At 63.3% G+C, this 57,671-nt stretch carries 49 protein-coding genes (1 of these 49 running past the window's edge); 37 read left to right on the forward strand and 12 right to left on the reverse strand.

Annotated elements, in window-relative coordinates; all coding sequences use genetic code 11:
- Positions 1-275: 275 nt before the first annotated feature.
- Together DWV00_RS07850 and map are read right to left on the reverse strand one after the other, a co-directional pair.
- Complete coding sequence (locus DWV00_RS07850) at positions 276-2,846, reverse strand: [protein-PII] uridylyltransferase (RefSeq protein WP_115533000.1); 2,571 nt, start codon at positions 2,844-2,846, stop codon at positions 276-278.
- 115 nt (positions 2,847-2,961) lie between these two features.
- Entirely contained in the window at positions 2,962-3,768 is an 807-nt protein-coding gene (map, locus tag DWV00_RS07855; RefSeq protein ID WP_115533001.1) for a type I methionyl aminopeptidase, read from the reverse strand.
- Between the two features lie 412 nt (positions 3,769-4,180).
- On the opposite strand from map, the gene rpsB reads away from it, so the two are divergent.
- The 16 genes from rpsB (at position 4,181) to DWV00_RS07935 (ending at position 20,085) form a co-directional block, all read left to right on the forward strand.
- A complete protein-coding gene (gene rpsB, locus DWV00_RS07860) occupies positions 4,181-4,933 on the forward strand; it encodes a 30S ribosomal protein S2 (protein ID WP_115533002.1) in 753 nt (250 codons plus the stop codon).
- 156 nt (positions 4,934-5,089) lie between these two features.
- Complete coding sequence (tsf, locus tag DWV00_RS07865; protein WP_115533072.1) at positions 5,090-5,971, forward strand: translation elongation factor Ts; 882 nt, start codon at positions 5,090-5,092, stop codon at positions 5,969-5,971.
- A 204-nt stretch (positions 5,972-6,175) separates the two neighbouring features.
- The gene (pyrH, locus tag DWV00_RS07870; protein WP_115533003.1) at positions 6,176-6,889 is read left to right on the forward strand and encodes a UMP kinase; all 714 of its coding nucleotides are present in this window, start codon (positions 6,176-6,178) and stop codon (positions 6,887-6,889) included.
- Between the two features lie 95 nt (positions 6,890-6,984).
- A complete protein-coding gene (gene frr / locus DWV00_RS07875) occupies positions 6,985-7,545 on the forward strand; it encodes a ribosome recycling factor (protein ID WP_115533004.1) in 561 nt (186 codons plus the stop codon).
- Positions 7,546-7,633: 88 nt separating this feature from the next.
- Complete coding sequence (uppS, locus tag DWV00_RS07880) at positions 7,634-8,431, forward strand: polyprenyl diphosphate synthase (protein ID WP_115533005.1); 798 nt, start codon at positions 7,634-7,636, stop codon at positions 8,429-8,431.
- On the forward strand, positions 8,425-9,246 hold the full coding sequence (locus DWV00_RS07885) for a phosphatidate cytidylyltransferase (protein WP_115533006.1): 822 nt from the start codon (positions 8,425-8,427) through the stop codon (positions 9,244-9,246). Before uppS ends, DWV00_RS07885 begins: the two co-directional genes overlap by 7 nt.
- A 36-nt stretch (positions 9,247-9,282) precedes the next feature.
- Positions 9,283-10,506, forward strand: a complete 1,224-nt coding sequence (locus DWV00_RS07890) for a 1-deoxy-D-xylulose-5-phosphate reductoisomerase (RefSeq protein WP_115533007.1) — start codon at positions 9,283-9,285, stop codon at positions 10,504-10,506.
- 7 nt (positions 10,507-10,513) lie between these two features.
- Positions 10,514-11,887, forward strand: coding sequence for an RIP metalloprotease RseP (gene rseP, locus DWV00_RS07895; protein ID WP_115533008.1), 1,374 nt, complete (start codon positions 10,514-10,516; stop codon positions 11,885-11,887).
- Positions 11,888-11,956: 69 nt separating this feature from the next.
- A complete protein-coding gene (gene bamA / locus DWV00_RS07900; RefSeq protein WP_115533009.1) occupies positions 11,957-14,263 on the forward strand; it encodes an outer membrane protein assembly factor BamA in 2,307 nt (768 codons plus the stop codon).
- 36 nt (positions 14,264-14,299) lie between these two features.
- Positions 14,300-14,839, forward strand: coding sequence for an OmpH/Skp family outer membrane protein (locus DWV00_RS07905; RefSeq protein ID WP_115533010.1), 540 nt, complete (start codon positions 14,300-14,302; stop codon positions 14,837-14,839).
- A 19-nt stretch (positions 14,840-14,858) separates the two neighbouring features.
- Positions 14,859-15,932 carry a UDP-3-O-(3-hydroxymyristoyl)glucosamine N-acyltransferase gene (gene lpxD / locus DWV00_RS07910; protein ID WP_115533011.1) on the forward strand — a complete coding sequence of 358 codons (1,074 nt, stop codon included), beginning with the start codon at positions 14,859-14,861 and terminating at the stop codon, positions 15,930-15,932.
- 119 nt (positions 15,933-16,051) lie between these two features.
- Positions 16,052-16,516 (forward strand): 3-hydroxyacyl-ACP dehydratase FabZ, encoded by a 465-nt coding sequence (fabZ, locus tag DWV00_RS07915; RefSeq protein ID WP_115533012.1) that lies wholly within the window; start codon positions 16,052-16,054, stop codon positions 16,514-16,516.
- A 19-nt stretch (positions 16,517-16,535) separates the two neighbouring features.
- Positions 16,536-17,324 (forward strand): acyl-ACP--UDP-N-acetylglucosamine O-acyltransferase, encoded by a 789-nt coding sequence (gene lpxA, locus DWV00_RS07920; RefSeq protein WP_115533013.1) that lies wholly within the window; start codon positions 16,536-16,538, stop codon positions 17,322-17,324.
- 3 nt (positions 17,325-17,327) lie between these two features.
- Positions 17,328-18,494, forward strand: coding sequence for a lipid-A-disaccharide synthase (gene lpxB, locus DWV00_RS07925; protein WP_115533014.1), 1,167 nt, complete (start codon positions 17,328-17,330; stop codon positions 18,492-18,494).
- On the forward strand, positions 18,491-19,303 hold the full coding sequence (gene rnhB / locus DWV00_RS07930) for a ribonuclease HII (RefSeq protein ID WP_115533015.1): 813 nt from the start codon (positions 18,491-18,493) through the stop codon (positions 19,301-19,303). The genes lpxB and rnhB overlap by 4 nt, the downstream gene beginning before the upstream one ends.
- A complete protein-coding gene (locus DWV00_RS07935; protein ID WP_115533016.1) occupies positions 19,300-20,085 on the forward strand; it encodes a TrmH family RNA methyltransferase in 786 nt (261 codons plus the stop codon). The genes rnhB and DWV00_RS07935 overlap by 4 nt, the downstream gene beginning before the upstream one ends.
- Positions 20,086-20,213: 128 nt before the next feature.
- Here the strand turns inward: DWV00_RS07935 and ppsR are convergent, their stop codons facing one another.
- A complete protein-coding gene (ppsR, locus tag DWV00_RS07940) occupies positions 20,214-21,029 on the reverse strand; it encodes a posphoenolpyruvate synthetase regulatory kinase/phosphorylase PpsR (protein ID WP_115533017.1) in 816 nt (271 codons plus the stop codon).
- A gap of 294 nt (positions 21,030-21,323) precedes the next feature.
- Between ppsR and ppsA the strand changes: the two genes are divergently transcribed.
- The 3 genes from ppsA to DWV00_RS07955 all read left to right on the forward strand — a co-directional run bounded on the left by ppsA (position 21,324) and on the right by DWV00_RS07955 (position 25,247).
- Positions 21,324-23,726 (forward strand): phosphoenolpyruvate synthase, encoded by a 2,403-nt coding sequence (ppsA, locus tag DWV00_RS07945; protein WP_115533018.1) that lies wholly within the window; start codon positions 21,324-21,326, stop codon positions 23,724-23,726.
- Positions 23,727-23,825: 99 nt separating this feature from the next.
- Positions 23,826-24,302: an NfeD family protein gene (locus DWV00_RS07950; protein WP_115533019.1), complete on the forward strand. Its 477-nt coding sequence runs from the start codon at positions 23,826-23,828 to the stop codon at positions 24,300-24,302.
- 6 nt (positions 24,303-24,308) lie between these two features.
- Positions 24,309-25,247 carry an SPFH domain-containing protein gene (locus DWV00_RS07955; RefSeq protein WP_115533020.1) on the forward strand — a complete coding sequence of 313 codons (939 nt, stop codon included), beginning with the start codon at positions 24,309-24,311 and terminating at the stop codon, positions 25,245-25,247.
- Positions 25,248-25,290: 43 nt separating this feature from the next.
- Here the strand turns inward: DWV00_RS07955 and smpB are convergent, their stop codons facing one another.
- Positions 25,291-25,737, reverse strand: a complete 447-nt coding sequence (gene smpB / locus DWV00_RS07960; protein WP_115533021.1) for an SsrA-binding protein SmpB — start codon at positions 25,735-25,737, stop codon at positions 25,291-25,293.
- Positions 25,738-25,839: 102 nt separating this feature from the next.
- On the opposite strand from smpB, the gene DWV00_RS07965 reads away from it, so the two are divergent.
- The gene (locus DWV00_RS07965; RefSeq protein ID WP_115533022.1) at positions 25,840-26,277 is read left to right on the forward strand and encodes a type II toxin-antitoxin system RatA family toxin; all 438 of its coding nucleotides are present in this window, start codon (positions 25,840-25,842) and stop codon (positions 26,275-26,277) included.
- Positions 26,274-26,612: an RnfH family protein gene (locus DWV00_RS07970; RefSeq protein WP_115533023.1), complete on the forward strand. Its 339-nt coding sequence runs from the start codon at positions 26,274-26,276 to the stop codon at positions 26,610-26,612. Before DWV00_RS07965 ends, DWV00_RS07970 begins: the two co-directional genes overlap by 4 nt.
- Here DWV00_RS07970 and DWV00_RS07975 read toward each other — a convergent pair.
- A complete protein-coding gene (locus DWV00_RS07975; protein ID WP_115533024.1) occupies positions 26,590-27,585 on the reverse strand; it encodes a DMT family transporter in 996 nt (331 codons plus the stop codon). The genes DWV00_RS07970 and DWV00_RS07975 overlap by 23 nt on opposite strands.
- 336 nt (positions 27,586-27,921) lie before the next feature.
- Between DWV00_RS07975 and guaB the strand changes: the two genes are divergently transcribed.
- The 4 genes from guaB to DWV00_RS07995 all read left to right on the forward strand — a co-directional run bounded on the left by guaB (position 27,922) and on the right by DWV00_RS07995 (position 32,416).
- The gene (gene guaB, locus DWV00_RS07980; protein ID WP_115533025.1) at positions 27,922-29,382 is read left to right on the forward strand and encodes an IMP dehydrogenase; all 1,461 of its coding nucleotides are present in this window, start codon (positions 27,922-27,924) and stop codon (positions 29,380-29,382) included.
- A 13-nt stretch (positions 29,383-29,395) separates the two neighbouring features.
- On the forward strand, positions 29,396-30,133 hold the full coding sequence (locus tag DWV00_RS07985) for a hypothetical protein (RefSeq protein ID WP_115533026.1): 738 nt from the start codon (positions 29,396-29,398) through the stop codon (positions 30,131-30,133).
- 138 nt (positions 30,134-30,271) lie between these two features.
- Positions 30,272-31,855, forward strand: a complete 1,584-nt coding sequence (gene guaA / locus DWV00_RS07990; protein ID WP_115533027.1) for a glutamine-hydrolyzing GMP synthase — start codon at positions 30,272-30,274, stop codon at positions 31,853-31,855.
- Between the two features lie 276 nt (positions 31,856-32,131).
- Complete coding sequence (locus DWV00_RS07995) at positions 32,132-32,416, forward strand: XRE family transcriptional regulator (RefSeq protein WP_245964773.1); 285 nt, start codon at positions 32,132-32,134, stop codon at positions 32,414-32,416.
- Here the strand turns inward: DWV00_RS07995 and DWV00_RS08000 are convergent.
- Both DWV00_RS08000 and DWV00_RS08005 read right to left on the reverse strand, forming a co-directional pair.
- Positions 32,407-33,174: a nucleotidyl transferase AbiEii/AbiGii toxin family protein gene (locus tag DWV00_RS08000; protein ID WP_115533029.1), complete on the reverse strand. Its 768-nt coding sequence runs from the start codon at positions 33,172-33,174 to the stop codon at positions 32,407-32,409. The two genes, DWV00_RS07995 and DWV00_RS08000, sit on opposite strands and share 10 nt — an antisense overlap.
- Positions 33,171-33,785, reverse strand: coding sequence for a type IV toxin-antitoxin system AbiEi family antitoxin domain-containing protein (locus DWV00_RS08005; RefSeq protein ID WP_115533030.1), 615 nt, complete (start codon positions 33,783-33,785; stop codon positions 33,171-33,173). The genes DWV00_RS08000 and DWV00_RS08005 overlap by 4 nt, the downstream gene beginning before the upstream one ends.
- A 1,064-nt stretch (positions 33,786-34,849) precedes the next feature.
- Between DWV00_RS08005 and DWV00_RS35055 the strand changes: the two genes are divergently transcribed.
- Positions 34,850-34,999 (forward strand): alpha/beta fold hydrolase, encoded by a 150-nt coding sequence (locus DWV00_RS35055; protein ID WP_245964774.1) that lies wholly within the window; start codon positions 34,850-34,852, stop codon positions 34,997-34,999.
- Between the two features lie 24 nt (positions 35,000-35,023).
- Here DWV00_RS35055 and DWV00_RS08015 read toward each other — a convergent pair whose 3' ends face one another.
- Positions 35,024-35,644, reverse strand: coding sequence for an NADPH-dependent F420 reductase (locus tag DWV00_RS08015; protein WP_115533073.1), 621 nt, complete (start codon positions 35,642-35,644; stop codon positions 35,024-35,026).
- A 160-nt stretch (positions 35,645-35,804) separates the two neighbouring features.
- On the opposite strand from DWV00_RS08015, the gene DWV00_RS08020 reads away from it, so the two are divergent.
- Positions 35,805-36,257, forward strand: coding sequence for a winged helix-turn-helix transcriptional regulator (locus DWV00_RS08020; protein ID WP_115533031.1), 453 nt, complete (start codon positions 35,805-35,807; stop codon positions 36,255-36,257).
- Between the two features lie 135 nt (positions 36,258-36,392).
- Here DWV00_RS08020 and DWV00_RS08025 read toward each other — a convergent pair whose 3' ends face one another.
- Positions 36,393-37,268: a lipid A biosynthesis lauroyl acyltransferase gene (locus tag DWV00_RS08025; RefSeq protein WP_115533032.1), complete on the reverse strand. Its 876-nt coding sequence runs from the start codon at positions 37,266-37,268 to the stop codon at positions 36,393-36,395.
- Positions 37,269-37,613: 345 nt separating this feature from the next.
- Here DWV00_RS08025 and DWV00_RS08030 point away from each other — a divergent pair, with 345 nt between their 5' ends.
- The 6 genes from DWV00_RS08030 to DWV00_RS08060 all read left to right on the forward strand — a co-directional run bounded on the left by DWV00_RS08030 (position 37,614) and on the right by DWV00_RS08060 (position 48,937).
- Positions 37,614-37,817, forward strand: a complete 204-nt coding sequence (locus tag DWV00_RS08030) for a cold-shock protein (protein WP_115533033.1) — start codon at positions 37,614-37,616, stop codon at positions 37,815-37,817.
- Positions 37,818-38,094: 277 nt separating this feature from the next.
- Positions 38,095-38,319: a hypothetical protein gene (locus tag DWV00_RS08035; RefSeq protein ID WP_115533034.1), complete on the forward strand. Its 225-nt coding sequence runs from the start codon at positions 38,095-38,097 to the stop codon at positions 38,317-38,319.
- 377 nt (positions 38,320-38,696) lie between these two features.
- Entirely contained in the window at positions 38,697-38,909 is a 213-nt protein-coding gene (gene rpsU / locus DWV00_RS08040) for a 30S ribosomal protein S21 (protein WP_115533035.1), read from the forward strand.
- Positions 38,910-39,637: 728 nt separating this feature from the next.
- On the forward strand, positions 39,638-45,394 hold the full coding sequence (locus tag DWV00_RS08050) for a YDG domain-containing protein (protein ID WP_115533036.1): 5,757 nt from the start codon (positions 39,638-39,640) through the stop codon (positions 45,392-45,394).
- 18 nt (positions 45,395-45,412) lie between these two features.
- Positions 45,413-47,110, forward strand: a complete 1,698-nt coding sequence (locus tag DWV00_RS08055; protein WP_115533037.1) for a ShlB/FhaC/HecB family hemolysin secretion/activation protein — start codon at positions 45,413-45,415, stop codon at positions 47,108-47,110.
- A gap of 384 nt (positions 47,111-47,494) precedes the next feature.
- Positions 47,495-48,937, forward strand: coding sequence for a Fic family protein (locus tag DWV00_RS08060; protein WP_245964775.1), 1,443 nt, complete (start codon positions 47,495-47,497; stop codon positions 48,935-48,937).
- A gap of 81 nt (positions 48,938-49,018) precedes the next feature.
- On the opposite strand, the gene DWV00_RS08065 is transcribed toward DWV00_RS08060, so the two are convergent.
- From DWV00_RS08065 to DWV00_RS08080, 3 genes are all read right to left on the reverse strand, one after another.
- Positions 49,019-49,816: a DUF899 domain-containing protein gene (locus DWV00_RS08065; protein ID WP_181885387.1), complete on the reverse strand. Its 798-nt coding sequence runs from the start codon at positions 49,814-49,816 to the stop codon at positions 49,019-49,021.
- Positions 49,817-50,653: 837 nt separating this feature from the next.
- Entirely contained in the window at positions 50,654-52,579 is a 1,926-nt protein-coding gene (locus DWV00_RS08075; RefSeq protein ID WP_115533039.1) for a potassium transporter Kup, read from the reverse strand.
- A 198-nt stretch (positions 52,580-52,777) separates the two neighbouring features.
- Entirely contained in the window at positions 52,778-53,032 is a 255-nt protein-coding gene (locus DWV00_RS08080) for a BON domain-containing protein (protein ID WP_181885388.1), read from the reverse strand.
- A gap of 209 nt (positions 53,033-53,241) precedes the next feature.
- Here DWV00_RS08080 and DWV00_RS08085 point away from each other — a divergent pair, with 209 nt between their 5' ends.
- From DWV00_RS08085 to DWV00_RS08100, 4 genes are all read left to right on the forward strand, one after another.
- Positions 53,242-53,850, forward strand: coding sequence for a cytochrome b (locus tag DWV00_RS08085; protein ID WP_115533040.1), 609 nt, complete (start codon positions 53,242-53,244; stop codon positions 53,848-53,850).
- Positions 53,851-53,870: 20 nt separating this feature from the next.
- Positions 53,871-55,385 (forward strand): glycosyltransferase family 2 protein, encoded by a 1,515-nt coding sequence (locus DWV00_RS08090; protein ID WP_115533076.1) that lies wholly within the window; start codon positions 53,871-53,873, stop codon positions 55,383-55,385.
- Between the two features lie 105 nt (positions 55,386-55,490).
- Positions 55,491-56,654 carry a glycosyltransferase family 4 protein gene (locus DWV00_RS08095; RefSeq protein ID WP_115533041.1) on the forward strand — a complete coding sequence of 388 codons (1,164 nt, stop codon included), beginning with the start codon at positions 55,491-55,493 and terminating at the stop codon, positions 56,652-56,654.
- 313 nt (positions 56,655-56,967) lie between these two features.
- Positions 56,968-57,671: the 5' portion of a glycosyltransferase gene (locus DWV00_RS08100; RefSeq protein ID WP_115533042.1), read on the forward strand. Its footprint extends 460 nt past the window's final position; the window shows 704 of its 1,164 coding nt (coding positions 1-704); the start codon lies at positions 56,968-56,970; its stop codon lies beyond the right edge, outside the window.

Consider the following 57,671-nt stretch of genomic DNA (forward strand, 5'->3'; position numbering starts at 1 on the left):
GGACGAGCACGTGGCGCACCGCGAGGCGCGTCTTCGCTTCGACGGTCGGTCGGACGAGCACGCGGTGTCTTCGCGGCAAACCCCTCGCGCTTCGGTGCGTCGGCTTTACCGCCGGCGCGCGGACGCGGCGCGGCCGCCTTTTCCGCCGGAGCGGGCCGCTCGGCGGGCGCCGGACGCGGAGTCTTTCGGGCCGACGGGCTGCCGGCACGAACGGGAGCGCGGCTCGGCGATGTCGGGCGCGGATGCTTGGCTGTCAGTTTGGCACGCATAAAGTCTCACACTGCGATCGCGCGCAGCAGCTCGGTTTCCAGCTGAATCTGCAGGCGGTTATCGGAAAGGCCGCGGCCGTCGAGCAGGAACACGTCCTCGACGCGCTCGCCGAGCGTATTGATCCGCGCCGCATGGACGCCGATCCGATGCTCCGCCAGCACGCGCGCGATCGAATAAAGAAGCCCCGGCCGGTCGTTGGCCGACACGGACAGGATGTAGTACTGCCCGCGCTCGTCGGCTCGCAAGTCGACGCGCGGGGTAATCGGGAATGTCCGCGACAACCGCGAAAGGCGGCCCTTGGACGGTTCGGGCAACGGCGTATCGGACGAGAGCCGCGTGGCGAGCTGCTGCTCGACGAGGTTCGCGATGTCGCGATATTGCACATCGTCGTCGGTGCGCGCGACGATGAAGTTATCGAGCGCATAGCCGTGGCGCGTGGTACTGACGCGGGCGTCGAGCACCGACAAGCTGTTGCGGTCGAAGTACGAGCAAATTCCGGCGAACAGGTCGGACCGGTCGGGCACATAGACGAGCACCTGCAGCGCCTCGCCGATCGGGGACGGCCGTGCCCGTACGATCGGCGCCTCCGTGCGCACATGCCGATGGAGCACACGCGTTTGCCAGGCGATATCGGCCGCGTCGTGACGCAGGAAGTAGCCGACGTCGAGTTCGTCCCACAGTGCCCGATGCGCGTTTTCGGGCACCGTCTCGAGCCGCAGCAGGGCGAGCGCTTCTTCCTTGCGCGTCTTGATCTCGGAATGCTCGTCGGGGCGCGCGCCGCCAAGGACGGCCAGCGTCATCCGGTACAGATCCTCGAGCAGCTTGCCTTTCCACGTGTTCCAGACTTTCGGGCTCGTACCCCGGATGTCGGCGACGGTCAGCAGATAGAGCGCCGTCAGCCGGCGTTCGTCGCCGACGAGTTCGGCGAACTGCTTGATGACTTCCGGGTCGCTCGTATCCTGTTTTTGCGCCACCTGGCTCATCGTCAGGTGATGCTGCACGAGCCAGACGACGAGCGCCCCATCATCCGCCGCCATGCCGTGGTCGCGGCAGAAGCGCCGCGCGTCCGCCATGCCGAGCGTCGAGTGATCGCCCCCGCGGCCTTTGGCGATGTCGTGAAACAGCGCCGCGACATAGAGCACCCATTGCCGCTCGAAGTTGGCCATCAACTGGCTGCAGAACGGATACTCGTGCGCGTGCTCGGCAAGCGCGAAGCGGCGCAGGTTTCGCAGCACCATCAGAATGTGCTGATCGACCGTGTAGACGTGGTAAAGATCGTGCTGCATCTGCCCGACGATGCGCCGGAAGTTCAGCAGATAGCGGCCGAGCACGCTCGTCTGATTCATGAGCCGCAGCGCGTGCGTAATGCCTTGCGGCTGCTTCAGGATTTCGATGAACAGCCGCCGGTTCTCCGGATCGCGCCGCCAGCGCGAGTCCATGATCTCGCGCGCGTTGTAGAGCGCCCGCAGCGTACGGGCCGAGAGCCCCTTCGTGCCCGGCGTCATCTCGTACAACAGGAAGGCCTCGAGAATGGCGGTGGGCGCGCGCTCGAACACGTCGTCGCTCGCGATCTCGATCATCCCTTGCTTTTCGACGAAACGGTCCGACAGCACGCGCGTGATCCCGCTCGTACGCGGGAACAGCTGCGCCTCGATGTTCTGGATGAGGATCGTCGCGAGCTGCGTGACGGCCTTTGCGGCCCAATAATAGCGGCGCATGAGCTGCTCGCTCGCGCGGCGCGCCTGAGTGGCGCTATAGCCGAAGCTTTCGGCCGCGGCCGTCTGCAGGTCGAAGACGAGCACGTCTTGGCGCCGGCCGGCGATCACGTGCAGCCGCGCGCGCAGCATCTTCAGGAAGGCCTCGTTGCGGCGCAGCTCGCGTGCTTCGCGGGCCGTGATGAGGCCGCGCTCGTCCAGTTCCTTCCAACTGCGCCCGAAACCCGCCGCGCGCGCGATCCAAAGGATCAATTGCAGATCGCGCAAGCCGCCGGGGCTTTCCTTGATATTCGGCTCGAGGCTGTAGGGCGTGTCCTGAAACTTCGCGTGGCGCTGGCGCATTTCCAGCACCTTGGCCTGGAAGAAGGCGCGCGGGTCGAGCGCGTCGTTGAAGCGCAGGACGAAATCCTGAAACAGCGCGGTGCTGCCCGTGATGCGCCTGGCTTCGAGCAGCGACGTCCGGACGGTCACGTCGTTGCCCGCTTCCTCGATGCATTGCGCGGCCGTGCGCACGCTGCTTCCGAGTTCGAGCCCCAGGTCCCAGGCCATGCCGATGAAGCGCTCGATGCGCGCGTCGAGTTCGGACGGCGCGTCATCGGGCAGCAGGACGAGGATGTCGATGTCGGAGAAGGGCGCCAGCTCGCCGCGGCCGTAGCCGCCGACCGCCACGAGCGCGGCGGAGTCCGGCAGTTCGCAGACGAGCCATGCGCGCCGCAGCGCATCGTCGGTCGTGCGCGAAAGCGTCTGCATGAGCGATTCGACGCGGCTCGCCGCTTTGAAGCGAGGGAGCAGGTCCGCTTTGGCGGCGCGGTAGTCGGCTTTGACCGAGGCGGGATCGGTGATGACGGCGGGGGCGCTCATAGGTTTAAGCGAACGGCGAGTAGCCGGTTGATACGTGCGTGGATAGGCGAAAGCGCGCCGCCGCTACGGGCGGCGCTTCGTCGATTCGTCGATTGAGGCCGCGCCGTGCCGCCGTTCAGGCCGCGACGGCGATCGACGGCTTGGCCGGCGTGCCCGCCGACACGGTCAGCACGTCGTACCCCGTGTCGGTCACCAGTACCGTATGCTCCCATTGCGCCGACAGGCTGCGGTCCTTCGTCTTGACCGTCCATTGGTCGGGCATCGTGCGGATTTCGCGGCGCCCGGCGTTGATCATCGGCTCGATCGTGAAGATCATGCCCTTTTGCAATTCGAGCCCCGTGCCCGGGCGGCCGTAGTGCAGGATCTGCGGATCCTCGTGGAACACCGTGCCGATGCCGTGGCCGCAGTATTCGCGCACGACGCTGTAGCCGCTCGCCTCGGCGTGGCGCTGGATCGCATGGCCGATGTCGCCGAGCCGCGCGCCGGGGCGCACCTGCTCGATTCCGAGCCACATGCATTCGTAGGTGATCTGCGTGAGGCGCTTGGCGAGGATCGAGCCCTCGCCGGCGATGAACATGCGGCTGGTATCGCCGAAGTAGCCTTCCTTGATGACGGTGACGTCGATGTTCAGCGCATCGCCGCTCTTGACGACCTTATCGCCCGGAATGCCGTGGCAGATGACGTCGTTGACCGAAATGCAGGTGGCTTTGGGGTAGGGCGGATAGCCGGGCGGCTGATAATTGAGCGGCGCGGGGACCGTGCCCTGTACGTCGAGCATGTAGTTGTGGCAAAGCCGGTCGAGCTCCGCCGTCGTCACGCCGGGCTGGACGAACGGGGTGATGTAGTCGAGCACTTCGCTCGCGAGACGGCATGCGACACGCATTTTTGCGATGTCGTCTTCGTTTTTGATCGAGGTAGCCATGGGTACGGGCCTGGAAACGGTGTGTACGTGAATGCCGGGATTATCGCACCATATGGGCCGCGTGGCAGACCGGAGCCGCCTGCGTCGTGCAGGGATGTGCGCTTTTCGCGCCGCCCGTGCGTTCCGGTATGTTGCGGTGCAGCGCAAGATCGCCGGCCAAAGCGGGCGTGCCGCGCGGCTTGAGGGTCTGCGCTCTCACGTGATATACTTTCGGGCTAGTCGTAGAAGTGCTTAGGTACAGAAACGGCTAGAAGAAAGAAGAGTAAGAAGTACCCGTTCGTAAGAAGTACCCATTCGCAAGCCGGCGCACCCAGGGTGCCGCGCCGCGATCCGCAAACGTTCGTTCTGCGAATGTTCGCCGACGCGGCCGGTACGGCAGCCGGCTTAAGACCCAACCCTCGCGGAGAATTTCATGGCAGTTACCATGCGTCAAATGCTGGAAGCCGGCGTCCACTTCGGTCACCAAACGCGCTTCTGGAACCCGAAGATGGCCCCCTTCATCTTCGGTCATCGCAACAAGATTCACATCATCAACCTCGAAAAGACGCTGCCGATGTACAACGACGCGCTGAAGTACGTGCGTCAACTGGCAGCCAATCGCGGCACCATCCTGTTCGTCGGCACGAAGCGCCAGTCGCGCGATACGATCGCGCAAGAAGCGCTGCGCGCCGGCATGCCGTTCGTCAACGCCCGCTGGCTCGGCGGCATGCTGACGAACTTCAAGACGCTGAAAGTGTCGATCAAGCGCCTGAAGGACATGGAAGCCGCGGTCGAGGCCGGTGAGCTCGAAAAGATGAGCAAGAAGGAAGCGCTCCTGTTCGAACGCGAAATCGCCAAGCTGCAGAAGTCGATCGGCGGCGTGAAGGACATGGGCGGCATTCCGGACGCGATCTTCGTCGTCGACGTCGGCTACCACAAGATCGCCGTGACCGAAGCGAACAAGCTCGGCGTGCCGGTCATCGCCGTGGTCGATACGAACCACTCGCCGGAAGGCATCGATTACGTGATCCCGGGTAACGACGACGCCAGCAAGGCAGTCGCGCTGTACACGGAAGGCGTGGCCGACGCGATCCTCGAAGGTCGTGCGAACGCGGTCAACGAAGTCGTGCAGGCTGCGCGCAGCGCCGACGGCGACGAGTTCGTCGAGGTGGGCGGGGAGCAGTAAAGCAACCCCGTCGCCGGCAAAAAAGGGGGCTCTCGATAGGCCCCCTTTTTTTAAGTGCCGGCGAAACGTGCGGCGCGATCGATGCGCCGCGAACGAATGCCTGCCGTTCGCATCGAAAGCGAGCGGCGTATGAAAGACAGACTCAAGGAGCGAATGATGGCGGCAATTACCGCAAGCATGGTGGCTGAACTGCGCGCGAAAACCGACGCGCCGATGATGGAATGCAAGAAGGCGCTGACGGAAGCCGACGGCGACATGGGCCGCGCCGAAGAGCTCCTGCGCGTCAAGCTCGGCAACAAGGCCAGCAAGGCCGCGTCGCGCGTCACGGCCGAAGGCGTGATCGCCTCGCACATCGGCGGCAACGCGGGTGCGCTCGTCGAACTGAACTGCGAAACCGACTTCGTCGCGAAGAACGACGATTTCATCGCGTTCACCAAGCAAGTGGCCGAACTCGTCGTCTCCCAAAACCCGGCCGACGTGGCCGCACTGTCGGCGCTGCCGCTGAACGGCCAGACGGTCGACGCCGTGCGCCTCGCGCTCGTCGGCAAGATCGGCGAAAACCTCTCGATCCGCCGCTTCTCGCGTTTCGAAACGTCGAACAAGCTGGCCGCGTACCTGCACGGCACGCGCATCGGCGTGCTCGTCGAGTACACGGGCGCGGACGAGCAAGTCGGTAAGGACGTCGCGATGCACATCGCGGCCATGAAGCCGGTTTCGCTGTCGTCGGACGATGTGCCGGCCGAGTTGATCGCCAAGGAGCGCAGCATCGCCGAGCAAAAGGCGGCCGAATCGGGCAAGCCGGCCGAAATCGTCGCCAAGATGGTCGAGGGCAGCGTGCAGAAGTACCTGAAGGAAGTGTCGCTGCTGAACCAGCCGTTCGTAAAGAACGACAAGCAGACGATCGAGCAAATGCTGAAAGCGGCAGGCTCGTCGGTGCAGAAGTTCGCGCTGTTCGTCGTCGGCGAGGGCATCGAAAAGCGTCAGGACGACTTCGCAGCCGAAGTGGCCGCGCAAGTCGCCGCCGCGAAGCAGCAGTAAGCGTCGCCAGTCAGTTTGCCGTACCCGTGGCGGGCGCCATGCTCGCCGCGGCGGGTTCGCCTAGCGAATCGATCCGGGTTAACCCGGCCCTCCGCCGTCATCCGGTTCAACCGGGTGCGGGCGGCGGCCGAGCTTGCCCGGGTCTATGTTTCACCCCTACAGTTCCACATTGTCGTGATCTCTTCGGCGCGATCGGATACCGCTATGCCCACAGCCTATAAACGCGTTCTTCTCAAACTCTCCGGTGAAGCTTTGATGGGCGACGATGCGTTCGGCATCAATCGCGCGACGATCGAACGCATGGTGGCCGATGTTGCCGAAGTCGTTCGGCTCGGCACCCAGCTGGCCGTCGTGATCGGCGGCGGCAACATCTTCCGCGGCGTGGCGGGCGGAGCGGCGGGCATGGACCGCGCGACGGCCGACTACATGGGCATGCTCGCGACGATGATGAACGCGCTCGCGTTGCAAGATGCCATGCGCCATGCGGGGATCGAAGCCCGCGTGCAGTCGGCGCTGCGGATGGACCAAGTCGTGGAGCCGTATATTCGCCCACGCGCGATCCGCCAGCTCGAGGAAGGCAAGGTCGTGATCTTTGCCGCCGGCACGGGCAATCCGTTCTTCACGACCGATACGGCCGCTGCGCTGCGCGGGTCGGAAGTCGGCGCGGAAGTCGTTTTGAAGGCGACGAAGGTCGACGGCGTATACTCCGCGGACCCGAAGAAAGATCCCACGGCAACGCGCTACGCGACGATCAGCTTCGACGAAGCGATCGTCCGCAACCTGCAGGTGATGGATGCGACGGCGTTCGCGCTGTGCCGCGACCAGAAGCTGCCGATTCGCGTGTTCTCGATCAACAAGGCGGGTGCGCTGAAGCGGATCGTACAAGGCGAGGACGAGGGCACCCTCGTCCACGTGTAAACTCTCGGAATATAAGCGGGGCGCATTTCCGCCCGCGGTGCTGCACGGGCCGCGCATGCGCGGATGCGCACAATGTTGAAGTTTTGGAGGTCTAAATGAGCGTAGCAGAGGTCAAAAAGAGCGCAGACCAGAAAATGCAGCGGACGATCGAAGCGTTCAAGAACGATTTGGCGAAAATCCGCACGGGTCGTGCGCATACGGGCTTGCTCGATCACATCCAGGTCGACTACTACGGCTCGGGCGTGCCCATCTCGCAGGTGGCCAACCTGACGCTCATCGATGCACGCACGATCGGCGTGCAGCCTTGGGAAAAGAAGATGGTGCAGGTCGTCGAGAAGGCGATTCGCGAGTCCGATCTGGGTCTGAACCCCGCCACGCAAGGCGATCTGATCCGCGTGCCGATGCCCGCGTTGACCGAAGAGCGCCGCCGCGAACTCACCAAGGTGGTGAAGAGCGAGGGCGAGACGGCGAAGGTTGCCGTGCGCAATTTGCGTCGCGACGCGAACGAACAATTGAAAAAGCTCGTCAAAGACAAGGAAATTTCGGAAGACGACGACCGTCGCGCAGGCGATGAGGTTCAAAAGCTGACGGACAAATTCGTCGCCGAGATCGACAAGCTCGTTCATTCGAAAGAAGCCGAGATCATGACCGTCTAAGGCTCGTGCGTCTTCCGTCTTTCGTTTTTGTCTTTTGTCTTTTGTGTCGACGCGTCCTTCTTTTTGTGCAGTTTGAGTCCCGGCGGCCATGACCTATACCAGCTCTACCGTTCGCGTGCCTGATATCGCGGCTGTGCCGCGGCATATCGCGATCATCATGGACGGCAACGGCCGTTGGGCGACGCAGCGGCGCTTGCCGCGCGTGGCCGGCCATACGCGCGGCGTCGATGCCGTTCGTACGGCCGTTGAAGAGTGTGCCCGCGCCGGCGTCGAATATCTGACGCTGTTTGCGTTCAGCTCCGAAAATTGGCGCCGTCCGGTCGAGGAAGTCTCGTTCCTGATGCGGCTGTTCGTCACCGCGCTCGAGCGCGAGGTCGGCAAGCTGCACGCCAACGGTATCCGGCTGCGCGTCGTCGGCGATTTGTCGCTGTTCGATACGCGCATACAGGATCTGATTCGCCGGGCAGAGACGAAAACGGCCCGCAATACGCGGCTGACCTTGACGATCGCGGCGAATTACGGCGGCCGGTGGGACATCATGCAAGCTGCCCGCAAGCTGGCCGAACAATCGGTCAGCGAGGGGCGAGTCGTCCCCTTCGACGAATCCGAGTTCGCGCAGCATCTCGCGCTCGCCTACGCGCCGGAGCCCGATCTGTTCATCCGAACGGGCGGCGAAACGCGCATCAGCAACTTCCTGCTCTGGCAGCTCGCCTATACCGAGCTGTACTTCACGGATGCGTACTGGCCCGATTTCGATGCCAAGACGCTGTCCGATGCCATCGCGTCGTACGCCCGCCGGGAGCGCCGGTTCGGTCGCACGAGTGCTCAGCTCGAGCCGCAATCTCAAGACGCATCTTCGCAAAACGCCGACTCCCTTCCATGCTGAAAGCCCGCGTCATCACCGCGGTCGTGCTACTGGCGGTGTTTCTGCCGGTCATGCTGTTCGCGCCCGTCGCGGCGTTCGGCGCGCTGCTCGCGTTCGCGCTCGTCCTGGCCGCCTGGGAATGGGCGCGCCTGTTGGGGCTGCCCGGGCTCGCGCCGGTCGCCTATGCGGTCGTCGCCGCGCTCGCGCTGGCCGCGAGCACGCGTCTGGGCCTCGGTGCGCATGCGGCGCGGCCGCTGCTCGAGGCGGCCGCCGTGTTCTGGATTCTCGCCGGCCCATTCGTGCTCGTGCGCAGGCCCACGCTCGCCCACGGTCCCTGGCGGCTGTTTCTCGTGGTTGCCGGCCTCGTCGTGCTCGTGGCCTGCTGGCACGCGCTGGTCGCCGCGCGCATTCTGGGCGTATCGTTTGTGCTGTCGGTGATGCTCGTGGTCTGGCTGGCCGATATCGGCGCATACTTTGCCGGCAAGGCGTTCGGAAAGCATAAACTCGCGCCGGCCATCAGCCCGGGAAAAACGTGGGAGGGCGCGATCGGCGGGTGGTTGGCCGTCATGATCGCGACCATCGCCGTCATGGCGTCGCACATGCTCGCTCCCACACTCGTGTCGGCCCTCGGCGAACGCATGGGGCCGGTGCGCATGCTGCTCGTACTGACGGTTCTGGTCGCATTCAGCATCGTCGGCGACCTGTTCGAATCGATGCTCAAGCGTCAAGCGGGCGTCAAGGATTCAAGCGCGCTGCTGCCTGGGCACGGCGGTGTGCTCGATCGCATCGACGCGCTGCTGCCGGTGCTGCCGCTGGCGATGCTGCTCATTGGCTAGGGGCCCACTAGACCCTAGAGGCCCAGGATTAGAGATATGAAAAAACGTCTGACTCTGCTCGGTTCCACGGGCTCGATCGGCGACAGCACGCTCGACGTCGTCGCCCGCCATCCGGAGCGGTACTCCGTGTACGCGCTCACCGCCCACCGCAACGGCGATAAACTCGTCGCCCAATGCCTGCGCTTTCAGCCGGAGGTGGCGGTCGTCGGTGACGCCGAGACAGCCGCGCGGGTCGAGGCGCAACTGAAAACGGCCGGTTGCAACACGCAGGTGGCCTACGGGGCCGATGCGCTGGTGCAGGCGGCGCAAAGCGGGCAGTGCGACACCGTCGTCGCGGCGATCGTCGGCGCCGCCGGCCTCGCGCCTACGCTGGCCGCGGCGCGCGCCGGCAAACGCATTCTGCTGGCGAATAAAGAGGCGCTCGTCATGTCGGGCGCGATCTTCATGGATGCGGTGCGCGATCATAGTGCAACGCTGTTGCCCGTCGACAGCGAGCACAACGCGATCTTCCAATGTTTGCCGCGCGACGTCGCCGAACACGGCGGCGTCACGAAAATCATCCTGACCGCCTCGGGCGGACCGTTCCGCACGCGCGAGCCGGCAACCCTCGTGGACGTCACGCCGGACGAGGCCTGCAAACACCCGAACTGGGTCATGGGCCGCAAGATCTCCGTCGATTCGGCCACGATGATGAACAAGGGCCTCGAGGTCATCGAAGCCCACTGGCTGTTCAACTTGGCGGGCGACCGGATCGACGTCCTGATTCACCCGCAAAGCGTGATTCATTCGCTCGTTTCGTACGCCGACGGTTCCGTCCTCGCGCAACTCGGCAACCCCGACATGCGCACCCCGATCGCTCATGCGCTCGCGTTTCCCGAGCGGATCGACTCTGGCGTGGCGCAGCTCGATCTCGCGCAGATCGCCTTGCTGCAATTCGAGAAGCCCGACTACGAGCGCTTTCCGTGCCTTGCGCTGGCGATGCAGGCCATGGCAGCCGGCGGGATTGCAAGCGCCGCGCTCAATGCGGCGAACGAAATTGCCGTCGACGCGTTCCTCGAGCGCCGAATCGGCTTCATGGATATCGCGCGCACGGTCGACACCGTGCTGGACGGCTTGTCCAACCGCACGCCGAGCGGCCTGGACGACGTGCTGAGCGCCGACGCCGACGCGCGCCGCGCGGCGCGCGAACTCATCGCCGGCCGCGGCCTTCTCGCGCACGCGGCCAACCGCACGGGCTCCGTCGATCGCGCGGTGCAGTGAGACGCCGATGAACCTGCTGATCGAGGTCGCCGCCTTCGCCGTTGCGATCGGCGTGCTCGTGGTGGTCCACGAGTACGGCCACTACAGCGTGGCGCGGCTGTGCGGCGTGAAGGTGCTGCGGTTTTCGATCGGCTTCGGGCGGCCGCTCTTGAGCTGGACCGGGCGCAAGACCGGGACGGAATGGACGATCTCGGCCATCCCGCTCGGGGGCTACGTCAAGATGCTGGACGAGCGCGATCCTGGGCCCGGCATCGAGAAATCCGATCTTCCCTACGCGTTCAACCGTCAACATGTGGCCAAGCGCATCGCCATCGTGCTGGCGGGGCCGCTCGCCAATTTCGTGCTGGCGGTGGTGCTGTTTTCGGTCGTCTTCGCCACGGGCGTGACCGAGCCCGTCGCCACGCTCGCGACGCCGCCGGCCGGTAGCGTCGCCGCCCGCGCGGGGTTCGAGGGCGGCGAAACCGTCGTGGCGATCGGCGACGAGCGCGGCGCAGACGTGGGAGCGGTGCGCTCGTGGTCGGATCTGCGCTGGAAGCTGCTCGACGCGGCCTTCGATCATCGGCGCATCGTGCTCCAAGCGCACGACGGCCGCGGCGTCTACGACTTCCAAGTCGACCTGCGCAACCTGCCCGAGCGCGACCTCGACGACGATTTTCTGACCAAGCTCGGTTTCGACCAAGGCGGCACGCTGACGGTTGCCGCGGTGGAGCCGGGCAGCGCCGCCGCGCGGGCCGGCTTGCAGGCGGGCGATACGCTGCGCACGGCGGGCGGTTCGGTGATCGACGGCGCGCAGGCGTTCATCGCCTACGTCAAAGCGCGCGCAGGGCGCCCGATCGTGCTCGGCATCGAGCGCGGCGAGCCCGGCCGGCAGCTTGCGCTGACGGTCGTGCCCGAGGCGCACGAGGATCTGCAGACGGGCACGACCGCCGGCCGCATCGGCGCCGCGCTCGAAACCCATGTGCAAACGGTGCGCGTGCGCTACGGGCCGGGCGAGAGCATCGCCCGCAGCGCGCGGCGCACCTGGGACATCGCCGTGTATTCGCTGCGGATGTTCGGGCGCATGTTGACGGGGCAGGCGTCGCTGAAGAATTTGTCGGGTCCCGTGACGATCGCGGACTACGCGGGCAAGAGCGCCCAGCTCGGCTGGGCACCGTTTCTTTCCTTCCTCTCGCTCGTCAGCATCAGCCTCGGCGTGTTGAACTTATTGCCGATTCCGGTATTGGACGGGGGGCATCTGTTATATTATTTGGTTGAAGCCGCAACCGGCAAAGCCGTATCGGAACGCTGGCAGCTCGTTTTGCAAAGGGCAGGCCTAGTGTGCATCGTCGTTTTGTCGGCGATCGCGCTCTTCAACGATCTGGCTCGTTTAATCCATTTCTAAAGTGTCCGGCGGTGCGCGCATGGCGCGGCCGCGGCGGACAGATGTAGCTAAAAACTCTGGGGATGCACGTTGTTCAAACCTCATCGCTTTGTTCCTAAGACGGTTGCGGTCGCGGCGCTCGCCGCTCACGGGCTCATCGCCCACGCGGCGACGGCGCCTTTCGTGGTCCAAGACATCCGGATCGAGGGCTTGCAACGGGTGGAGCCCGGCACGGTGTTCTCCTACCTGCCGATCAAACGAGGCGATACCTTCACGGACGACAAAGCGTCGGAAGCGATCCGCGCGCTCTACGCGACGGGCTTCTTCAGCGACGTGCGCATCGCGACGGAAGGCGGTGTCGTGATCGTCAACGTGGTGGAGCGTCCGGCCATCGGGGAGATCGACTTCTCGGGCCTGCACGAGTTCGACAAGGATGCGCTGACGAAGGCGCTCAAGAGCGTCGGCCTGTCGCCGGGCCGCTACTACGACAAAGCGCTCGTCGATCGTTCGGAGCAGGAGCTCAAGCGCCAGTACCTGACGCGCGGCTTCTACGCCGCCGAGGTCACGACCACGGTCACGCCGATCGACAACGGCCGCGTCTCGATCCTGTTCGCCGTGAACGAAGGTCCGAGCGCGAAGATCCGCCAGGTCAATTTCATCGGCAACAAGGCGTTCAGCACGAGCACGCTGCGCGACGAGATGCAGTTGTCCACCCCGAATTGGTTCTCGTGGTACACGAAGAACGATCTGTATTCGAAGGACAAGCTCACGACCGACCTCGAGAACGTCCGGAAGTACTACCTCAACCACGGCTATCTCGAATTCAACATCGAGTCGACGCAGGTTTCGATCTCGCCCGACAAGAAGGACATGTACCTGACGCTGACGGTGCATGAGGGCGAGCCGTACACGGTGTCGAGCATCAAGCTCGCGGGCAATCTGCTCGATCGCGGTCCGGAGCTGCAAAAGCTCGTCACGGTCAAACCCGGGCAGCGCTTCTCGGCTGACAAGCTGCAGGATACGACGAAGGCGATCGTCGACAAGCTCGGCGAGTACGGCTACGCGTTCGCGACGGTCAACGCGCAGCCGGAAATCGACCAGGTTCACCACAAGGTGGCCTTGACGCTGCAAGTCGATCCGAGCCGCCGCGTCTATGTACGCCACATCAATGTGACGGGCAACACGCGCACGCGCGATGAAGTTATTCGCCGCGAAATGCGTCAGCTCGAGAGTTCGTGGTTCGATTCGAGCCGCCTCGCGCTCTCGAAAGACCGGATCAATCGCCTCGGCTACTTCACCGACGTCGACGTGACGACGGTGCCGGTGCCGGGCACGGCCGACCAGGTCGACGTCGACGTCAAGGTCAAGGAAAAGCCGACGGGCGCGATCACGCTCGGCGCGGGCTTCTCGTCGACCGACAAGGTCGTGCTTTCGGCGGGGGTCTCGCAGGACAACGTGTTCGGTTCGGGCACGAGCCTTTCCGTAAACGTCAATACGGCGAAGTCGTACCGGACCCTGACGGTGACGCAGGTCGACCCTTACTTTACCGTTGACGGCATCAAGCGGATCACCGACGTCTATTACCGTACGACGCAGCCGTTGTACTACTCCACAAGTTCGAGCTTCCGGATCATCACGGTGGGCGGCGATTTGAAGTTCGGGATTCCGTTCTCGGAAGTCGATACGGTCTACTTCGGTGCCGGTCTCGAGCAGAACCGCCTCGACGTCGATAGCGCGACGCCGCAGGTTTATTTGGACTACGTGAACCAATTCGGCCGCGTTTCCAACAACGTGCCGTTGACGGTGGGCTGGTCGCGCGACGCGCGTGACAGCGCGCTGGTGCCGAGCCGCGGCTACTTTACGCAGGCGAACGCCGAATACGGCACGCCGGCCGGTGCGACGCAGTACTACAAGGCCGATTTGCAAGCGCAGTACTACTACTCGTTCGCGCGCGGCTTCGTGCTCGGCTTGAACTTCCAGGGCGGCTACGGCAACGGCATGGGCGGCAAGCCGTTCCCGATCTTCAAGAACTACTTCGCCGGCGGTATCGGGTCGGTGCGCGGCTACGAGCCGAGTTCGCTCGGTCCGCGCGACACGACGACGAACGATCCGATCGGCGGTTCGAAGATGGTCGTCGGCAACGTCGAGCTGACGTTCCCGCTGCCGGGCACGGGCTATGACCGGACGCTGCGCGTGTTCACGTTCTTCGACGGCGGTAACGTCTGGGGGACGGAAGGCGCGAGCGTCGGCGCGAACGGTCTGCGCTACGGCTACGGCTTGGGTCTCGCATGGATTTCGCCGATCGGTCCGCTCAAGATCAGCTTGGGTTTCCCGGTCACGAAGCATACGGGCGATCAATACCAGAAATTCCAATTCCAGATCGGGACGGCGTTCTAACGGCGCCATACCCTGTCCAGCATCGAGAGGAAGATTTTGCAAACTGGTACGTTTATCAGACGCGTGTTGGGTGCCGTGGTGCTAGCGGGGGCGCTCGCCGCGGTGGCCGGCGTCGCGCAAGCTCAAGAGGCCCGCATCGCAGCGGTCAATTCCGATCGCATCCTGCGTGAATCGGCGGCGGCCAAAGCTGCCCAGCTCAAGCTCGAAGCGGAATTCGCGAAGCGCGATAAGGATCTGCAGGACATGGCGAGCCGTCTGAAGACGCTGTCAGACCAGCTCGACAAGAACGGCGCATCGATGTCGGCGACGGACCGCGCGGCCAAGCAAGCCCAGCTGTCGCAGCTCGACAGCGATTTTCAGCGCAAGCAGCGAGAATTCCGCGAGGACTTGAACCAGCGCCGCAACGAGGAGCTGGCCGCCGTGCTCGAGCGGGCGAACAAGGTGATCAAGCAGATCGCCGAGCAGCAACACTACGATCTGATCGTGCAGGAAGCCGTCTACGTGAGCCCGCGTATCGACATCACCGATCAGGTGCTGAAAGCGCTCGCCGCCTCGAGCCCGGCCGCGACGAACTGAACGACGGAGTGGTACGCGAATGGCATTGACGCTCGAGCAAATCGCGCAGCGTTTCGGCGGCGAAATCGTCGGCGACGCGGCCTTGAAGGTCGCGGGCCTGGCGCCGCTCGATCAGGCGCAGCCGCATCAACTGGCGTTTCTCGCCAACCCGAAGTACCTGTCGCAAGTCGATACGACGCAGGCCGGCGCGGTTCTGATCGCGCCTGACGATTTGGCTAAGCTTCCTTCGCGCGAGGGACGTAACTTCATCGTCACGCCGAACCCGTACGCTTACTTCGCGCGGGTCGCCCAGTGGTTCATCGACTTGGCGGCGCCCAAAGCGGTGGCCGGCATCCATCCGAGCGCGGTCATCGATCCCGGCGCGCAGGTGGCGCCCGATGCCGTCGTCGGACCGCACGTCGTGATCGAGGCGGGTGCCGTTGTCGGCGCGCGAGCACGGATCGACGCGAACGTCACGATCGGGCGCGGCGCGCGCATCGGCGAAGATTCCCATCTGTACCCGAACGTGGCCGTCTACCATGGCTGCAAGATCGGGCTGCGCGCCATCGTGCACGCCGGGGCGGTCATCGGCTCCGACGGCTTCGGCTTCGCGCCCGATTTCGTGGGCGAGGGCGAAGCGCGTACGGGCAGCTGGGTCAAGATTCCGCAGGTCGGGGCCGTCACGATCGGTGCCGACGTCGAAATTGGCGCCAATACGACGATCGATCGCGGTGCGATGGCCGACACGGTCATCGAGGATTGCGTGAAGATCGACAATCAGGTTCAAATCGGCCACAACTGCAAGATCGGTGCGTATACCGTGATCGCGGGTTGCGCCGGGATCGCCGGCAGCACGACGATCGGCCGCCATTGCATGATCGGCGGGGCGGTCGGCGTCGCCGGGCACGTCACGCTGGCCGATTTCGTCATCGTGACCGCGAAATCGGGCGTGTCGAAGTCGCTGCTCAAGCCCGGCATCTACACGAGCGCATTCCCCGCCGTCGGCCACGCCGAATGGAACAAGAGCGCGGCGCTGATGCGCAATCTGGACAAGATGCGCGAGCGCATCAAGGCACTCGAAGCCACACTGGCCGAGCGAGGGGGCAACGCGTAAGGCAAGCGCCCGAGTACCGCACGGCGCGGCGGCGCTCGGGCAGCGGCGCATCCCAAGCGCCGCGATCGGTATCCGCAGTCAATCACCCGCGCGAGAACATTGCGTGGAGCAGACACACCATGAGCACTGAAAAAATCAATCTCGACATCCATAAGATTCTTACGCTGCTGCCGCATCGCTACCCGATCCTGCTCGTGGACCGGGTGCTCGAGCTCGAGCCGCACAAGAGCATCAAGGCGTTGAAGAACGTGTCGATCAACGAGCCGTACTTCATGGGGCATTTCCCGCAGCGTCCCGTTATGCCCGGCGTGCTGATCCTCGAAGCGCTCGCGCAGACGGCGGCGCTCCTGACGTTCGCCGAGGAGCCGCGCGAGCACGATCCCGAAACGACGCTGTACTACTTCGTCGGTATCGACGGTGCGCGCTTCAAGCGCGTCGTCGAGCCGGGCGATCAACTGATTCTGAACGTGACGTTCGAGCGCTACATGCGCGGCATCTGGAAGTTCAAGGCGCGCGCGGAAGTCGACGGCGCCACCGCCGCCGAAGCCGAACTGATGTGCACGGTCAAGCACACGAACGAGTGACGAGAAGGGCCAAAAGCGCATGAGCAGGATTCATCCCACTGCGATCATCGAGCCGGGCGCGCAACTCGGCGAAGACGTCGAAATCGGGCCGTACGCGGTCGTCGGCGCAAACGTGACGATCGGTGCCCGCACGACCGTCGGTTCGCACAGCGTCATCGAAGGCTATACGACGCTCGGTGCCGACAATCGGATCGGCCACTACGCGTCCGTCGGCGGCCGGCCGCAGGACATGAAGTATCAGGGCGAGCCCACGCGGCTCGTGGTCGGCGATCGAAACACGATCCGCGAATTCACGACGATCCATACCGGTACCGTCCAAGACGGCGGCGTGACGACGCTCGGCGACGACAACTGGATCATGGCGTACGTCCATATCGGTCACGATTGCCACGTCGGCAGCCACGTCATCTTGTCGAGCAACGCGCAGATGGCGGGCCACGTCATCATCGGAGATTGGGCGATCGTCGGCGGCATGTCGGGCGTGCACCAGTTCGTGAAGATCGGCGAGCACTCGATGCTAGGCGGTGCGTCGGCGCTCGTGCAGGACATTCCGCCGTTCGTCATCGCGGCAGGCAACAAGGCCGAGCCGCACGGCATCAACGTCGAAGGGCTGCGCCGGCGCGGTTTTTCGGCCGATGCGATCTCCGCGCTGCGCAGCGCCTACCGGCTGCTGTACAAGAACGGCTTGTCGCTCGAAGAGGCGAAGGTGCAGCTTGCGGATCTCGCAACGGCGGGCGGCGATGGCGACGAGCACGTGCGCAAGCTGATCACGTTCATCGAAACCTCGCAGCGCGGCATCATTCGCTAGGCGATGACGCAATCGAATCCGCTGCGCGTCGCGATGGTCGCCGGCGAGCCGTCCGGCGATTTGCTGGCGGCCTCGCTGCTCGGCGGCCTCGCTCGCACGTTGCCGGCTGCAACGCGCTTTTACGGCATCGGCGGTCCCCGCATGACGGCGCAGGGCTTCGAAGCCCATTGGCCGATGGACAAGCTCGCCGTGCGCGGCTACGTCGAAGCGCTGCGCCACATTCCCGAGATTCTCGGCATTCGCAATGAACTGAAGCGGCAGCTGCTAGCGGAGCCGCCGCACGCGTTCATTGGCGTCGACGCGCCCGATTTCAATTTCGGGCTCGAGCAGCCGCTGCGCGCGGCCGGCATTGCCTCGATTCACTTCGTTTGCCCGTCGATTTGGGCTTGGCGCGGCGGCCGCATCAAGACGATCGCCAAGGCCGTCGACCACATGCTCTGCGTGTTCCCGTTCGAGACGGCGCTGCTCGAAAAGGCCGGCGTGCCGGCTACCTACGTCGGTCATCCGCTCGCGGATGAAATCCCGCTCGAACCCGATGTCGCCGGTGCGCGCGCGGCGCTGGGCCTGCCCGCGGCGGGGCCGATCGTCGCCGTGCTGCCGGGCAGCCGGCGCTCGGAGATCGGCTTGATCGGGCAGACGTTTTTCGAGGCGATGGCGATCATGCAGCGCCGCGAGCCGGGTCTGACGTTCGTCATGCCCGCGGCGACGCCGGCGTTGCGCGAACTGTTGCAGCCGCTCGTCGCGGCGCATCCCGGTCTCGCGCTGACGATCACCGACGGCGATGCGCAGCGCGCGATGACGGCCTCCGATGCCGTGCTCGTGAAGAGCGGCACGGTCACGCTCGAGGCGGCGCTGCTCAAGAAGCCGATGGTGATTTCGTACAAGGTGCCTTGGTTGACGGGACAAATCATGCGCCGGCAGGGGTATTTGCCGTACGTCGGCTTGCCCAATATCCTGGCCGGGCGGTTCGTCGTGCCGGAGTTGCTGCAGCATTTCGCCACGCCCGAGGCGCTGGCCGATGCCACGCTCGTTCAGTTGCGCGACGACGCGAATCGGCGCACGCTGACCGAGGTGTTCACGCAGATGCATCTGACGCTGCGCAAGAATACGGCCGAGCGTGCAGCCGAAGCGGTTGCGCGCGTGATCGAAGCAAGGAAGCCGCGTCTATGACGAGTTCGCCACCGTCGGCACGTGCGAAACGGGCATCCGACGCCTCGAACGCCGAATCGGCGGCGGGCGCGCCGAGCCGCGCCAAGCGCGGCAGCGTTTCATCGCAGGACGCGCTCGATTTCAGTTCGCCGCTCGATGTCGTTTGCGGCGTCGACGAGGCGGGGCGAGGGCCGCTCGCCGGGCCCGTCGTCGCGGCCGCCGTCATTTTGGATCCGAAGCGGCGCATCCGCGGGCTCGACGATTCGAAAGCATTGAGCGCCAAGAAGCGCGAGGAACTCTACGAGAAGATCGTCGAGCGATCGCTCAGCTATTGCGTGGCGTCGGCGAGCGTCGAGGAAATCGACCGGCTCAATATTTTGCATGCCACGATGCTGGCCATGAAACGGGCGGTCGAAGGGTTGGCGCTGACGCCGACGCTCGCGCGCATCGACGGCAACCGCTGCCCGCAGCTATCGGTACGCAGCGAGGCGGTGATCGGCGGCGACGCGCTCGTGCCCGCGATTTCGGCGGCATCGATCCTGGCGAAAGTCACGCGTGACCGGATGCTGCTCGAACTGCACGCGCAGTTTCCCGTGTATGGCTTCGATGCGCATGCCGGCTACGGCACGCCCCAGCATTTGGCGGCGCTGACCGAGCATGGGCCGTGCGAGCATCATCGCCGATCGTTCGCACCCGTGCGCGTGGCGTTCGAGCGGCTCGGCGTCAAGGTGACGCTGCCCGGCGGCGGCCGCGTTGCGGCGGTCGAGCTCCGTAAGGATGCGTTCGGCGAGGACGCGTTCGGTGAAGTCGGCGAGGGTCCGCTTTCGTGAAATCGATCACTTCGCGCGACAACCCGCTCTACAAGCGCGTGAAAGCGCTCGCCGCCTCGACGCATCAGCAAAAGAAGGGCGGCCAAGCGCTGTTGGAGGGCTTTCACCTTGCCGGCGCCTACCTCGATGTCGCGGGGCAACCCGAAACATGCATCGTGACGGAAGGTGCGCTACAGCACGACGAGGCGCAAGCGATCGTCGCGCGTGTCGACGCCGAGCGCGTCGTCGTGCTGCCCGACGCGTTGTTCGGCCAATTGTCGAGCGTCGTGCATGGTGTCGGCATGCTGCTGCTCGTGCGCAAGATCGGCGCGACGCTGCCCGAGCGCGTGCGGGAAAGCTGCGTCGTGCTCGACGGAGTCCAGGATGCGGGCAACGTGGGGTCGATCTTGCGCAGTGCCGCCGCCGCGGGCGTGAAGCAGGTGTTTTGCGCGCCGGGTACGGCCTACGCTTGGTCGTCGAAAGTGCTGCGTTCGGCAATGGGCGCGCATTTCCTGCTCGATGTCCACGAAGACGTCGAAGCCGCGACCCTGATCGAGCGGCTCGCCGTACCGGCGGCCATCACCGATTCGCATGCGCCGCAGGCGCTCTACGATTGCGACCTCTCGGGGCCGATCGCTTGGGTCTTCGGGAACGAGGGGGCGGGCGTGTCGGCAGCGTGGCGCGGGGCCGTCACGCATCGCCTGACGATTCCGCAGCCGGGCGGAATGGAGTCGCTGAACGTGGCGGCCGCCGCGGCGATCTGTTTGTTCGAGCAATGCCGCCAGCAGCGCGGGAGCCGTTGAGCCGCCGCCTCTGACGCGGGCTGAGTGTGCTCTTGCTCCGTCGGGACGGGACCCGTGACGCGGCGCCCCGCGGTCGAGCAGGCCGACCGAGAGGGGCGCTTGTCTTTGTCTCCCCGCTAACGCCTAACTCAATAAGTCGGCCGGTCCAGCTTGATTTCCTGCAGGATCGTCGTCGCGATCTCTTCGATCGACTTGTGCGTCGACGACAGCCACTTGATGCCTTCCCGCCGCATCAGCGCTTCCGCTTCGTTGATTTCGTAGCGGCAATTCTCCGGCGCGGCGTATTTGCTGCCCGGGCGCCGCTCGTTGCGGATCTCGGACAACCGCTGCGGATCGATTGACAATCCAAATAGCTTCTCCCGATGGGAAATCAGCGGCGTGGGCAGCTTGCCGCGCTCGAAGTCCTCCGGGATCAACGGATAGTTGGCCGCTTTCACGCCGTATTGCATCGCCAGGTAGAGGCTTGTCGGCGTTTTGCCGCTGCGCGACACCCCGACGAGGATGACGTCGGCATCGGCCAGATTGCGGTTCGACTGCCCGTCGTCGTGAGCGAGCGAGAAGTTGATCGCCTCGATCCGCGTTTTGTACTCCTCGGTATCGGCGTTCTGGTGCCCACGGCCGATCGCGTGGGTCGACTTCATTTCGAGTTCTTGCTCGAGCGGCTCGACGAACTGTTGGAAGATGTCGAGGACGAGCGCGTTCGAATTCTTGACGATCGCGTTCGAGGCGCTGTCGACGAGCGTCGTGAAGACGATCGGGCGGCGGCCGTCGAGTTCGGCGGATTCGGAGATTTTTTCGATCGTCGCGTACGCTTTGTCGACCGAATCGACGAACGGAACGCGCACGAGGCGAAATTTCTGATCGAATTGGGACAGGATCGAGTGCGCGAACGTTTCGGCGGTGATCCCCGTCCCGTCGGAGACGATGAATACGGTAGGCGGCATCGGCAAACGCTTCAAAAGCAGTGGCGCTGAGGGCGGAAACGCGATTTTCGCGCGTTTTTGCGAGCAGGGGTGCCGGCGATTTACATTTTGTCATCCCCTTGTCGCAGGAGAGCGAGCAGGGCGATGGAAGCAGGTTAGAATAGCGGCAACCTGTTGGATAAGCAATTGCAATCGGCCGTGCGTGGCGATTGCTTCTCCAACAGGTTTCGCGTGCTGCGCGCCAGGGCTCCATTGGCCCGCGCGCACCAAGCCCACACGCGCGACCGTGAATTTTTTTCACACTTAGGGGCTTGTATGACTAACGCAGCAAACGTCACGAAGGATCAGGCGTATGTAATTCCGTTCGAACAGCTACGGATGACCGATGTGGAGATCGTGGGCGGCAAGAATGCGTCGCTCGGCGAGATGATCAGCCAATTGGCTGAGGCTGGCGTGCGCGTGCCGACAGGCTTCGCCACCACGGCGCTGGCATTTCGCGAATTCCTCCAACACAACAATTTGACCGAACGGATTGCCGCTCGGCTCGAGACGCTCGACGTCGACGACGTCAAGGCGCTCGCGGCCGCAGGCAAGGAAATCCGCGCATGGATCGTCGACGCGCCGATGCAGCCGCGCCTCGTGGACGAAATTCGCGCGCAGTTCGACATCCTCCAAGCCGGCTCGCCCGAAGAGCTGTCGTTCGCCGTGCGTTCGTCGGCAACGGCCGAAGATTTGCCTGACGCTTCGTTCGCTGGCCAGCAGGAAAGCTATCTGAACGTGGTCGGCATCGAGGACGTCCTCGATCGCATGAAGCACGTGTTCGCGTCGCTCTACAACGACCGCGCAATCTCCTATCGCGTCCACAAGGGCTTCACGCACGCGGAAGTCGCCTTGTCGGCCGGCGTTCAGCGCATGGTGCGTTCCGACGTCGGCGCGGCCGGCGTGATGTTCACGCTCGATACGGAATCGGGCTTCAAGGATGCCGTGTTCATCACCTCGAGCTACGGCTTGGGCGAGACCGTCGTGCAAGGGGCGGTGAATCCGGACGAGTTCTACGTCTTCAAGACCACGCTCGAGCAAGGCAAGTATCCGATCATCCGCCGCTCGATCGGCTCCAAGCTCATCAAGATGGAGTTCACGAAGCCGGGCGAGCCGGGCCGCGTGAAGACGATCGACGTGTCGCACGAGCAGCGCAATCGGTTCTCGATCACCGACGAAGACGTGATCGAGCTCGCCAAATACGCCGTCATCATCGAAAAGCACTATCAGCGCCCGATGGACATCGAGTGGGGCAAGGACGGCCGCGACGGCAAGCTGTTCATCCTGCAGGCGCGCCCCGAGACGGTGAAGAGCCAAGGCCACGGCAAGGTCGAGCAGCGCTTCAAGCTGCGCGGCCAGTCGCAAGTGCTCGCGACGGGCCGAGCGATCGGCCAGAAGATCGGCGCGGGCCGCGTGCGCGTGATTCACGATCCGTCGGAGATGGAGCGCGTGCAGCCGGGCGACGTGCTCGTGGCCGACATGACGGACCCGAACTGGGAGCCCGTGATGAAGCGCGCGTCCGCGATCGTCACGAACCGCGGCGGCCGGACCTGTCACGCCGCGATCATCGCGCGCGAGCTCGGCGTGCCGGCCGTGGTCGGCTGCGGCGATGCGACGGACGTGCTGAAGGACGGCTCGCTCGTCACCGTTTCGTGCGCGGAAGGCGACGAAGGCAAGATCTACGACGGCCTGCTCGAGACGGAAGTGACGGAAGTCTCGCGCGGCGAACTGCCGCCGATTCCCGTCAAGATCATGATGAACGTCGGCAATCCGCAGCTCGCGTTCGACTTCTCGCAGTTGCCGAACGCCGGCGTCGGCCTCGCGCGGCTCGAGTTCATCATCAACAACAACATCGGTGTCCACCCGAAGGCGATTCTCGAGTACCCGAACGTCGATCAAGACTTGAAGAAGGCGGTCGAGAGCGTCGCGCGCGGACACGCGTCGCCGCGTGCGTTCTACGTCGACAAGCTGACCGAAGGCATCGCGACGATCGCGGCGGCGTTCTATCCGCGTCCGGTGATCGTGCGTCTGTCCGACTTCAAGTCGAACGAGTACAAGAAGCTCATCGGCGGTTCGCGCTACGAGCCGGATGAGGAAAACCCGATGCTCGGCTTCCGCGGCGCCTCGCGCTACATCGCGCAGGATTTCGCGCAGGCGTTCGAGATGGAATGCTTGGCATTGAAGCGCGTGCGCGAGGACATGGGCCTTTCGAACGTCGAAATCATGGTGCCGTTCGTGCGTACCGTTAAGCAGGCGGAGCGTGTGGTCGGCTTGCTCGAGAAGTTCGGCCTGAAGCGCGGCGAGAAGGGCCTGCGGCTCATCATGATGTGCGAAGTGCCGTCCAATGCGATTCTGGCGGAGCAGTTCCTGCAGCATTTCGACGGCTTCTCGATCGGTTCGAACGACTTGACGCAGCTCACGCTGGGCCTCGATCGCGACTCGGGCATGGAGTTGCTCGCAGTCGATTTCGACGAGCGCGACGAAGCCGTCAAGTTCCTGCTCAAGCGTGCGATCGAAACCTGCCGCCGCATGGATAAATACGTCGGAATTTGCGGCCAAGGGCCGTCGGATCACCCCGACTTCGCGCAGTGGCTGGCCGACGAAGGGATCGCGTCGATCTCGCTGAATCCCGACACGATTATCGAGACGTGGCAAGCGCTGGCGAAGGCCGCCAAGTAACAATGCCCTGTTGATGGTCCCGCGTACCAATGCGGGCCTCGCTTCGTGCTATAACGCCCCGGTATATCCGGGGCGTTTTATTTCGAGGGGACCATTCAAATGGCGCTGCACGATTTTCTTTGGTGGATCTGCGCGGGGACGCTGATTGTCGCCGAACTGCTGACGGGCACGTTCTACTTGTTGATGATCGCGCTCGGGTTCATCGCAGGGGCGCTCGTGAGGCTGAGCGGAGGGAGCTTTGCGGCGCAGTGCGTCTGCGCCGCACTCGTCGCGCTGGCCGCGGTCGTTGCGCTGCGGCGCTCGCGGTTCGGCCGTCGTCGCCAGCAGCGCGATGCGTCGAGCAATCCCGACGTCGTCTTGGATGTCGGCGCGCCGGTTGAAGTCAAGGCTTGGAACGACGGCCGGGCGCGCGTGCCCTATCGCGGCGCCCAGTGGGACGTCGAATTGGCTCCCGGGGAGCGCGAGGACGCACGCTTCTACGAGATTTCGGCCGTGCGGGCCAACCGCCTCATTTTGGTGGAGAAAGGGCGCGCAACCACGCGCTCGCATCAACCCGTGTCAACAACGAAGGAGTAAAAAAACATGGACATGACTATCGTCGGGGTCGTGCTGCTCATCGTCGTGATCTCGATCGTCGTTCAGACGATCAAGAGCGTGCCGCAGCAGCATGCGTGGGTCGTCGAGCGTTTCGGCCGCTATCATGCGACGCTGGCGCCGGGGCTCAACATCGTCATGCCGTTCGTCGATCGCGTCGCCTACCGCCACGTGCTCAAGGAGATTCCGCTCGACGTGCCGGGCCAGATCTGCATCACGCGCGACAATACGCAGCTGCAAGTCGACGGCGTGCTCTATTTCCAGGTGACCGATGCGATGAAAGCATCGTACGGTTCGAGCAACTACGTGCAGGCCATTACGCAGCTATCGCAAACGACGCTGCGTTCTGTTATCGGCAAGCTCGAACTCGACAAGACGTTCGAGGAGCGCGATCTGATCAACCATAGCGTCGTATCCGCGCTCGATGAGGCGGCTTCGAGCTGGGGCGTGAAGGTGCTGCGCTATGAAATCAAGGATTTGACGCCGCCCAAGGAGATCTTGCACGCAATGCAGGCGCAGATCACGGCTGAGCGGGAAAAGCGCGCGCTGATCGCGGCGTCGGAAGGGCGCAAGCAGGAGCAGATCAACATCGCCTCGGGCGGCCGTGAAGCGGCGATCCAGAAATCCGAAGGGGAGAAGCAAGCGGCGATCAACCTGGCGCAAGGGCAGGCCGCGGCGATTCTGGCGGTGGCCGAGGCGAACGCGCAGGCGATTCAAAAGATCGCTCAGGCGATCCAATCGACGGGCGGCATGGACGCCGTCAACCTCAAGGTGGCCGAGCAGTACGTGAATGCGTTCGGCAATCTGGCGAAATCCGGCAACACCTTGATCGTGCCGGGCAATCTCTCGGACTTGGGTTCGATGGTGGCCTCCGCGCTCGCGATCGTGAATCGAGGCAAGAGCACCGTCGGGGCGGACGGGCGTTGAGCGCATGAGGGGCGCGACAGATTGACGCGCCCCCGCTCCCTCGTCAGTTCGCCGAACGCATGATGCGCGCTTTCTCGCGTTCCCAATCGCGCTTCTTTTCGGTCTCGCGCTTGTCGTGCAGCTTCTTGCCCTTGGCGAGGCCGACTTCGCATTTGACGCGGCCTTCCTTGTAATGGAAATTCAGCGGCACGAGCGTGTAGCCGCGCTGCTCGACCTTGCCGATCAGCTTTTTGATTTCGTCGCCGTGCAAAAGCAGCTTGCGCGTGCGTACGGGATCGGGCGTGATGTGCGTCGACGCCTCGGGCAGCGGGCTGATGTGCGCGCCGATCAGGAACAGCTCGCCGTCACGGATGATGACGTAGCCTTCCTTGATCTGGCCGCGCCCGGCGCGAAGCGCCTTGACTTCCCATCCCTCGAGCACGAGCCCCGCTTCGTAGCGTTCCTCGATGAAGTAATCGAAGAAGGCCTTTCTGTTGTCGATGATGCTCATGAATATGAACGGCGCCCAACTCGTTTAAAATTGCAATTTTAGCAAAGCGGCGGCCAACGAGCCGCGACGCTCGCCCCACTTCCGCTGCGCGCAGTGCTTCTTATGGCAGATGTCCAGAAAACCGTGTTGATCCGCCACTCGGCGGAGAGAATGTTCGATCTCGTCACCGACGTGGCCGACTATCCCAACTTCCTGCCTTGGTGCGGGGGTGTCGAAATTCGCCGGCAGGACGAGCACGAGATGGAGGCGCGCATCGACATCAACTTCAAGGGCATCAAGCAGCACTTCGCCACGCACAACACGCAGGATCGGCCCACGCGTATCGACATGGAGTTCGCCGACGGCCCGTTCCGCAAGTTCACGGGCTACTGGCGCTTCACGGCGCTGCGCACCGATGCCTGCAAGATCGAATTCGCGCTGCACTACGAATTCTCGAGCGTGATTCTCGAAAAGCTCATCGGGCCCGTGTTCAATCACATCGCGAATACGTTCGTCGAATCGTTCGTCAAGCGCGCCGACGAGCGCTACGGCCGGCCATGAGCGCGCCGCTTTCCGTCGAGGTTTGCTACGCGCGGGCGGACGCCCAGACGCTGATCGCGCTGACGCTCCCGGCCGGCGCCACCGTGCGCGATGCGCTGGCCGCGAGCGCGATCGCCGCCAAGCATCCCGAAATCGATGCCGCCACGGCCAAGGTCGGCATCTTCGGCAAGCCGACAACGCTGGACGCGCTGCTCGCCGATCACGACCGCGTCGAGATCTATCGGCCGCTCATCGTCGATCCGAAGCTGGCGCGCCAGCGCCGCGTGGAAAAGACGCGCCGCGCGGGCTCGATCGAGGGTCGCAAGTGGCAGTCTAAGGATTCGCGCCGACCGTAAGCGCAGCGTGATCGATCGGGGCCGGACGTCCGGCCCCGTCGTCGTGACTATCGTGACGCCGGACCGACCAGGACACGCCCGCGATCAGCAGCAAGATGGCGGCGGCTTCCAGGGGCCGGGGCAGGCGTGCGTCGTAGACGAACCCGTAAAGCAGGGCGAACAGTGTCTCGAATACGATCAACTGGCCGGAAAGGGTCAGCGGAACGCGTTTGGATGCGGCGTTCCACAGGGCGGTGCCCAACCACGACGCGCCAACCGCAAGGCCCAGATTGAGCAGCCAGAACGTGTGCCAGCGCGCGGCAACGTGCGGTGCAGCCTGCGCCGCGCCGGGTACCAGCGAGCAGATGCCCCACAGGACAGCGCCAAACACGCCCGTGGCGAGCCCGAGCAGGACGGACCACTCGTTACCGTCGAAATGAGGGTTGCGCCGCAAGTAGCGGGTGTTTTCGACGGCGAACCAGGTCCAGCTGGCGAGCGCGCCGGCGGCGCACAGCACGCCGATGAGCTTGTCCAGCACGCCGCCCGCGCCCGGCTGCGAGGGGACGGCTGCGAATACATCCACGTTGATGCAGACGATCCCCGCCAACACGAGCGCCAGCGGCCAGCGCAGCCGTTCGAGCGGGACGGCGCCGGCGTCGCGCCGTCCCGCCAGCGTGACGGTGACGGGCAGCACGCCGACGATCAGCGAAGTCGGGCCGATCCCGACCCGATGCACGCCGGCTGTCAAAAAGACGTAGTAGACGAGATTGCCGACGAGCGCGAGCTTTCCCACCGCCCAAAGATCGGCGCGCGTGAGCTTGCCTGCGAGCCGGCGCGCCATGGGCAGCGCCGCGGCAACCGAAACGAGGCCGTACATCATGCAGCGCGCCGCGCCGAGCAGCATCGGCGCGAAATCGGGCAGCAGGCGCGGCACGAGAAAGACCGTGCCCCATATCGCGCCCGCCAACATCCCGTACATCACTCCGCGCCGCATGTTCGCTCTCCTTCGAAATAAGTCAGCGGGCGAAGCTTACGCGGGGGCGGGGGCCGTCGTCTTGTTTCATTCTGCAATGGCGGCATGTGGGCGGCATGTGCGGCGCGTGCGGCATGTCGTTTGCGGCGCCGCGAAGCATCCGCTTTTCCTCTGTGCTGACCAAGCCCGGGGCTCGAACGCGCGGCCGGAACAAACGAAACTTTCGCGAACACGGGTCGAACCGGAAAGCGAAACGAGTCGTGCGCCGCGCGCAGAAAAAACGCTAACTTGCTGTTCGCGCAGTGAAAAGCAGGGAGGTATCGCGTATAATTCGCTTTTGCGCCCATAGGATTTGCCATGCGTCTGATCCAAAAAGCACTCACGTTCGATGACGTGCTCCTCGTCCCGGCGTTCTCCGACGTTCTGCCGCGCGACACCAGCCTCAAGACCCGGCTGACTCGCCACATTTCCCTGAACATGCCGCTCGTTTCGGCCGCGATGGATACGGTCACCGAAGCGCGGCTCGCGATTGCGATGGCGCAGCAAGGCGGCGTCGGCATCATCCACAAGAACCTGACGGCGGCCGAGCAGGCGCGCGAAGTCGCGAAGGTCAAGCGTTTCGAATCGGGCGTCGTGCGCGATCCGATCACGGTTCCGCCGGAAATGAAGGTGCGCGACGTGATCGCGTTGTCGATGCAGCATGGCATCTCGGGCTTTCCCGTCGTCGAAGGCGCCCAGTTGAAGGGCATCGTCACGAACCGCGACCTGCGTTTCGAGACGCGGCTCGACGAGCCCGTGCGTACGATCATGACGCCGCGCGAGCGCCTCGTCACGGTCAAGGAAGGCACGGCGCTGGCCGAAGCCAAGGCGCTGATGCACAGCCACCGCCTTGAGCGCGTGCTCGTCGTGAACGACGCGTTCGAGCTGCGCGGCCTGATGACGGTCAAGGACATCACTAAGCAAACGGAACACCCGGACGCTTGCAAGGACGAACACGGCAAGCTGCGCGTGGGCGCGGCGGTGGGCGTGGGCGCCGACAACGAAGAACGCGTCGCGGCGCTGGCCGCGGCCGGCGTCGACGTCATCGTCGTCGATACGGCGCACGGCCACAGCCAAGGCGTGCTCGAGCGCGTGCGCTGGGTCAAGAAGAACTTCCCGCACGTCGAAGTCATCGGCGGCAACATCGCCACGGCCGACGCGGCGCGTGCGCTCGTCGAATACGGTGCCGATGGCGTGAAGGTCGGCATCGGTCCGGGTTCGATCTGTACGACGCGTATCGTCGCCGGCGTCGGCGTGCCGCAGATCACGGCGATCACGAACGTTGCCGAAGCGCTGAAGGGCACTGGGGTGCCCGTGATCGCCGACGGCGGCGTGCGCTTCTCGGGTGACGTCAGCAAGGCGCTGGCGGCCGGTGCGAATGCCGTCATGATGGGCAGCATGTTCGCGGGCACGGAAGAGGCGCCGGGCGATGTGTTCCTGTTCCAAGGCCGCCAGTACAAGTCGTACCGCGGCATGGGCTCGGTCGGCGCGATGAAGGACGGTGCCGCCGATCGCTACTTCCAAGACAACTCGGCGAATATCGACAAGCTCGTGCCCGAGGGTATCGAAGGGCGCGTGGCCTATAAGGGCTCGGTCGGTGCGATCCTGTTCCAATTGATCGGCGGCGTGCGTGCCAGCATGGGCTACTGCGGTTGCCGCACGATCGACGAGATGCACGAGAAGGCGCAATTCGTCGAGATCACGGCGGCGGGCATGCGCGAATCGCACGTGCATGACGTCCAGATCACGAAGGAAGCGCCGAACTACCACGTCGACTAAACCCCGATCGCCGATGAAACCGCTGCTGCGCGCCGTTCTGATCGTCGATGCCGGGCTCTACCTGAGCTCCGGCGCGGCGTTGCTGCTGTCGCCGATTGCCGGTGTGCAGCGCACGCTGCAATTGACCCCGATCGAGCCCGCGATGGCTGGGCAGATGCTCGGCCTCGCGCTGCTCGGGTTGGCATGGCTTGCGCTGCGCGGTGCCTTCGATGGCGCGATGACGATTGGTGTTGCGAAGATCGTGGGCCATGTAACGTGGCTCGCCGGCGCGCTCGTGCTGGCGTGGACGCTGGGGCCGCATAAGTTGTGGCTGCCGGCGCTCGGGATCGTGCCGAATCTGTTGATCGGCGGGTTGCTCATCGTCGTCGGGCTCGGCGGCGCGCGCTTCGCGGGGGCGGTACGCCGGCGCGAAATCGACAAAGCCGCGCAAGCGGCCGGCAATGGCGCGAAGGGCAAAGGGAAGGGGCGAGGCGCCACAGCGGAGCCTGCTGCATCTGCCTCCTCTGCGTCTGGTGCGCCTGAAGAGCCCGTGTTGCGTCCGGCGGAGCGTAGCGACGCGGGCGCCTCGGGCGCCGGGATTCCGCCGCGTACCGAGCGGCAGGTCGAGCGGCCCTTTGCACCGTCATCGGAGCCGGGCGTTCGTGGCGCCGACGGCGCGTCTGCATCGGCACGCGCCGGTGCCGCGAGCGGCGGCGACGACGTGCGCGCAAGTCGGTCGGCGTCGGCGCCACGGCCACCGTTTCATGGTTGAGCGCATTCGTTCCAGCGCTTTCGACCCAATTATCTTGCGTTCGCGCGCCGCTGCTACGCGGCACGCGGTGCTTAACCATTCATTCGCAGCGCGGCCAGCGCTGCGTCCGCATTCGTTCACTATCGATCCGTGCCCACCATGCATGACAAGATCCTGATCCTCGACATGGGTTCGCAAGTCACTCAGTTGATTGCGCGCCGTATTCGCGAAGCACACGTCTACTCGGAGATTCATCCGTACGACGTGGACGACGCGTTCATCCGCGAATTCGCGCCGAAGGGCATCATCCTTTCAGGCGGCCCGAGCTCGGTCACGGAAGCCGATGCGCCGCGGGCGCCGCAGGCGGTGTTCGAATTGGGCGTGCCGGTGCTCGGCATTTGCTACGGCATGCAGACGATGGCCGAGCAACTCGGCGGCAAGGTCGAACTGGGTCACGTGCGCGAGTTCGGCTATGCCGAAGTGCGCGCCCGCAACCATACGAGCCTGCTAGAGGGCATCGAGGATTTCCACACGCCGGAAGGTCACGGCATGCTGAAGGTGTGGATGAGCCACGGAGACAAAGTCACGCAGATGCCGGAAGGCTTCGCGCTGATGGCGTCGACCGAATCGTGCCCGATCGCCGCGATGGCCGACGAGGCGCGCCGCTTCTACGGGCTGCAGTGGCACCCGGAAGTGACGCATACGGTCCAGGGCCGTGCGATGCTCGAACGCTTCGTGCTGCGGATTTGCGGGGCGAAGGCCGATTGGGAGATGGGGCATTACATCGACGAGGCCGTCGAAAAGATTCGTCGGCAAGTCGGCGGCGAGCACGTCATTCTCGGCTTGTCGGGCGGCGTCGATTCGTCGGTGGCCGCGGCGCTGTTGCATCGCGCGATCGGCGATCAATTGACGTGCGTGTTCGTCGATCACGGCTTGCTGCGCTTGAACGAAGCCGAGCAAGTGATGGCGACGTTCGCCGATCATTTGGGCGTGCGCGTGATTCACGTCGATGCGAGCGAGGCGTTCCTCTCGAAGCTGGCCGGTGTGACGGATCCGGAGCACAAGCGCAAGATCATCGGTGCCGAGTTCGTCGAGGTGTTCCAAGCCGAGGCGGGCAAGCTGACGGATGCCAAGTGGCTGGCGCAAGGCACGATCTATCCGGACGTCATCGAATCGGCCGGCAAGGGCAAGAAGGCGACGCATACGATCAAGAGCCACCACAACGTCGGCGGGCTGCCCGAGACGCTGAATTTGAAGCTGCTCGAGCCGCTGCGCGAGCTGTTCAAGGATGAGGTGCGCGAACTGGGTGTGAAGCTTGGGTTGCCGCCCGCGATGGTGTATCGCCATCCGTTCCCGGGGCCGGGCCTCGGTGTGCGGATTCTCGGTGAGGTGCGCCGCGATTTTGCCGATCTGCTGCGCCGTGCCGATGCGATTTTCATCGAGACGCTGCGCAATACGATCGACAAGGAAACAGGCAAGTCGTGGTACGACCTCACGAGTCAAGCGTTCGCCGTGTTCCTGCCGGTGAAGAGCGTGGGGGTGATGGGCGATGGGCGTACGTACGAGTATGTCGTTGCCTTGCGGGCCGTGCAGACGCTCGATTTCATGACCGCGCATTGGGCGCATCTGCCGCATGAATTGCTCGGGCAGGTGTCGAACCGGATCATCAATGAGGTGCGGGGGATTAATCGCGTCGTTTATGACATCTCCGGGAAGCCGCCGGCGACGATTGAGTGGGAGTGAGTTTTACTACGGAGCTGATGGATATTGGGGGCGCCTTAGGGCGCCCCTTTCTTTTGGCTGTTGCCGGTGCTGGATATCGGCGCGGGCATAACGATGCTATTCGTGTCTGGTCGACTTGCGCTGTGTCGGGAGAGTGGGCGGGCTCTCGGTCATAAATCGCTTCGGCGCCGAAATGCTATCTTCGTGTTACATTATTCCGGATTAGTGTCCAATGAAGATAGCACGATGCCGACCCCTCACGCTCCTTCCGCTGGTGTCCGACGGGCGCTGCGCAAATTGGGTTCCGACATCCACGACGCGCGGCGGCGCCGTCGGTTGACCATGGCGGTGATTGCCGAGCGCGCCTTTACGTCGAGGGCAACGCTTCAGCGCGTGGAGGCGGGCGATCCGGGCGTAAGCATGGGCATATATGCAGCCGTGCTATTGGCGCTGGGGCTTTTACGCGGGCTACAAGACGTTGCCGATGCTGCTCACGATACCGTCGGGCTGTCGCTGGCCGCTGCGGCGTTGCCTCGGCGCGTCCGGCTGCCGCGTGGTAAAGGGAAGGGCGATCATGGCTGATGTCGAGGTATATCGGCGATGTCAATGACGGGGGGCGGGACGGCGAACACGGCAGTTATCCCGATCGCTTCGGGGATGGCTAGCCTTCGCCGGGCGAACGTAGCTTGGACTGCACGGCGCAGTTCGGCTGGATCCAAGGTTTCCTCGGTTAGCAGTACCCAAAGATCGAAGTAATCCTTCATGCGAGTGTTGGCCATGCCCAGCAGGCACACTGCGTGAAACTTCTCGGCCACCACTGTGTACTTCGGATAGGCCCGCAGTTGTGGGGCCGGCAGATCGTCGAGCAGCACCGGATAGCTCACGGGTTCAGGTACCGGCGTAACGGCGTCGCCGAAGCCGATATCTACCTGCAGCGCTATGCGCGCCCCATCCAGCTTCGCCTGCAGGTCGATCCGTACTCCGCCGTAGCCGGCCTCCTTGCGGATTTCGGAGCCCCTGACCGATCCAGGTTCGAATGCGATGCCGTCCTCGACTTCGATCTGGCCAATCTCACGGAAAGTCGCGATGGTGGTGTCGATGTCGTCTGGGCAATAACCCAGCAGATCGGCATCACGCGTTGGCCGGTGCGGCTGGTCGTACCACAAAGAAAAGAGCAGGGCCCCCTTGAGCAGGTAGTTGTCGGCATGCCGGGAGATCGAAAGCCGGTACAGCAGCCGTTCTAGCCCGTACTGGGTGAGCGTCAGGTTGAAGTCCTGCTTTGCGGCATCCGCGTGCTGCTTCAGGCGAGCGCGAATGGACGCGGCGAGGTTGCGGTTCATGTGGTCATGCTCTCGAGATAGGGGCGCATGACATTGGTCACGCGGTTTACCGTCGCATAGTGCCAGAGCATGTCCATCGTGAGCCTGCGTTGCGACCATCCGTCGCGCAGCGCTTCCAGGGCTACGTCAAGGCCGATCTTGTTGCGGTACTTGAAGCAGTCCGCTACCGTCTTGGCCACGTTGAACACGGGCACCTGTACGCCATCGATCTCTATCCGCTCGATGCCTTCGGTCAGAGCTGCGCCTGACATGCGTACCACGCGCAGGGACGGCTGATCCAGGCGCGGCGTGGGCGTATGTGGCGGAATGGCCATCCAGACCTCGAAGGGGGCTTGTGTGCCGATGCCGTGTACGCGCAGTGCTGACAGTAGGCACACGACACCACGCGGCACGCGCAGCGCGGACTCGGCCAAGGATCGATGCTCGCTGGGTACGGACCCGTGCAGGCTGTAGACGCCTCGGGCAACGCGTTCGAGTTTGCCCGCGGCAACGAGCCGGCTGAGCACCATGGTCGGTAGGCCTTGTTTGACCAGATCGCGGGCGCGCAGCAGCGGCCGGCGCTCGGCGAGCGCTAGGACGGTTTGTTCGAGCGTTTCGTCTGGGGAGGGCATCGTACCGAGAGTTTGTTGTGTTTTTTATACATTTGTCAATAAAGGACTAACCAATGCATCAAGGGTGCATGACGGCCAACGTGACCCGGACATGGCAATCGGTCGCTCAGGAAGTCGGTTCCAGGCGCGCGGAGATTGCCCGCATGGGGAGTGCCTTCGAGCACGCTGACCTCAGCGCCGCATTACGGTTGTGACCGTATCGAGGGCCGCGTTCGAGGGAGCCTGTTTGAGCGAGCCTAACGATATCGACGCCGCATGACGACGTCGCCGCGCTTCTACCGTATCGCTGCGTGCCTGCCCTCGTTTGATTGACGGCAAGGGCGCGCGGGGATGTCTTCACCGGGCGCTCGCTACGTAGGGTACCGGGGTGCCGGCTAACGTGTGTTGGAGCGCGGCCGAAACAGGAAAAACCCGGAGTGAGTTTTATCGGTACCCTATTCGTTACATTTCGATAGGTCGATCCCCGTAAACGTGCGGGCACGTCTCGGCCTGTCGACCGGACAACACCGCGCAAAGCGAGGCGTCGCCGGTTCAACCGAACACTGAAAATCAACAGTTAGCGGCCGCGCTGGCAGCGCTCGACCCGCCGAGAGCGCATTACCAGCAATACTTGAGCACGCGGGAGGCCAACCATGACATGTGGCACCCCCCTCAAGGCTTACACGCATTCCTTCGTGCATTTTTCTACGTCAAGAGCGCCGACTGGCCGGGAAATAAGCCGCATCCGTTGAAGGCGCGAACCGCCATCGAACTTGCACGAACGCCCACCTATTACGTCATGGATCTCGGCAAGACGATGCCCCAGACCGTCGCTCCATTCCAACCTTCCGCGGCCGACATCGGGGCCTGCAAATGGCTCACCGAGCCGGAACTCGGGGTGTACACGGAGAGAGTATGGCCGCACGGGGTTTCAAGGCGCTCTGCAGGCTTATCGCGTCTTTTCGGACCCTGACCTAAACGCTGAGTTGCGCCTGTTTTCGGGCAAGACGATCGATGTCCCGTCGCACTTCATTGGCGGGACGAGCGATTGAGGCACCTATTCGGCGCCGGGCGCGCTCGATCTCATGAGGACAAAGGCTGCGACGAGAATGGGCGGCATCGAGCTGATCGACGGTGCCGGTCACTGGATCCAACAGGAGCAGCCGGCTCGGCTCGGCGAGCGCCTGCTCGCCTTCATCAAGGAGGTGGGTGGGGCGGATCACACCAGCGGTTAGGCGGGCAGTGCCTATCGTCGCTCGTCAGTCGATCGTCGGAAGGACGAACCGTTCATTGAACGTAAGATTGACCCCCACGAGCGGCCCGCCAAGTTGCTGGAGTCGGCCGCCCTCTGCGAGGAAACCTAGATCGAGGGGGTAGAAACCGATCTCCTCGATAAGATCGCTCACCGTCTTTTTGGCACTCGCGTCGTCCCCGGACACGAAGAACGTGGTCTTGCGCTTCGACGGCGAGACATCCGAGATCCAGGACATCGGAACGGTGTTGAACGCCTTGACGACCTTCGCTCCCGGCGCGAGATCGGCGACGATCTCGCTCGAGGTCCGACCGGTTATATCGCCTAATGCCAAAGGCTCCGCGCTGGCAACGCGGTTGGTCGTATCCACCAGGATCCGGCCCGACCAGTCGCCGACCGAAAACAACGCCGCCTGCACGTTCCACCATTTGACTGCAAGTACGACGAGGTCCTGCTCAGCAGCCTCTTTCACCGTTCCCGCGGCAGCGCCGGAACCCAACTCCGCCACAAGGGCGGCGAGCGACTCAGGCCCGCGCGAATTGCTGAGTACAACCTGATGACCGTGCGCCAAGACGTGTTTGGCGATGGTTTGGGCGACAGGCCCGGCGCCGATAAAGCCGATTTTCATTTCGAGCTTCCTTGCTGACATGGGGTTGATCATGGATGGCGTGCCGGCGCGATCCCGTGACCGCGCTCAACGTACAAAGCATGCTAGTCATGTCACTTGCAAAAAGCAAGTAAACTGCGCAAACTTACTTGCGATACGCAAGCGATGTTAAGATCTAGGCATGAAGACGACGGGTAAAGAAGACGTTCGGTCCCATTGCGCGGTGAACTACGGCGTGGAAATCTTCGGCGATCGGTGGTCGCTGCTGATCATTCGCGACATCGTTTTCGTCGGCAAGAAGACGTATGGCGAGTTCCTGAGATCGGAAGAGGGAATCGCGACCAATGTCCTTGCTTCCCGCCTTGCCTTTCTTGAGGGGCAAGGCATTCTCTCGAGGGGGCCCAGCCCCGACGACAAGCGCAAGGACTTCTACACGCTGACCGAGAAGGGCTTGGACCTCATTCCCATCGTGCTTAACGTAGTCCTTTGGAGCGCGAAGCACGATTCGAAGTCGTACGTGCTGCGCAGTAAGGCGTTCCTTGCTCGATTAAGCGGAAGCCCCATGGAGGTGAGCGAAGAGGTGAAGGCGCTGGTCCGCGATGGCGGATGTATCTTTCCTGAGAGCAAGGAATGAGCAAGACGGCGAGCGCGCCCTGTCGCGTCGCACGAACGATCGCGTAGGCGCTTTGCGTTTCGACAGTCGTGCGGGCTCGGGCAAATGATGACGGCAGTGAGGCAACGCTTACGCTCCGTGCGCAAGCGGAACCGTTCAATACACTGAGGCCATGCCGGGTGGTCGGTGCTTGAAGCGTCGGTGCACCCAGTAGTACTGCTCGGGAAATTTAACGACCTGTTCCTCGAGGAACGCATTCATGCGGCGCGCGTCGGCCACTTCGTTCCCCGACGGGAAGTCCGCGAGCGGCTCGAAAATCGTCAACTTATACCCTTGATAATTTGGGAGTACCTCAGTCACGAACGGAACGACCCGTGCGCGGCCCAGCCTCGCGAGACGCGAAACGACCGTGAGTGTGCAGGCGGGAACGCCGAAGAAAGGGACAAAAACCGAGTTGTCTACGCCCTGGTCCATATCCGCCGCCAGCATGACGGGTTTGCCGGACCGCAACAATTCCACGATCTTTCTGGCACTGGTTGCGCGCTCGATCATCTCCGCGCCGAATCGGCCGCGTTGCCGCTTGGCCAGATCGCATAGCGCTGTGCTTGACATACGCGTGTACAGCGAGGCAACGGGCAGGTGCGTCGAGTAGAGCATGCAGCCGACCTCAATGCCCACAAAGTGAAAACCCATGAAGATGGTGGGCGGGGCGGAGGCGTCGTCGAGATCAATTTTGCTTTCGATCTGGACGATATCCCGGATCGCCTGCGCACTGCCAAACCACTGGATGCCTCGCTCCAGATAGCTGCGAATAACATGGCGGAAGTGAGCTATCGCGAGTTTCTGAAGTTCGCGGCTGTTTTTTTCCGGGAAGCAAAGGCGCAGGTTCACCTGGACGATATGCTTGCGGCGGCTCGGAAGCGCATACAACACAGTGCCGATAACCATCCCGAGTCTTGCGACGAATTTGTAAGGAAGAACGGAAAGTGTTCGTAGCAATGCCACGATGAGCGCATGGCTGAGGCGTTTCAAAGATTGCGCCCTATGGGTGGTTACGTTATTGGGATGATGGGATGACGCTGGGATGACGCGCGAGCATGACATTGTAACAGGCGGCTCAGAGGCGACCTAGCCCCAAAGACTCTAGTCATGGGCCTCGTAGTCGAGCGCTCTTCGGGCACAGAACAACCGACGGTTACAAGATAAGTGTTGACGCTGATCCGTCTTGCGGGTAATGTGCCGGTCGAAGTTCAAGAAGTTCGATTGCTGTTCATCAATTGCTCGCTCCTCAGCGGTATTCGTTGTCCTCTCCCTCCTTGAAGCTTCACGCGCTCTTTTTGCAGGGCAAAACTTCGTTTTTTTTCTCAAGGATTTTTCATGGAAACCGGTACCGTTAAGTGGTTCAACGACAGCAAAGGCTTTGGCTTCATTACCCCGGACAAGGGCGGCGAAGACCTGTTCGCTCACTTTTCCGAGATCAAGGCCGACGGCTTCAAGACGCTGGCTGAAAATCAGAAGGTGAGCTTCGAAACGAAGCAAGGCCCGAAGGGTCTGCAAGCGGCTAACATCAAGCCGCTGTAAAGTTTGAAGGGCCCGGCATCCGATGACGGACGCCGGGTTGCAGCGACACCCTCGCGGAGTCTTGTCTCCCAAAGTTGGCGCGATCGCCTTAGCTGCACCTGCTTGTTCCGCAGCTTATCGAGCGCCATACGCCTCGTTGCACCTCATTCTCTACCCAGGCTTCAACGCCATCTTTCGCCTTTCGACTGCTTCATCAGTCGGCTCGAATGGCTCTGGATCGACGCATCCGTGCACTTTTCGTACGGCACGTGCGCGCTCAAATATCATTAAAATTAAAATGCAAAACAAACAAGTTCAACAATACAACGGCTATGCCGTCCAATCCTCGGCGCATCGTTTGCCCGACGGTAGCTTTTCATCCAACCTGTTGCTCGAACGCATCGATAACGCGCGAGCCGAAGGTCGCTACTGGTTTTATTCACTCGATTACTTCAAGAGTGAAGAGCAGGCCTTGCGGCACTCGAGCCAGTGGGCACGCAACTGGGTCGACACGCGCGGCTAACAGCCCACGGTCCTTCTGGCCCCGCCGAAAGTGGCGGGGAAGACGTGGGCATTAGGTTACAATGCAGGACCAGTTCGTATCGCACAGCACCGAAGTGACGCGTGTCGGTTAGTCGCGAATCCGCCATTGATAGGCCAGTGAAGGCAGTGATAACACTGCTTGCTGGATTGCACGCCCGGAGTCGCATCGGCCCGGTTTTGTGAGCAGCCAGGTCTGACCATTCCCCTCGCGCACCTGATTCACCGCCCGCACAAGTGGCGCGGTGAGAGGGGCGTGCGCGTCTGGTCGTGTTCGCAAGAATCACATTCGCATCGACGACGCTGCGCGCACGCCACATCCACATCACCGCTGATGCCGGATCTCAACCAAGGAAAAAATTGACTACCGTAATTCTGAAACCCGACGAGCCCGTGGAAGTTGCCTTGCGCCGTTTCCGTCGCGCGATCGAGCGCAACGGCTTGATTCCGGAGCTTCGTGCCCGGACGGCCTATGAAAAACCTACCGCAGAACGCAAGCGCAAAAAGGCTGCCGCAGTGGCACGCCTGCGCAAGCAGATCAAACGGTCGATGCCGCCGAAAAAGCGGTATTGACCGAAATTTGCCGGGCAGCCACGCTGAAGCGGCCGTCTGACGCCGGGCGTCCGGCGCCCGGTTGCCGCGAGGCAAAGGGAACGGCGATCGTGGCTGATGCTCAGTGAGCGACAGCCCGATCCCCGAGCCCGCGATATCTTCCCTGAGGCGTACAAGAGCCTCACTACAACACCACGATTCACATATTTTTCGGCGGTGAAGCCATACGTTCCGTCTCAGTACGGCCATGGTCCCGCCGAACACTTCGTCCCCGCTGATCGAGCGGAACCGCGAAATCGCTGCGCGCGGACGCATGCCGCGCATGTGGCCCATGTGTATCGGCATGCCCCGGACACGTCATTGCGTTCGTCCAGCATGGGGTCCGATGGCGGCCGCACTGCTGCGAAAAATCGCTTCGCAGCCCAGTAAATCGCTGTAAGAAAAAAAATATTTAGGGCATGCAACACGCAAACGTTTAACTCGTGCGTGCGGCGTTGACGCTCCCTTCGGCCCCATGGCAAAGTCCGCTCGGCCTTACAAACAGTCATATTTTTGCTTTCGAGATGCGGCCGGGTAAACACGCATCGTGACTGGCGCGACGGCTGGCGGCCTGCCGCGGGACTCGGGGCGATTCGATGCCGTTCGCACCCGGTTTCCATTCGGCGGAATCAAACGCGAGCTTAGCGAGCGCGGCTGCTCGTCGCGCTTGTACAAAAAGACACTAGTACTAGTAATTATTCGGGGTATTGATGAACCACGCCTATCGACTGGTTTGGAGCCAGCGGTATCACCGTTGGGTTGCCGTTTCGGAAACTGCACGGGGAAGAACCAAGGGAACGGGGACCAAGCTTGCGGTGGCGGCGTTGGCACTGACCGCGGCCGTGGCGCAAGTGGCGCAGGCCGCGCCGTCCGGTGGCCAGGTGGTGTCGGGCGCGGGCCATATCGGCAGTAGCGGCACGACGACCACGATCGTGCAGTCCAGCCCGACGATGTCGGTGAATTGGAACAGCTTCAACGTGGCGCCGCAAGAAACGGTGAATTTCGTGCAGCCCTCGAAGTCGGCGATCGCTGTGAACCGCATCTTCGATACGAGCGGTTCGCAAATTCTCGGCAAGCTCAATGCCAACGGTCAGGTGTACCTGATCAACCCCAACGGGATCGTGTTCGGCCGCGGCGCGCAGGTCAACGTCGGCGGGTTGGTCGCATCGACGCTCGACGTGAACGACGCGAGCCTGTCCGGCAATGCGCGCACGTTTAGCGGTACCGGCACGGGCACGGTGCTCAATCAAGGCACGATCACCGCCGCGAATGGCGGCTATGTGGCCTTGCTCGGCAATCACGTCGACAACGAAGGCACGATCGTCGCGCAGCGAGGCGCGGTGGCGCTCGGCGCGGGCAGTGCGGTGACGCTCAACTTCAGCGGCGACAGCCTGGTCGGCATGCAGGTCGATCAAAGCACGCTGAACAATCTCGCGCAAAACGGCGCGCTGATCCAAGCAGACGGCGGCACGGTGATGATGTCGGCGGGCGCCAAGGATGCGCTGCTGGCCAGCGTAGTCAATAACACGGGCGTCGTCGAAGCGCGCACGGTGGAAAACCAAGGCGGCACGATTACGCTGTTGGGCGGGATGGCGGACGGTACCGTCAACGTGAGCGGGACGCTCGATGCGAGCGCGCCGAGCGGCGGCAACGGCGGGGCGATCGAGACGAGCGCGGCAAACGTGAAAGTGGCGCCGGGCACGACGGTTACGACGCTGGCGGCAAACGGACAGTCTGGGTCTTGGCTGATCGATCCGACCGACTTCACGGTGGCCGCCAGCGGCGGCGACATGACGGGCGCGACGCTGAGCGCGGCGTTGAATCAAGGTAGTGTGACGCTGCAAAGCACAACCGGCACATCGGGCAGCAGCGGCAACGTCAACATCAACGACACGGTAACTTGGGGCAGCAATACCACGCTGACGTTGAGCGCGCAGAACAACATCAACATCAATCAAAGCATCACGGCGAACGGTATATTCGGCGCTCTGTCGCTGTTGTACGGCCAGCAGGCCACTTTCACGGGGAATACCGCGACGTACAACGTGAACGCGCCGATCAACCTGCAGGCCGGCAACAACTTCAGCACGACACTCGGCACACTCGGCAACGGTGGCGTGACGACGCTATTCACCGTGATCACAAGGCTGGGTAGCGCGGGCAGCACCACCGGTACGGACCTGCAAGGCATGGGTGGCGTCAACTATGCATTGGGCAGCAATATCGATGCGACTGCTACCTCCGGCTGGAGCAGCGGCGCCGGATTTGCCCCGATCAGCGGATTCAACAACGTGTTCGATGGGCTCGGGCATACGATCAGCAATCTGACGATCAGCAAGAGCACCTCGCTAGACGTCGGATTGTTCGCCACAACCACCGCGACGGCCGTGATAAGGGACGTGGGCATCGTTGGCGGAACCGTTACGGGGTATGAGAACGTCGGCGCTCTGATCGGCGACAACCTGGGGGCGGTTAGCAACAGCTATTCAACGGCTAGCGTGACAGGCACGCAAAACGTAGGTGGCCTGGTAGGGAATTCGACTACGCCGGGATCCATCGCCAATAGTTACTCCACCGGCGCAGTGACCGGCACCACCGTCTTCGGAGGCTTGGCGGGGTGGAACTCCGGCTCGATCACATTGAGCTACAGCACGTCCAACGTGACGCAATCATCCACAGGTAGCACTCGCACTGACGCGGGAGGATTGGTTGGCACGGATGCACACTCGGGCTCCATCAGTCAATCCTATGCCACGGGCAACGTCAATGCCGCCAGCACGAACGTCGTCGGGGGCTTGGTTGGGTTGGCTCAAGGCCAAATCACGAATGCCTACGCGACCGGCAGTGTTACCGGTGACACTAATGTGGGAGGGCTAATTGGCACGGCCCTCGGTGGCACGACTGCGGATGTTTACGCGAGTGGAGCGTTGTCCGCGACGGGTACCCCAGGGGGGCTCATAGGAAGCGGAAGTGCGCCTCTCACCAGCGGCTACTGGAATACTACGACGTCCGGTCAGTTAACCGCGACTTGGGGAACTGGGCTGACCACCGCCCAGATGGGAAACGCGAGCAAGTTCACGGGTTGGGATTTCACCAACACCTGGACGATGGGCACCAATGGCGCTTCCGCTCCGATCCTGACCGCACTCGTGCAGCCCGTGACGGTGACCGCCACCAGCGGGAGCAAGACCTATGACGGCACGAGCTTTTCGGGTGGCTTTGGCTATTCAGCTACCGGCCCCGGTGTCATTTCCGGCGCAACGGCGACGTACGGCGGGAGTGCGCAAGGTGCGGTCAACGTAGGAGCCTCCCCTTACGCCCTCACGGTGAGCGGCGTGACCATTACCTTTACCACCACGAACCCCGAAGCGATGGTGGTGTATGCGCCCGGTACGCTGACCGTGATGCCGGCGACGCTGACGATAACGGGTACCACGAGCGCGAACAACAAGACATACGACGGCACGACGTCGGCTACGCTAGCGGGGGGGGCGCTCTCCGGCTTGATCGGCAACGATGTCAATACCGTTACGTTGAACCAGTTGGGCACGTTCGCTTCGAAGGATGTCGGCACGGGCATTGCGGTTACGGCTGCGGACACGCTGAGCGGCACGAATGCCAACGATTATGTGATCACGCAACCGATCGGACTCACGGCGAACATCACGCCCGCGACGCTGACGGTGACGGGTGCGAGCGCGAACAACAAGACATACGACGGCACGACGTCGGCTACGCTAGCGGGGGGGGCGCTCTCCGGCCTGATCGGCAACGATGTCAATACGGTCACGCTGAACCAATCGGGCACGTTCGCTGCCAAGGATGTCGGCACGGGCGTTGCCGTGACGGCCGCGGATACGCTGAGCGGCACGGATGCCAACGATTACGTGATCACGCAACCGACCGGACTCACGGCGAACATCACGCCGGCGACGTTGACGTTGACGGGCACGACGAGCGCGAACAACAAGGTGTACGACGGTACGACGACGGCGACGCTCACGGGCGCCACGCTGTCAGGTTTGATCGGCAATGATGCCAATACGGTCACGCTGAACCAGTCGGGCACGTTCGCCTCGAAGGACGTCGGCACGGGCATTGCCGTGACGGCGGCGGATACGCTGAGCGGCACGAACGCGGGTGATTACGTGATCGCCCAGCAGCCCGCGAATCTGACCGCGAACATCACACCGGCGACGCTGACGGTGACGGGCACAAGCGCGAACAACAAGGTGTACGACTCGACGACGACGGCGACGCTTACGGGTGGCTCGCTGTCCGGCCTGATCGGTCCCGACGCAGCGACCGTCTCGCTGATCCAGTCGGGCACGTTCGCCTCGAAGGATGTCGGCACCGGCATTGCCGTGACGGCCACGGATATTCTGGCCGGCACGGATGCTAGCAACTACGTGATCGCGCAACCCACGGGTCTTATCGCGAACATCACGCCGGCGGCGGTGACGGTGAGCGGCACGAGCGTGAGCAACAAGGTGTACGACGGCACGACAACGGCCACGCTCACCGGCAGCGGGCTGATCGGGCTGATCGGCAACGACCTATTGGGTATCACGTTGAGCCAGTCCGGCACGTTCGCCTCGAAGAATGTCGGCACCGGCGTTGCCGTTGCCGCCACGTTTTCGCTGAGCGGTACGAACGCCAGCGACTATGCGATCACCCAGCAGCTCACGGGTCTCACGGCGAACATCACGCCGGCGACGCTGACGTTGACGGGTACCACGAGCGCGAACAACAAGGTGTATGACGGCACGGCAACGGCCACGCTTGCAGGCGGTATGCTGTCGGGCCTGATCGGCAACGATGCCAATACTGTTACGCTGAACCAGTCGGGCACGTTCGCCTCGAAGAACGTGGGCTCCGGCATTGCCGTTGCCGCCACGGATACGCTGAGCGGCACAAACGCGGGCGACTACGTAATCGCACAGCAACCCGCGAATTTGACCGCGAACATCACGCCGGCGACGTTGACGGTGGCGGGCACAAGCGCGAGCAACAAGGTGTACGACGGCGCGACGACGGCCACGCTTACGGGTGGCACGCTGTCGGGTTTGATAGGTGCTGATGCAACGACGGTCACGTTGAACCAGTCGGGTACGTTTGCCTCGAAGAACGTCGGTACGGGCATTGCCGTTGCCGCAGCAGATACGCTTAGCGGAACGGATGCGGGCGACTACGTGATCGGTCAACAACCGACGAATCTCGCCGCGAACATCACGCCGGCGACGTTGACGGTGACGGGCTCGAGCGCGAGCAGCAAGGTGTACGACGGCACGACGACCGCGACGCTCGCGGGTGGCACGCTGTCAGGTTTGATCGGCAACGATGCAAATACCGTCACGCTGAGCCAGTCGGGCACGTTCGCTTCCAAGAACGTCGGCACTGGCATTGCAGTTGCCGCCACGGATACGCTGAGCGGCACGAACGCGGGCGACTATGTGATCGCCCAGCAGCCCGCGAATCTCGCCGCGAACATCACGCCCGCAACGTTGACAGTCACGGGCGCGAGCGCGAACAACAAGGTGTACGACGGCACGACGGCCGCGACGTTCACGGGCGGCACGCTCTCTGGTTTGATCGGCAACGATGCCAATACGGTGACGCTGAACCAGTCGGGCACGTTCGCCTCGAAGAGCGTCGGTAGCGGCATTGCCGTCACCGCCACGGATACGCTTAGCGGCACGGATGCCAACGACTACCTGATCGCGCTGCCCACTCTCTCGGCGAATATCACGCCTGCGACGTTGACCTACACGGCGACGCCGACATCGAGCGTGGCGGGCAAGTCGTTGCCGAATTCGACGGGGACGGTCACGGGTTTCGCGGCCGGCGACACGCAGGCCAATGCGACCACGGGCGCGCTCGCGTGGACCGCCAACGCAACTACATCGTCCGCGCCCGGTAGCTATGCGATCGACGGTGGCGGACTCACGGCATCGAACTATGTCTTCACGCAGGCGGCCGGCAACGCAACGGCGCTGACGATCACCGCAGCGGCGACGGGCACGTCCAGCACGTCCAGCACGTCCAGCACGTCTGGTTCGTCCCAGTCGGCCTCCTCCGGGAACGCGACGACGACGGCCCAGAAGTTTTCCTCCCAAACCACGCTTCCGAACGCGGGCCAACTGACCCAGGCGACGTTCGCGAGCACCGGCAGCGGTGGGTCATCGTTAAGCACCGAGCCATCGTTCAGCAGCGGCTCATCGGCCAGCGCCGGCTCATCGGTCAGTGTCGGACCATCGCTCAACGCTTCGTCGACGATCTCCGAGATATCGGCGCCGGTCCAGTTGAGCGAAACGCCGAGCCCGGCCTCGTCGAGCGGTGGGGCGGGCGCTGCCTCGCTCTCGACCCCCACGCCGACCGTCACGATGAGCGTGGGCGGTAAGGGCACGCTGCAAATCGAGCGTCTGGGCGTGACGTTGCCCGCTGACGCGCTGCTTGGCCAGAACTGATCCGTATCCATCACATCCATGACACGTTCCACTCGCGGCCGCCTTGCGCGGCGGCCGCTTTTCGCCGCCCTTGTGGGCGCGCTGTCCCCCGTTGCCGCTCATGCCGCCGGTCCTGTGATCCCGAATGCGGGCACGATGCTTCAGCAGAGCCAACCGGCCGTATCGCCAGGCCCGAGCGCGAACCGCCCGGGCCTGAGCATCGAGCAGCCTGCCGGCAGCACGTTGCCGAGCAGCATGCCCTTCGAGGTCGAGCACATCCAGATCACGGGCAACAGCAAGATCGACACGGCTACGCTGCATGCGCTGGTCGCCTCATCCGAAGGCAAGCAACTGACGCTGCCTGAACTCGGAGCGCTGGCGCTGAGGATCACCGATTACTACCACGCGCACGGCTATCCGCTCGCGCGGGCCATCGTGCCGGCGCAGACGCTGACCGGTGGCGTAGTGCGAATCGAGGTCATCGAAGCGCGCTACGGCAAGATCGAACTGGACAATCACAGCCGTGTCGGCGACGCGCTGCTGCAGGCCACGCTGGGTGGCTTGCAAAGCGGGGCGGTCGTGACGCAGGCGCAGATGGATCGCGCGCTGCTGCTGCTTTCCGACATTCCGGGCCTGGCGGTGAACGCGACGCTGAAACCGGGAGCGGCGGTGGGCACGTCGGACCTGGACGTGGCCACGTCCTCGGCTTCGATGGTCACGGGCAGCGTGACGGCGGACGACTACAACAACGCGTACAGCGGCCGCCCGCGGTTGGCGGCCACGGTCAGCGTGCTCAATCCGCTGCATCACGGCGACGAGCTGAGCGTGAGCGGGCTGACGAGCGGGGCGGACATGAACTATGGCCGCGTCGGGTACGACACGCTGCTGAACGGGGAGGGCACGCGGCTGGGCGCGTCGTTCTCGGCGCTGGACTACCGGCTGGGGGGATCGCTGTCGCCGCTCAATGCACACGGCACGGCGCAGGTGACGAGCGCGGATGTGAGGCAGCCGCTGATTCGAAGCCGCAATCTGAACGTCTATGCCGGGCTCGAGTATGACCACCTGTCGCTGGACGACGAGATCGGTGCGAACGGTACCGCCACCAGACGGCATCTGGACAACGTGACGACGACGCTATCGGGCGACGTGCGTGACGCTGTGCTGGCGGGGGCGGTGAGCGTGTGGAGCTTGAGCTGGACGTACGGGCACGTGAGCTTCGACAACGCGGCAGCGCAGGCCGTCGATGCGTCGGGCGCGAGCACGCAGGGGGGCTTCTCGAAGTGGAGCCTGAGCGCGACGCGGCTGCAGGATCTGGGCGGGGGCAATGCGCTGTACCTGTCGATCTCGGGGCAATTGGCGTCGGGCAACCTGGACTCGTCGCAACAGTTGGTGGTGGGCGGGCCGGGCTCGGTGCGGGCCTATGACGTGAACGCGGTGTCAGGCGACGACGGCGGTGTCGTCACGCTGGAGTTGCGTCACACGATGCCGCAGGCGTGGTACGGGCAGTGGCAGGCGATCGCGTTTGTGGACGCGGCGCACGTGAGCATCAACCGCAACGGGTTCGAGGCGGGCTCGAACAGCGCGAACCTGGGCGGCGCCGGGGTGGGGGTGAACTGGGCGGGCCCGCATGGCACGAGCGTGAGTGCATCGGTGGCGACGCCGGTGGGCGCTCGGCCGGTGCAGGCGGGCAGCACGTCGTCGGTGCGCGGGTGGGTGCAGTTGAGCAAGGCGTTCTAAGCGGTGGCGACGTGATCGCGCACAAGCGTCGTCTAGATGAGGCTCTAACCGTTTGGTTGACGATCGGCTAGGAGTCAATCGGATATAGCTGATTGATTTTGGGGGCGCCTTGCGGCGCCCCTTTTCTTCGAGCGCTCACAGGTGGTTGGCCGGTTGGAAAAACCGTTTGGCAGGAGCATAATCGAATTTGAGCAATTGACCTCGATTCTAATCGTTTTTGAGCGAGCGTAAGTCGTCTTGCGGGAGACAGTAGGCTATGAGCGACCTGCCGATCGACCCGATTGGTGGCGCGTGGTTGGCGCGTGGTTGGCGCGTGCCTATGACGTGTTGCCCATGTTTCGGATGCCCGTGCTTAGCCAAGTGGGCGGGCGGCGATCCACGGAGGTGAAAGAAGGGTTCCGGCTGGAGACGTATCTGGAGATTATGCGACCGGCGGACTTGCCGGCAGCCCATCTGCAGTTCCATCTACGCCATGAGGTTCCGCATCTCGAGTTTCTGGCCCGGCTGTTCCAGCGCACCGGGCCTGATTTCATCCAGGAATGGGTAGCCGCGGAGCCTACCGGGCAGTATGCGCGTCGCGCTGCCTTCCTCTATGAATGGCTGACTGCACGGGAATTGGCCCCGCCCGAGAACTTGGGGGGCAACTACGTCGATGCGATCGACTTGACCAAGCTAGTGGCGGCCTCGCCTGACCGAGCGGTCAAAGTACGGCGCTGGCGGGTGAACGACAACCTGCCTGGAACTCGCCACTTTTGCCCGATCGTGGCCAAGACAAACGCCGTGCAGGATGCATCCGCTTTGAATGTTCCTGATCTATTCGCCGGGCTCGCGGGCGAGTTCGGCGAGGATCTGCTGATCCGGGCTGCCGTCTGGATGACCCTGCGGGAAAGCAGGGCAAGCTTTGCCATTGAGGGGGAGGCAGATCGGGGCGACCGCGTTCAGCGGTTTGCGGATGTGATGGCGCGGCGTACCGGGCACGGGGAACTGCCCTTGAGCGATGCGGCACTAGCCGAACTTCAGCGGGACATACTCGGTGACCGGACGACGATCACGCACTTCGGCCTGCGGCAATCTCCTGTTTTCGTCGGAGAAACCGTCCGCTACCAGGAAGTCGTGCACTATGTGGCGCCTCCAGCCGAGGATGTGGCCGCGATGCTGGACGGGCTGCGTGCATTCCTCGAGAGAACTCAGGGCCAGTCGTCCGTGATGCGCAGTGCGGTCGCGGCGTTCGGCTTGGTTTATATCCATCCACTGGCGGACGGTAACGGCCGCGTGCACCGCTTCTTGATCAACGACGTGTTGCGGCGTGACGGAGCGGTGCCCGACCCGGTGATCCTGCCGGTGTCTGCGGTCATTACCGACAATGCGGTCGAGCGTCGTGGTTATGACCAGGTGCTCGATTCGGTGTCACAGCCTTTGATGCAAGCCGTACGGAAGCACGTCTCCTTCGAGCCGGTGCAGACAACGTGGCCGGACGGCGTGGTGTCGAATTTTGCGTTTGGTGGGGCGGAGCAAGCCAGACCGCTGTGGCGCTATCCGGATCTGGCGCCTCATGTTGTGTTCCTCGCGAACATTGTGGCTCGGACATTGACCGAACAGATGCGGGAAGAGTCGCGCTATCTTCGCCGCCATGGCCGTGCGCGTGCCGCGTTGAAAGAGGTCGTCGAGATGCCGGATCATCAAGCCGACCGTGTGCTTCGTTCGATCGAACAGCACCGCGGAGAACTCAGCAATGTATTGGCGAAGGAAATTCCAATACTGCGTCGACCGGGTATATGGGATGAAATTGTCGAGGCCGTGTCGCAGGCTTTTCAGGGAATTGGGTAGCGCGGTAAATGGTTGACGATCGGCTAGGCGTGAGTTGGACGTGGCTGATTGATATGGGGCACCTTGGGGTGCCCCCTCGATTCACGGCTGCCCGTTAGTCGCTTGCTTCCGAAATGCCGCTTCTCCGGCATCCGACACTTCCACCCATTTCTTGTCCGGCGGCGCGTCCGCGACATAGCTGTCGTGCCAGTTCCACCACTTGTAGGTTGGCGTCTGAGGATAGCCCTCGGGCGAGTCTTCCCAGACTTCTTGCCGGCCTAGCGGCGTGATGTCGAGGTAGTTCCAGGTGCCGCCCATCTGCTCGTCGCCGCGATTGTTGATGAAGTAGGTGCGGAATACCCGATCGCCGTCACGGTAGAACACGTTCGTGCCGTGCCATTCGCCCACGCCGAAGTCGGCGTCGAAGTTGTCCGTGAGTGTGAACCACGGTATATCCCAGCCCATCCGCGCCTTCAGTCTCGCAATGTCCGCCTGCGGCGCACGCGAGACGAAGACAAGCGTGGTGTCGCGAGCGTTAAGATGGGCGACGTGGGCGACCTGATCGGCCACCATCGAGCAGCCTCGGCAGCCATGATCGGGCCAGCCGAATACGCCCGGCTCGTAGAAGGCACGGTAGACGATGAGTTGACGCCGTCCTTCGAACAGATCCAGCAGACTCGTCTTGCCTGACGGTCCTTCAAAGACATAAGCGCTTTCCACAGCCATCCACGGCATCCGGCGACGCTCCGCTGCGAGGGCGTCACGGGCACGCGTCTGAGCCTTTTCCTTGACGAGCAACTGCTGACGCGCAGTCTCCCATGCCTGCGGCGATACAACCGGTGGCGTGCGCATGGTGGGCTGCTGTCCGTCTTTCCTTTCGTTTCCGCTTGAAGTAGTCATGGCTTTTTCAACCTCCTGATTCGGGGACGTTTTCGCGCTTTGCAGCTAAGGTGACATTCCATTTGCCGCGCGTCGCTGGGTGTTGGCCGTGAAAATAGTTTGGACCGTTCAGGCGAAGGTTGGGAGTAACAAATGTGGCGGTATTTCGATCGAATCGCCGATTACCGTCGGTCAGGCCGAGCGCATGAACGCGCGTTCGAGGGAGTTGAAGTCGACCGGCCGAAAGGCGACATCACGACCCGCTTCCTGCTTTGCGCGCCCGATTCGGCAAAATCGGACTCGGCCACAGGCAATTAGCGCCATAAGATCGCGCCAGCCCCAACAGCAAGAAAGCATTGCAATCGATAATCCGATCGAATATCGATTCTCTGGCGTCGAACGACTGCTTTGAGTAATCTGGATATCTTTGCCGGCCAGCAGCATAGCGGTGTTATCTCAAGCTCTTAATTCAAATCGCAAAAGGAGATGATTTTGAAGAAATCCCTTCTCGCAGCATCTCTGCTGACGGCTATGGCTCTCGCGGCATGCAGCAAGAGCAGTGACGAATCTTCCGCCCCTGCTGCGTCGGATGCGGCCGCGGCGTCGAGCGAAGCGCCGGCTGCCCCTGCCGTATCGAGTCCCGCCGCCGATACCGCATCCGCTCCAGCCGCCGCGGCTTCTGCTCCTGTGGCGGGTGTTTCGGACGCAGGCACCGCGCCACTCGCTCCACCACGAGCCGGAGGACACGCAAATATTCCGGAGGGTGCAAGCCAGTGAAGGTAAAGGTGCGGGCGGCCAGCGATCGTGATGGCGGGTCGCCTCCGGTAGCGTTGCTTGGATGCCCTAGCGCCACCCGCGCTAAAGCTCCACCCGCGCCCCCACCTCGATCACCCGATTCGCCGGCAGTTTGAAGAATGCGGCGATGTTGCCGACGTTGTGCAGCATTACCGCGAAGAGCCGCTCCCGCCAGAGCGCCATCCCGCGTCCCGACTTCGGCACGACCGCCGCTCGGCTCAGGAACCACGAGGTCTCCGACGGCTCGAACTTGAACCCCGCGACGGTGCTCGCGCCCAGCGTTTGAGGCAAATCGACTTCGTCCTTGAACCCGTAGGTGATCGTAGCCCGGAAACAGCCGGGACATAGCTGCTCCACTCTGAAGCGGCCGCGCTCGGGTACCCGCGGCACATCCTTGGTGACTACGGTGAGGAACACCACGTGTTCATGCAATACGCGGTTGTGGCGCAGGTTGTTGATGAGGGCGTGCGGCACGGCATCCGGCGTCGGCGTCAGGAAAATCGCCGTACCGCCCACACGCACGGGAGATTGCGCAAGAAGCGAAGTCAGGTACGGTTGGAGCGGCGTCGTCCCGGCGCGTTCGCGCGCTTCGGCCAGCATCAGTTCCCAGCCGCGGCCCCAAGTCGCCATGATCGTGAACATGACGACGCCGATCACGAGCGGGAACCAGCCGCCCTCGACGATCTTCAGCAGGTTCGCGGAGAAGAACAGCGCGTCGATGACGAAGAAGAAGGCCGTCGCCAGGATGCACAGCAACCAGTTGTAATGCCACGCGTAGCGAACGACGAAGAACGTCAGGAATGTCGTGATGAGCATCGTGCCGGTGACTGCAATCCCGTATGCGGAGCCGAGCGCGGTAGACGAGCCGAATCCGACTACTGCCGCGACCACGGCGGCGAGCAATATCCAGTTGATGCCCGGCACATAGATTTGGCCGATTTCCTGCTCGGACGTATGAACGATGTTGATCCGCGGCAGGAAAGACAGCTGCATGGCCTGCTTCGTCATCGAGTAGGTGCCGGAAATCACGGCCTGCGATGCGATCACGGTTGCGATCGTGGCAAGCACGATCATCGGGAAGATGGCCCATTGCGGAAAGAGCAGATAGAACGGGTTTTGCAGCGCGCCGGGGTGAGAGAGCAAGAGCGCGCCCTGGCCCAGGTAATTGAGTGCGAGCGCGGGAAACACCAGGCCAAACCACGTGAGGCGAATCGGCCGTTTGCCGAAATGCCCCATGTCTGCATATAGCGCCTCGGCGCCGGTCAGCGACAAGACGACAGCGCCGAGCGCGACGAACGCCAGCCATCGATGGTGGGCGCAAAACTCGAGTCCTCGCAGCGGATTGAGCGCAACGAGGACGATCGGTGTCGCGACGATCTGGACTAGCCCTGCGATGCCGATCACGATGAACCAGAGCACCATCACCGGCCCGAACACCCGGCCGATGCCGCTCGTGCCGTGCTTTTGCATCACGAACAGCGCTATGAGCGCCGCCAGCGTCACCGGGATCACGAACGTCTTCAGCACCGGCGCCGCGACTTCGAGGCCCTCCACGGCGCTCAGCACCGAGATCGCCGGCGTGATCACGCTGTCGCCGAAGAATAGGGCGGCGCCCATCACGCCGACCGCGAGCAGGGTGCGGCGCAAGCGTGGCCGGTCCGCGACCGACGAAGCAGCGAGCGCGAGCAGCGCCATGATCCCGCCTTCGCCATGGTTGTTCGCACGGAGGATCAGCGCCACATATTTGAGCGAGACGACCACCATCAACGACCAGAAGATCAACGAGACGATGCCGACGATGTTGAAGGCGTTCAATGCCAGTCCGTTGTCGGCGCTGAATACGGTGGATAGCGTGTAGAGCGGGCTCGTGCCGATGTCGCCGTAGACGACCCCGAGCGCGGCAAGCGCGAGCGCCCGCAGGTCCGGCTGATGCGGGTCGGGCATGCCGATCCGGTCGGTTTCGGGCACGGCGGATGCGGGATGTCCCATGTTTGTCTCCTGGCTTTGTCGCACTGCAGCGAGACGGCTGACTGCGGGGCGGCCGCTTCTTCTTTACGGAGCGATGTCAAGCCGTTCGTGTACTCGGCGAAGGCGGCTTTTCATGCTGCGGCAAGAAGAAATAGCGGAACTGCTCGCAAAAGCGCCGTTCGCACGGCTCGAGTTCGTCGAGGGCTAACGACGGCATCATTACATATTTGTAGGGGGAGCCGCGAGGGGGAGCCGCGCGGATGCGGTCATCGTCCGAGGGGAAGCCGGCACGTTCTCGGCGGCCACGTGAATCGCGCGTTTTTCTTCCTCGGAACCGATCATGCCCCATAAATGGACGACGCCGTCTTTGACGAGCACACCTTGCTTCGGCAACCCCCAGCTCTTTCCATGCATTGCGAGGATGATCGCCTCACGAAGGCTCGCGTTGTCTTGCGTGGCAGAGTCCACGGGCATCGAGGGTTTCTGCGAACTTCATCTCGATCGCCTATGATCACGGGCGCGCGCGGCGCGGCTGCAACTTTTTTCGTCCCGACGGGTACTCACTGCATGAAGACTGGCGCTTGTTGCGCCTCGTTGTCCGTCGTCGCTCGCATTGCCAGACCAAATTTCGTCGAACCTTTCGAATCTTTCGAGTATTACGCGGTTAGATCGCCGCGGAGCCCATGACAACACCTGCCAACGCCTCATCGCCATCGGCCCCGCGCGGTCGGTCCTTATCCGCCGGCCGTTTCACCGGCGTCGCAATCGTCCTGCATTGGGCCGTCGCAATCGGCATCCTATGCAACGTCGCTCTGGCTTGGTCCGTGGACTACCTGCCCGACGATTGGGTCCGCCCCGTCATCGATACGCACAAGTCGATCGGCATCACCGTGCTTGGACTCGTCCTGTTGCGCATTCTTTGGCGCGTGTCGCATCGGCCGCCGCGCTTGCCCGACACGTTTCCGAGTTGGGAGCGCACCGCCGCGCATATCGCGCATGGGCTGCTTTACGTGCTCATGCTCGGGCTGCCGCTGTCGGGATGGCTTCACGATTCGGCCTGGAAGGATGCCGCCACGCATCCGATGACGCTGTTTCATCTCGTGTCCTGGCCGCGCATCGGTTTCGTGATGCATCTCGCACCGGGTCTGAAAGAGCATCTGCACGATGTGTTCGGTGCCGTGCATGCATGGTTCGGCTATGCGCTGTATCTGCTGCTTGCCCTGCATGTCGGCGGCGCGCTCAAGCACGAGTTCATCGACCGTCAGTCCGTTCTGCGGCGCATGTGGCGATGAGTTCGGTCCCGCGCGGCCAGATGTCCACGAAGTCTGCGAAACGTGACGACGAGCCCGAACGCGGCCATCCGGGCCGCGCTACGCCAAATGCCGGGCTCGCGCTGAACGACGCCTTCGAACGTGCGTCGCCGCGGGTGTCGCCGCGCGGCACTTCGTTCGTTGCCGTGCTGATTCACGCCGGCGTGCTCCTCCTATGGGTCGGGCTGTTCGCGCGCGCGTTTTTTCTGCGCGGGCTCGTTGCATGGTCGGTGGGTATCGCCTACGTCCTTTACGACACGCTGCTGCTGGCTTTCGTAACGTTCAAGACGTTGCCATTGCTGAAGGCGCATCGCGAGCCTGCCTTGCGCGGTGCTATGCCGACGCTCGGTGTCATCGTCGCGGCCTATAACGAAGCCGCGGTCCTGCCGGTCACGCTCGCGGCGCTGCTCGAGCAAGAGGTTGCGCCTCACCGGATCGTCATTGCCGACGACGGCTCGACGGACGGTACGGCCGCGTTATTGAAACGCGAATACGGGCTCGCTCAGCCGCCGGAGGGGCAGGCGAGTGCGTTTAGCCCGCGCTATCCGACCTTGTGCTGGCTGCGCCTGCCTCACGGCGGCAAAGCCCAGGCATTGAATGCCGCGATCGCGCTGCTCGACACCGATGCGGTACTGACCGTCGATGCGGACACGCATCTCGCCCGCGATGCCTGCACGGCGATGTGCGATGCCTTCGCGCGCGAGCCGGAGCTCGTCGCCGCTACGGGGATCATCACGCCCGTGTGCGCGCGGACGATGACGGGTCGCTTCTTCCAGTGGTTCCAGACCTACGAGTACATCCGCAATTTCATTTCGCGCTTCGCGTGGATGCGCACCGACGCGCTGCTGCTCGTATCGGGTGCCTTCGCTTGCTTCCGGCGAGACGCACTCATGAGCGTCGGCGGCTTCGATCCGCAGTGCCTGGTCGAGGACTACGAACTCATTCATCGTTTGCGCCGCTATGCCGTCGAGCACGGCAAGCGCTGGCGCGTTCGCGTGATCGGCACGGCCCACGCCCATACCGACGCGCCCGGAACGCTGCCGAGCTTCCTGCGTCAACGGCGCCGCTGGTTCGCCGGGTTTCTCCAGACGCAATACTGGAACCGCGACATCACGGGCAATCGCCGTTACGGCGCCCTTGGTTTGCTGATGATGCCCGTCAAGGCAATCGACACGGTGCAGCCGATCTACGGGCTGACCGCGTTCGCGCTATTGCTGGCCTTTATCGTCACGGGGCGGTTCTCCGTCGTGCTGCCGATCTCCGGCGTCATCGCGGCGAAGATCGTCGTCGATCTCGCGTTTCATCTATGGTCTGTCTACCTCTATCGGCGCTGGACGAACGATCGTCGCGGGTTGCGTCTGCCGATGGCGATTCTCGCGTCGATTGCCGAGCCCTTCAGCTTCCAATTGCTGCGGCATGCGGGGGCGGCACTCGGCTGGGTGCACCTGCTCTCCGCGCGGCGGCATTGGGGCACGCAGGAGCGCACCGGGATCGTCGATGGGGCGCGGATGGATTAGTGCTTTTTGGCCATTTTTTCGGCCCCCAATTGCGCAACGTTGTGCGACGCGGCATATTCGTCGGCAAGACAATCCGTCAACCGATATCGTGCCGTTCGTTCTGCCATGCGCATCCAGTTCGTCATTGGGAATTTGAGCGACTATCACGTACCGCGCTATCGTGCGCTCGTCGAGTTGGCCGTGAGGCGCGGATTCCAAGTTTCGCTCGTCGAGCTATACGAGGGCACGGGGTTCTACGACTATCCGCAGAGTGCTCGGCGTGCCTTCATGGATGGCGCGCCATCCGAGGCGGTTACCGTTTTCAAGGATGCTGTCGACGGCCGCAAGCACTGGATGCTCGTTTGCTCGCGGCTCGGTGCGATCGTCCGAGCGACGCGCCCGGACTTCGTCATCACGCTTGGGTATCACACGAGCTACTCGATTTACCTGTGCATACTCCGGACGCTGCTTCGGCGGTTCCGGCTAGTCTACATGTCCGATTCCAAGGCCGATGACGGCCGGCGGCACCGAATCAAGGAAGCGCTAAAACGAATCTTCGTATCGCGTTTCGACGGCGCCTTGGTTGCCGGAGAAAAGCACCGGCGGTACGCGAAGTCGCTCGGTATTCCGATGCAGCGCTCGCGCGTCGGCTTCGACGTGATCGATGTCGCGTTTTTTCGCGATGCCGCGAAGCGGGCACGCGCGCATGCGGAGTACTCGCGATACCGTTTCGCTTTGCCGCCGCGATACGTGCTCTGCGTCAGCCGCTTCGTCGAACGCAAAAATGTGCCGCTCGTGATCGAGGCATACGCTCGGGCTGGGCTTGCGGACACGGGTGTATCGCTCATGCTGATCGGAGCGGGCCCGCTCGAACATGCGATACGGGAGAAAATCGACGCGCTCGGCCTTGACGGGCGGGTCCTGATCTTTACGGAAATCGTGAACGCCGACATGCCGGTCTTTTATGCATTGTCGGATTTCGTCGTGCTGGCGAGCGCGTTCGATCAATGGGGTTTGTGCGTCAATGAAGCGATGGCGTCGGGGCGGCCCGCGATCGTATCCGATACTTGCGGCTGCGCGAACGAACTCGTGCTCGATGGAATCAACGGATACGTCGTGCGTCCGGGCGACGTCGATCAACTCGCGCGTAGCATGCGGCGGCTCAACGACGATGACGCTCTTCGCACGAGGTTTGCCGCCAATGCCGAATCGACGATCAGTGGTTGGACGCCCCAGCTTTTCGCCGAGAACGTGCTGGCCCTCGCAACGGCGGTAGGGGCAACGCGATAGAACCGTGTGCGCGGCCGCGCGTCTAGCCGGACTCCTTCGGCAGGTGCCGGCGGGATGTCCGATCGACCATCGAGGCTCTCGTGAGGGCCTTGGCCGAAGCCCGATGATCGGGTGAGGCGAGGGCCTCGCGAGCGCATGGCCTGCGAATCACCCTTAGGCAACAAAGCTTGGGCATTCGATTAGTGGTTATCGGCCAATTTGGAATCCGTTATTGCGCCGCGTCAAGCGAGACGGCATATTCTCGGCGAGTGAGATGTTGGCCGGGTGAAACTTTCGCTCGATTGAATCCGATTTTTGACTCTATCGATTGCATATGCGTATCCAATTCGTAATCGGCAATATGAGCGACTATCATATCCCACGCTATCGCGCGCTCGTTCAGCTCGCGGCTCGGCGCGGATTCAAGATATCGCTCGTCGAGATGTTCGAACACACGAACTTCTACGGTTATCCGCAAAGCAATCGGACGGCGTTCCTCAAGGACGTGCCGTCCGAAATGGTCACCGTCTTCAAGGACACCGCAGAAGGGGGAAAGAACTGGTTTCTCGTGATCGCTCGACTCAGCAAGATCATGCGCGCTACGCGTCCCGATTTCGTGATCACTTACGGCTACCACACGAGCTATTCGATCTACCTGTGCGTGATCAGGACGCTAATGCGCCGCTTCAAGCTGGTGTACATGTCCGACTCGAAAGCCGACGACGGCGAGCGGCATCGGCTCAAGGAAGCGATGAAGCGGGTCATCGTCTCCAGGTTCGACGGTGCGCTCGTTGCGGGAGAGAAGCATCGCAGGTACGCGAAGTCGCTCGGCATTCCCATGCACCGGTCGCGTATCGGCTTCGATGTGATCGACGTCTCGTACTTTCAAGAAACGGCGAAGCGTGCGTTGGCTCGCGCGGACAAGGAGCGCCGGCGATTCGGATTGCCGCCGCAATACGTGCTTTGCGTGAGCCGCTTCGTCGAACGCAAGAATGTCGCATTGGTTGTGGAGGCCTTTGCGCGCTCGACGCTGCCGGA

It is taken from the genome of Trinickia dinghuensis (genome assembly GCF_003367175.1).
Classification (GTDB): Bacteria; Pseudomonadota; Gammaproteobacteria; order Burkholderiales; family Burkholderiaceae; genus Trinickia; species Trinickia dinghuensis.

Bases quoted from the DNA above. Each gene is read 5' to 3' on its own strand.
- DWV00_RS08085 (WP_115533040.1), top strand. From the start codon at position 53,242: ATGACAACACCTGCCAACGCCTCATCGCCATCGGCCCCGCGCGGTCGG.
- DWV00_RS08095 (WP_115533041.1), top strand. From the start codon at position 55,491: ATGCGCATCCAGTTCGTCATTGGGAATTTGAGCGACTATCACGTACCG.
- DWV00_RS07970 (WP_115533023.1), top strand. From the start codon at position 26,274: ATGAGCGCGCCGCTTTCCGTCGAGGTTTGCTACGCGCGGGCGGACGCC.
- pyrH (WP_115533003.1), top strand. From the start codon at position 6,176: ATGCCCACAGCCTATAAACGCGTTCTTCTCAAACTCTCCGGTGAAGCT.
- DWV00_RS35055 (WP_245964774.1), top strand. From the start codon at position 34,850: ATGAGGACAAAGGCTGCGACGAGAATGGGCGGCATCGAGCTGATCGAC.
- rseP (WP_115533008.1), top strand. From the start codon at position 10,514: ATGAACCTGCTGATCGAGGTCGCCGCCTTCGCCGTTGCGATCGGCGTG.
- DWV00_RS07950 (WP_115533019.1), top strand. From the start codon at position 23,826: ATGGCGCTGCACGATTTTCTTTGGTGGATCTGCGCGGGGACGCTGATT.
- fabZ (WP_115533012.1), top strand. From the start codon at position 16,052: ATGAGCACTGAAAAAATCAATCTCGACATCCATAAGATTCTTACGCTG.
- DWV00_RS07965 (WP_115533022.1), top strand. From the start codon at position 25,840: ATGGCAGATGTCCAGAAAACCGTGTTGATCCGCCACTCGGCGGAGAGA.
- rnhB (WP_115533015.1), top strand. From the start codon at position 18,491: ATGACGAGTTCGCCACCGTCGGCACGTGCGAAACGGGCATCCGACGCC.
- DWV00_RS08000 (WP_115533029.1), bottom strand. From the start codon at position 33,174: ATGAACCGCAACCTCGCCGCGTCCATTCGCGCTCGCCTGAAGCAGCAC.
- tsf (WP_115533072.1), top strand. From the start codon at position 5,090: ATGGCGGCAATTACCGCAAGCATGGTGGCTGAACTGCGCGCGAAAACC.
- DWV00_RS08080 (WP_181885388.1), bottom strand. From the start codon at position 53,032: ATGCCCGTGGACTCTGCCACGCAAGACAACGCGAGCCTTCGTGAGGCG.
- DWV00_RS07955 (WP_115533020.1), top strand. From the start codon at position 24,309: ATGGACATGACTATCGTCGGGGTCGTGCTGCTCATCGTCGTGATCTCG.
- DWV00_RS08015 (WP_115533073.1), bottom strand. From the start codon at position 35,644: ATGAAAATCGGCTTTATCGGCGCCGGGCCTGTCGCCCAAACCATCGCC.
- ppsR (WP_115533017.1), bottom strand. From the start codon at position 21,029: ATGCCGCCTACCGTATTCATCGTCTCCGACGGGACGGGGATCACCGCC.
- rpsB (WP_115533002.1), top strand. From the start codon at position 4,181: ATGGCAGTTACCATGCGTCAAATGCTGGAAGCCGGCGTCCACTTCGGT.
- map (WP_115533001.1), bottom strand. From the start codon at position 3,768: ATGGCTACCTCGATCAAAAACGAAGACGACATCGCAAAAATGCGTGTC.
- guaA (WP_115533027.1), top strand. From the start codon at position 30,272: ATGCATGACAAGATCCTGATCCTCGACATGGGTTCGCAAGTCACTCAG.
- DWV00_RS07985 (WP_115533026.1), top strand. From the start codon at position 29,396: ATGAAACCGCTGCTGCGCGCCGTTCTGATCGTCGATGCCGGGCTCTAC.
- DWV00_RS08090 (WP_115533076.1), top strand. From the start codon at position 53,871: ATGTCCACGAAGTCTGCGAAACGTGACGACGAGCCCGAACGCGGCCAT.
- DWV00_RS08075 (WP_115533039.1), bottom strand. From the start codon at position 52,579: ATGGGACATCCCGCATCCGCCGTGCCCGAAACCGACCGGATCGGCATG.
- DWV00_RS08035 (WP_115533034.1), top strand. From the start codon at position 38,095: ATGCAAAACAAACAAGTTCAACAATACAACGGCTATGCCGTCCAATCC.
- ppsA (WP_115533018.1), top strand. From the start codon at position 21,324: ATGACTAACGCAGCAAACGTCACGAAGGATCAGGCGTATGTAATTCCG.
- DWV00_RS08005 (WP_115533030.1), bottom strand. From the start codon at position 33,785: ATGCCCTCCCCAGACGAAACGCTCGAACAAACCGTCCTAGCGCTCGCC.
- DWV00_RS08020 (WP_115533031.1), top strand. From the start codon at position 35,805: ATGAAGACGACGGGTAAAGAAGACGTTCGGTCCCATTGCGCGGTGAAC.
- smpB (WP_115533021.1), bottom strand. From the start codon at position 25,737: ATGAGCATCATCGACAACAGAAAGGCCTTCTTCGATTACTTCATCGAG.
- lpxB (WP_115533014.1), top strand. From the start codon at position 17,328: ATGACGCAATCGAATCCGCTGCGCGTCGCGATGGTCGCCGGCGAGCCG.
- DWV00_RS07975 (WP_115533024.1), bottom strand. From the start codon at position 27,585: ATGCGGCGCGGAGTGATGTACGGGATGTTGGCGGGCGCGATATGGGGC.
- DWV00_RS07885 (WP_115533006.1), top strand. From the start codon at position 8,425: ATGCTGAAAGCCCGCGTCATCACCGCGGTCGTGCTACTGGCGGTGTTT.
- DWV00_RS08055 (WP_115533037.1), top strand. From the start codon at position 45,413: ATGACACGTTCCACTCGCGGCCGCCTTGCGCGGCGGCCGCTTTTCGCC.
- lpxD (WP_115533011.1), top strand. From the start codon at position 14,859: ATGGCATTGACGCTCGAGCAAATCGCGCAGCGTTTCGGCGGCGAAATC.
- DWV00_RS07850 (WP_115533000.1), bottom strand. From the start codon at position 2,846: ATGAGCGCCCCCGCCGTCATCACCGATCCCGCCTCGGTCAAAGCCGAC.
- DWV00_RS07890 (WP_115533007.1), top strand. From the start codon at position 9,283: ATGAAAAAACGTCTGACTCTGCTCGGTTCCACGGGCTCGATCGGCGAC.
- frr (WP_115533004.1), top strand. From the start codon at position 6,985: ATGAGCGTAGCAGAGGTCAAAAAGAGCGCAGACCAGAAAATGCAGCGG.
- DWV00_RS08030 (WP_115533033.1), top strand. From the start codon at position 37,614: ATGGAAACCGGTACCGTTAAGTGGTTCAACGACAGCAAAGGCTTTGGC.
- lpxA (WP_115533013.1), top strand. From the start codon at position 16,536: ATGAGCAGGATTCATCCCACTGCGATCATCGAGCCGGGCGCGCAACTC.
- DWV00_RS08050 (WP_115533036.1), top strand. From the start codon at position 39,638: ATGAACCACGCCTATCGACTGGTTTGGAGCCAGCGGTATCACCGTTGG.
- uppS (WP_115533005.1), top strand. From the start codon at position 7,634: ATGACCTATACCAGCTCTACCGTTCGCGTGCCTGATATCGCGGCTGTG.
- guaB (WP_115533025.1), top strand. From the start codon at position 27,922: ATGCGTCTGATCCAAAAAGCACTCACGTTCGATGACGTGCTCCTCGTC.
- DWV00_RS08065 (WP_181885387.1), bottom strand. From the start codon at position 49,816: ATGACTACTTCAAGCGGAAACGAAAGGAAAGACGGACAGCAGCCCACC.